Origin of the sequence: Corynebacterium sp. HMSC034E11, assembly GCF_001835905.1 — a bacterium.
Lineage (GTDB): Bacteria > Actinomycetota > Actinomycetes > Mycobacteriales > Mycobacteriaceae > Corynebacterium > Corynebacterium coyleae.
The window spans coordinates 1-54979 of sequence record NZ_KV826417.1 but is presented as its reverse complement, the minus strand read 5'-3'; the positions used below and the strand labels follow the sequence as shown (position 1 = coordinate 54979).

53 protein-coding genes and 1 tRNA gene (1 of these 54 cut by a window edge) are annotated in these 54979 nt (G+C 63.2%); 29 read left to right on the top strand and 25 right to left on the bottom strand.

Translation table 11 applies throughout. From position 1 onward, the window contains the following. A protein-coding gene (locus tag HMPREF2690_RS09985; RefSeq protein ID WP_070820797.1) for an Rv3654c family TadE-like protein crosses the window boundary here: on the top strand, window positions 1-101 show its 3' portion. The gene continues 220 nt to the left of window position 1, outside the view; only the last 101 of its 321 coding nucleotides appear in the window; its start codon lies off the left edge, out of view; its stop codon occupies window positions 99-101. 11 nt (window positions 102-112) lie between these two features. Here the strand turns inward: HMPREF2690_RS09985 and HMPREF2690_RS09980 are convergent, their stop codons facing one another. Further along, window positions 113-2446, bottom strand: coding sequence for a DEAD/DEAH box helicase (locus HMPREF2690_RS09980; RefSeq protein WP_070820796.1), 2334 nt, complete (start codon window positions 2444-2446; stop codon window positions 113-115). 184 nt (window positions 2447-2630) lie between these two features. On the opposite strand from HMPREF2690_RS09980, the gene HMPREF2690_RS09975 reads away from it, so the two are divergent. Beyond that, the gene (locus HMPREF2690_RS09975) at window positions 2631-2834 is read left to right on the top strand and encodes a cold-shock protein (RefSeq protein WP_070421537.1); all 204 of its coding nucleotides are present in this window, start codon (window positions 2631-2633) and stop codon (window positions 2832-2834) included. 51 nt (window positions 2835-2885) lie between these two features. On the opposite strand, the gene HMPREF2690_RS09970 is transcribed toward HMPREF2690_RS09975, so the two are convergent. Continuing rightward, window positions 2886-3512, bottom strand: coding sequence for a DedA family protein (locus HMPREF2690_RS09970; protein ID WP_070771245.1), 627 nt, complete (start codon window positions 3510-3512; stop codon window positions 2886-2888). A gap of 165 nt (window positions 3513-3677) precedes the next feature. Here HMPREF2690_RS09970 and topA point away from each other — a divergent pair, with 165 nt between their 5' ends. Then, complete coding sequence (topA, locus tag HMPREF2690_RS09965; protein WP_070820795.1) at window positions 3678-6545, top strand: type I DNA topoisomerase; 2868 nt, start codon at window positions 3678-3680, stop codon at window positions 6543-6545. A 64-nt stretch (window positions 6546-6609) separates the two neighbouring features. Continuing rightward, window positions 6610-7719 (top strand): HNH endonuclease signature motif containing protein, encoded by a 1110-nt coding sequence (locus HMPREF2690_RS09960; protein ID WP_070820794.1) that lies wholly within the window; start codon window positions 6610-6612, stop codon window positions 7717-7719. Window positions 7720-7828: 109 nt separating this feature from the next. On the opposite strand, the gene HMPREF2690_RS09955 is transcribed toward HMPREF2690_RS09960, so the two are convergent. Then, the gene (locus HMPREF2690_RS09955; RefSeq protein ID WP_070820793.1) at window positions 7829-9352 is read right to left on the bottom strand and encodes an adenylate/guanylate cyclase domain-containing protein; all 1524 of its coding nucleotides are present in this window, start codon (window positions 9350-9352) and stop codon (window positions 7829-7831) included. Window positions 9353-9389: 37 nt separating this feature from the next. Between HMPREF2690_RS09955 and HMPREF2690_RS09950 the strand changes: the two genes are divergently transcribed. Beyond that, entirely contained in the window at window positions 9390-10604 is a 1215-nt protein-coding gene (locus HMPREF2690_RS09950) for a DNA polymerase III subunit delta' (RefSeq protein ID WP_246819543.1), read from the top strand. A gap of 65 nt (window positions 10605-10669) precedes the next feature. Continuing rightward, a tRNA-Thr gene (locus HMPREF2690_RS09945) sits at window positions 10670-10742 on the top strand. 241 nt (window positions 10743-10983) lie between these two features. Here HMPREF2690_RS09945 and HMPREF2690_RS09940 read toward each other — a convergent pair. Beyond that, on the bottom strand, window positions 10984-12585 hold the full coding sequence (locus HMPREF2690_RS09940) for an AMP-binding protein (protein WP_070421531.1): 1602 nt from the start codon (window positions 12583-12585) through the stop codon (window positions 10984-10986). A gap of 51 nt (window positions 12586-12636) precedes the next feature. Between HMPREF2690_RS09940 and HMPREF2690_RS09935 the strand changes: the two genes are divergently transcribed. From HMPREF2690_RS09935 to HMPREF2690_RS09925, 3 genes are read left to right on the top strand one after another with little or no spacing between them, the layout of a single operon-like run. Then, on the top strand, window positions 12637-13461 hold the full coding sequence (locus HMPREF2690_RS09935) for a GDSL-type esterase/lipase family protein (RefSeq protein ID WP_070614769.1): 825 nt from the start codon (window positions 12637-12639) through the stop codon (window positions 13459-13461). 11 nt (window positions 13462-13472) lie between these two features. Then, window positions 13473-14570 (top strand): S-(hydroxymethyl)mycothiol dehydrogenase, encoded by a 1098-nt coding sequence (locus tag HMPREF2690_RS09930; protein WP_070820792.1) that lies wholly within the window; start codon window positions 13473-13475, stop codon window positions 14568-14570. Further along, entirely contained in the window at window positions 14571-15191 is a 621-nt protein-coding gene (locus HMPREF2690_RS09925) for an MBL fold metallo-hydrolase (RefSeq protein WP_070820791.1), read from the top strand. Here HMPREF2690_RS09925 and HMPREF2690_RS09920 read toward each other — a convergent pair. The 12 genes from HMPREF2690_RS09920 to HMPREF2690_RS09865 all read right to left on the bottom strand — a co-directional run bounded on the left by HMPREF2690_RS09920 (window position 15188) and on the right by HMPREF2690_RS09865 (window position 28046). Next, the gene (locus HMPREF2690_RS09920) at window positions 15188-15583 is read right to left on the bottom strand and encodes a DUF2304 domain-containing protein (protein ID WP_070570822.1); all 396 of its coding nucleotides are present in this window, start codon (window positions 15581-15583) and stop codon (window positions 15188-15190) included. The genes HMPREF2690_RS09925 and HMPREF2690_RS09920 overlap by 4 nt on opposite strands. Next, window positions 15580-16269, bottom strand: coding sequence for a glycosyltransferase family 2 protein (locus tag HMPREF2690_RS09915; protein ID WP_070570824.1), 690 nt, complete (start codon window positions 16267-16269; stop codon window positions 15580-15582). Before HMPREF2690_RS09915 ends, HMPREF2690_RS09920 begins: the two co-directional genes overlap by 4 nt. 14 nt (window positions 16270-16283) lie before the next feature. Then, window positions 16284-17081 (bottom strand): glycosyltransferase, encoded by a 798-nt coding sequence (locus HMPREF2690_RS09910; RefSeq protein WP_070820790.1) that lies wholly within the window; start codon window positions 17079-17081, stop codon window positions 16284-16286. Then, window positions 17081-17947 (bottom strand): glucose-1-phosphate thymidylyltransferase RfbA, encoded by an 867-nt coding sequence (gene rfbA, locus HMPREF2690_RS09905; RefSeq protein ID WP_070820789.1) that lies wholly within the window; start codon window positions 17945-17947, stop codon window positions 17081-17083. Before rfbA ends, HMPREF2690_RS09910 begins: the two co-directional genes overlap by 1 nt. A 79-nt stretch (window positions 17948-18026) precedes the next feature. Next, window positions 18027-19460, bottom strand: coding sequence for an ATP-binding protein (locus tag HMPREF2690_RS11770; protein ID WP_070829323.1), 1434 nt, complete (start codon window positions 19458-19460; stop codon window positions 18027-18029). Between the two features lie 76 nt (window positions 19461-19536). Then, window positions 19537-20397 (bottom strand): hypothetical protein, encoded by an 861-nt coding sequence (locus tag HMPREF2690_RS09895; protein ID WP_070820788.1) that lies wholly within the window; start codon window positions 20395-20397, stop codon window positions 19537-19539. Between the two features lie 66 nt (window positions 20398-20463). Then, a complete protein-coding gene (locus HMPREF2690_RS09890; protein ID WP_070820787.1) occupies window positions 20464-21759 on the bottom strand; it encodes a sugar nucleotide-binding protein in 1296 nt (431 codons plus the stop codon). Beyond that, window positions 21759-22730 carry a dTDP-glucose 4,6-dehydratase gene (gene rfbB / locus HMPREF2690_RS09885; protein ID WP_070820786.1) on the bottom strand — a complete coding sequence of 324 codons (972 nt, stop codon included), beginning with the start codon at window positions 22728-22730 and terminating at the stop codon, window positions 21759-21761. Before rfbB ends, HMPREF2690_RS09890 begins: the two co-directional genes overlap by 1 nt. Before the next feature lie 6 nt (window positions 22731-22736). After that, the gene (locus HMPREF2690_RS09880; protein ID WP_070820785.1) at window positions 22737-23918 is read right to left on the bottom strand and encodes a hypothetical protein; all 1182 of its coding nucleotides are present in this window, start codon (window positions 23916-23918) and stop codon (window positions 22737-22739) included. Next, window positions 23915-25138, bottom strand: a complete 1224-nt coding sequence (locus tag HMPREF2690_RS09875) for a M1 family metallopeptidase (protein WP_070820784.1) — start codon at window positions 25136-25138, stop codon at window positions 23915-23917. The genes HMPREF2690_RS09880 and HMPREF2690_RS09875 overlap by 4 nt, the downstream gene beginning before the upstream one ends. Window positions 25139-25166: 28 nt before the next feature. Beyond that, window positions 25167-26276 (bottom strand): alpha/beta hydrolase, encoded by a 1110-nt coding sequence (locus HMPREF2690_RS09870; RefSeq protein WP_070820783.1) that lies wholly within the window; start codon window positions 26274-26276, stop codon window positions 25167-25169. A gap of 303 nt (window positions 26277-26579) precedes the next feature. Continuing rightward, a complete protein-coding gene (locus HMPREF2690_RS09865) occupies window positions 26580-28046 on the bottom strand; it encodes an alpha/beta hydrolase (protein ID WP_141761240.1) in 1467 nt (488 codons plus the stop codon). A gap of 78 nt (window positions 28047-28124) precedes the next feature. Between HMPREF2690_RS09865 and lpdA the strand changes: the two genes are divergently transcribed. Further along, on the top strand, window positions 28125-29537 hold the full coding sequence (gene lpdA, locus HMPREF2690_RS09860; RefSeq protein ID WP_070820782.1) for a dihydrolipoyl dehydrogenase: 1413 nt from the start codon (window positions 28125-28127) through the stop codon (window positions 29535-29537). Window positions 29538-29787: 250 nt separating this feature from the next. Here the strand turns inward: lpdA and HMPREF2690_RS09855 are convergent, their stop codons facing one another. After that, window positions 29788-30252 carry an SRPBCC family protein gene (locus HMPREF2690_RS09855; RefSeq protein WP_070421515.1) on the bottom strand — a complete coding sequence of 155 codons (465 nt, stop codon included), beginning with the start codon at window positions 30250-30252 and terminating at the stop codon, window positions 29788-29790. 257 nt (window positions 30253-30509) lie between these two features. Between HMPREF2690_RS09855 and HMPREF2690_RS09850 the strand changes: the two genes are divergently transcribed. The 7 genes from HMPREF2690_RS09850 to HMPREF2690_RS09820 all read left to right on the top strand — a co-directional run bounded on the left by HMPREF2690_RS09850 (window position 30510) and on the right by HMPREF2690_RS09820 (window position 36768). After that, window positions 30510-31283 carry a succinate dehydrogenase cytochrome b subunit gene (locus HMPREF2690_RS09850; RefSeq protein WP_070421514.1) on the top strand — a complete coding sequence of 258 codons (774 nt, stop codon included), beginning with the start codon at window positions 30510-30512 and terminating at the stop codon, window positions 31281-31283. A gap of 21 nt (window positions 31284-31304) precedes the next feature. Next, complete coding sequence (locus tag HMPREF2690_RS09845; RefSeq protein WP_070820781.1) at window positions 31305-33377, top strand: fumarate reductase/succinate dehydrogenase flavoprotein subunit; 2073 nt, start codon at window positions 31305-31307, stop codon at window positions 33375-33377. Next, window positions 33377-34126: a succinate dehydrogenase/fumarate reductase iron-sulfur subunit gene (locus HMPREF2690_RS09840; protein ID WP_070421512.1), complete on the top strand. Its 750-nt coding sequence runs from the start codon at window positions 33377-33379 to the stop codon at window positions 34124-34126. The genes HMPREF2690_RS09845 and HMPREF2690_RS09840 overlap by 1 nt, the downstream gene beginning before the upstream one ends. A 66-nt stretch (window positions 34127-34192) precedes the next feature. After that, window positions 34193-34561: a hypothetical protein gene (locus HMPREF2690_RS09835; RefSeq protein WP_070820780.1), complete on the top strand. Its 369-nt coding sequence runs from the start codon at window positions 34193-34195 to the stop codon at window positions 34559-34561. 84 nt (window positions 34562-34645) lie between these two features. Then, a complete protein-coding gene (locus tag HMPREF2690_RS09830) occupies window positions 34646-35923 on the top strand; it encodes a DUF445 domain-containing protein (protein WP_246819542.1) in 1278 nt (425 codons plus the stop codon). 15 nt (window positions 35924-35938) lie between these two features. Beyond that, a complete protein-coding gene (locus tag HMPREF2690_RS09825) occupies window positions 35939-36442 on the top strand; it encodes a CGLAU_01105 family protein (RefSeq protein WP_070820778.1) in 504 nt (167 codons plus the stop codon). An 11-nt stretch (window positions 36443-36453) separates the two neighbouring features. Further along, entirely contained in the window at window positions 36454-36768 is a 315-nt protein-coding gene (locus tag HMPREF2690_RS09820; protein WP_083284891.1) for a DUF2516 family protein, read from the top strand. A 52-nt stretch (window positions 36769-36820) separates the two neighbouring features. Here the strand turns inward: HMPREF2690_RS09820 and HMPREF2690_RS09815 are convergent, their stop codons facing one another. From HMPREF2690_RS09815 to HMPREF2690_RS09805, 3 genes are read right to left on the bottom strand one after another with little or no spacing between them, the layout of a single operon-like run. Next, on the bottom strand, window positions 36821-37579 hold the full coding sequence (locus HMPREF2690_RS09815; RefSeq protein ID WP_070453162.1) for an LmeA family phospholipid-binding protein: 759 nt from the start codon (window positions 37577-37579) through the stop codon (window positions 36821-36823). A gap of 10 nt (window positions 37580-37589) precedes the next feature. Continuing rightward, entirely contained in the window at window positions 37590-38342 is a 753-nt protein-coding gene (locus HMPREF2690_RS09810) for a class I SAM-dependent methyltransferase (protein ID WP_371326028.1), read from the bottom strand. Between the two features lie 59 nt (window positions 38343-38401). Further along, a complete protein-coding gene (locus tag HMPREF2690_RS09805) occupies window positions 38402-38893 on the bottom strand; it encodes a DUF2505 domain-containing protein (protein ID WP_070453169.1) in 492 nt (163 codons plus the stop codon). Between the two features lie 24 nt (window positions 38894-38917). Between HMPREF2690_RS09805 and HMPREF2690_RS09800 the strand changes: the two genes are divergently transcribed. Beyond that, the gene (locus HMPREF2690_RS09800) at window positions 38918-39919 is read left to right on the top strand and encodes a UDP-N-acetylmuramate dehydrogenase (protein WP_141761239.1); all 1002 of its coding nucleotides are present in this window, start codon (window positions 38918-38920) and stop codon (window positions 39917-39919) included. 156 nt (window positions 39920-40075) lie between these two features. On the opposite strand, the gene HMPREF2690_RS09795 is transcribed toward HMPREF2690_RS09800, so the two are convergent. Next, a complete protein-coding gene (locus HMPREF2690_RS09795; RefSeq protein ID WP_070820832.1) occupies window positions 40076-41797 on the bottom strand; it encodes a long-chain-fatty-acid--CoA ligase in 1722 nt (573 codons plus the stop codon). Window positions 41798-41821: 24 nt separating this feature from the next. Next, window positions 41822-43615, bottom strand: coding sequence for a long-chain-fatty-acid--CoA ligase (locus tag HMPREF2690_RS09790; protein ID WP_371326027.1), 1794 nt, complete (start codon window positions 43613-43615; stop codon window positions 41822-41824). Between the two features lie 48 nt (window positions 43616-43663). Between HMPREF2690_RS09790 and HMPREF2690_RS09785 the strand changes: the two genes are divergently transcribed. Then, the gene (locus HMPREF2690_RS09785) at window positions 43664-44659 is read left to right on the top strand and encodes a MinD/ParA family ATP-binding protein (RefSeq protein WP_245168073.1); all 996 of its coding nucleotides are present in this window, start codon (window positions 43664-43666) and stop codon (window positions 44657-44659) included. Here HMPREF2690_RS09785 and HMPREF2690_RS09780 read toward each other — a convergent pair. After that, complete coding sequence (locus HMPREF2690_RS09780; protein ID WP_070421505.1) at window positions 44656-44925, bottom strand: type II toxin-antitoxin system RelE family toxin; 270 nt, start codon at window positions 44923-44925, stop codon at window positions 44656-44658. The genes HMPREF2690_RS09785 and HMPREF2690_RS09780 overlap by 4 nt on opposite strands. Window positions 44926-44994: 69 nt before the next feature. Here HMPREF2690_RS09780 and HMPREF2690_RS09775 point away from each other — a divergent pair, with 69 nt between their 5' ends. Next, complete coding sequence (locus tag HMPREF2690_RS09775) at window positions 44995-45288, top strand: type II toxin-antitoxin system prevent-host-death family antitoxin (protein ID WP_246815475.1); 294 nt, start codon at window positions 44995-44997, stop codon at window positions 45286-45288. A 33-nt stretch (window positions 45289-45321) separates the two neighbouring features. Next, window positions 45322-46584, top strand: a complete 1263-nt coding sequence (gene mshA, locus HMPREF2690_RS09770; protein WP_070820776.1) for a D-inositol-3-phosphate glycosyltransferase — start codon at window positions 45322-45324, stop codon at window positions 46582-46584. On the opposite strand, the gene HMPREF2690_RS09765 is transcribed toward mshA, so the two are convergent. Further along, window positions 46581-47681: a chymotrypsin family serine protease gene (locus HMPREF2690_RS09765; protein WP_141761238.1), complete on the bottom strand. Its 1101-nt coding sequence runs from the start codon at window positions 47679-47681 to the stop codon at window positions 46581-46583. The two genes, mshA and HMPREF2690_RS09765, sit on opposite strands and share 4 nt — an antisense overlap. Window positions 47682-47721: 40 nt before the next feature. On the opposite strand from HMPREF2690_RS09765, the gene HMPREF2690_RS09760 reads away from it, so the two are divergent. The 3 genes from HMPREF2690_RS09760 to HMPREF2690_RS09750 are packed head-to-tail and all read left to right on the top strand — an operon-like array spanning window position 47722 to window position 50349. Continuing rightward, on the top strand, window positions 47722-48468 hold the full coding sequence (locus HMPREF2690_RS09760; RefSeq protein WP_070421582.1) for a phosphoglyceromutase: 747 nt from the start codon (window positions 47722-47724) through the stop codon (window positions 48466-48468). A 10-nt stretch (window positions 48469-48478) separates the two neighbouring features. Then, window positions 48479-49663 carry a sensor histidine kinase gene (locus HMPREF2690_RS09755; RefSeq protein ID WP_070816033.1) on the top strand — a complete coding sequence of 395 codons (1185 nt, stop codon included), beginning with the start codon at window positions 48479-48481 and terminating at the stop codon, window positions 49661-49663. Beyond that, the gene (locus HMPREF2690_RS09750; RefSeq protein ID WP_070421500.1) at window positions 49660-50349 is read left to right on the top strand and encodes a response regulator transcription factor; all 690 of its coding nucleotides are present in this window, start codon (window positions 49660-49662) and stop codon (window positions 50347-50349) included. Before HMPREF2690_RS09755 ends, HMPREF2690_RS09750 begins: the two co-directional genes overlap by 4 nt. Here HMPREF2690_RS09750 and HMPREF2690_RS09745 read toward each other — a convergent pair. Continuing rightward, the gene (locus tag HMPREF2690_RS09745; RefSeq protein WP_070482911.1) at window positions 50331-51230 is read right to left on the bottom strand and encodes a DUF3109 family protein; all 900 of its coding nucleotides are present in this window, start codon (window positions 51228-51230) and stop codon (window positions 50331-50333) included. The genes HMPREF2690_RS09750 and HMPREF2690_RS09745 overlap by 19 nt on opposite strands. Before the next feature lie 33 nt (window positions 51231-51263). Here HMPREF2690_RS09745 and HMPREF2690_RS09740 point away from each other — a divergent pair, with 33 nt between their 5' ends. From HMPREF2690_RS09740 to HMPREF2690_RS11760, 5 genes are all read left to right on the top strand, one after another. Then, window positions 51264-52217: a Ppx/GppA family phosphatase gene (locus tag HMPREF2690_RS09740; RefSeq protein WP_070482908.1), complete on the top strand. Its 954-nt coding sequence runs from the start codon at window positions 51264-51266 to the stop codon at window positions 52215-52217. Next, complete coding sequence (locus HMPREF2690_RS09735) at window positions 52218-53075, top strand: hypothetical protein (RefSeq protein WP_070614803.1); 858 nt, start codon at window positions 52218-52220, stop codon at window positions 53073-53075. 11 nt (window positions 53076-53086) lie between these two features. Then, window positions 53087-53899, top strand: a complete 813-nt coding sequence (gene proC, locus HMPREF2690_RS09730) for a pyrroline-5-carboxylate reductase (protein WP_070421580.1) — start codon at window positions 53087-53089, stop codon at window positions 53897-53899. A 181-nt stretch (window positions 53900-54080) separates the two neighbouring features. Further along, window positions 54081-54272, top strand: a complete 192-nt coding sequence (locus HMPREF2690_RS09725; RefSeq protein WP_070421497.1) for a helix-turn-helix domain-containing protein — start codon at window positions 54081-54083, stop codon at window positions 54270-54272. A gap of 211 nt (window positions 54273-54483) precedes the next feature. Beyond that, window positions 54484-54585: a 30S ribosomal protein bS22 gene (locus tag HMPREF2690_RS11760; protein ID WP_003855542.1), complete on the top strand. Its 102-nt coding sequence runs from the start codon at window positions 54484-54486 to the stop codon at window positions 54583-54585. The last annotated feature ends 394 nt before the right edge of the window (window positions 54586-54979 follow it).

Below are 54979 nucleotides of genomic sequence, written 5' to 3'. Positions count from 1 at the left end.
ACAACGGCGCCGAGGTCACCTCGTGCGAATTCGTCGAAGGTGACGTCATCGTGGCCGTGCGGCTGCGCCACGCCGAGGCGACCGCCCGCGCCGGGCCGTAACGCCTTGCCTGTCAGCCAGTCATGGTGACCAACGCGCCGAGCAGCTTCAGCGCGGCGTGCTTGTCCAGGGGCTGGTTGCCGTTGCCGCACTTCGGCGACTGCACGCAGGACGGGCAGCCGTCCTTACAGCCGCAGGACCGCACCGTTTCGTAGGTCGCGGCGATCCACTCGTGGAAGCGGGCAAAGCCCTCGTCGGCAAAGCCTGCGCCGCCGGGGTGGCCGTCGTAGACAAACACCGTGGGAAGCATCGTGTCCTGGTGCAACGCCGTGGACACGCCGCCGATGTCCCACCGATCGCACGTGGCCAAAAGCGGCAGCAGGCCGATCGCGGCGTGCTCCGCGGCGTGCAGCGCGCCGGGGATCTCGCCAGCCGTAATACCCAGTTTGTCCAGCACCATCGGGTCGATCGTGTACGCCACCGCGCGGGTGACTAGGCGCTGCTCGGGCAGGTCGAGGGGGATGTGTTCGGAGACGGTGCCGTCGGCAAGCCGGACGACATAGCCGGTGACACGGTCGATGACCTCCACGTCCACACTGGCCACCCACAGTCCCGGCGACGGGTTTTCCAGATCTGTCGGCTCGCCAAGGATCGTGATGTCGGTCGTGGAGCGCGCCTGCGTGGAGTAATCCGGCCGCTCCGGCGCCACCAACGCCACGTAATCGTCCAGGTCTAGCGACTGCACCACAAAGTATTCGCCCTGGTGGATGTACACCGCGCCGTCGTGCACCTGGCTCATCGCACGCCCCGCATCTACGGTGCCCAACAGCCGCCCGTCGGTCACATCGACGATCATGACTTCCTCACCCACGCCTCCACGAATGCTTACCGACGAATGCGCCGTCTCCGGCGTCACCTCCCCCTCCAACTGCGGCACCGCAAACCACCCCTGCGGACGGCGGCGCAGCAACCCCTCGGCGGTCAGGTCGTTGACCACGTCGGTGGCGTTGAAGGCGGCGACGTCGTCGTCGCTAAGCGGACGCTCCACCGCCGCGCAGTACATGTGCCCGCGCAGGATATAGGGGTTCGCCGGGTTGAACACGCTGTTTTCTACCGGCCGGCCGAGCAGTGCCTCGGGGTGGTGAACCAGGTACGTATCCATCGGCTCGTCGCGCGCCACCATCACCACCACGGAGCCCTGGCCGCGCCGGCCTGCGCGCCCGGCCTGCTGGCGAAAGGATGCCACCGTGCCCGGAAACCCCGCCATGACCACCGCGTCCAGGCCCCCGACGTCGATGCCAAGCTCAAGCGCGTTCGTCGTGGCCACGCCAAGCAGATCGCCGTTATCCAGACGCTGCTCGAGGGCGCGGCGATCCTCCGCGAGGTAGCCGGCGCGGTAGGAGGCGACGCGTTCGGCGAAATCGGCCCGGCCCGCCACCACCAGGTCCTCCTGGGCGCGCATAGCCACCGTCTCCGCGGCGCGGCGCGAACGCACAAACGTCAACGTGCGCGCACCCTGCAACAGCAGCGTGGACATTATCGACGCCGCCTCCGTCGTCGCCGGGTACCGCACCGGCGCGCCGTTTTCGCCCTCGGCGCCCTCGATGAACCCCGGCTCCCACAACGCGATGGTGCGCTCGCCGGTGGGCGCCGCATCTTCCGTCACCGCAACAACCTCGCGCCCGCACAGCCGCGACGCCTGGCCCGCAGGATCCGCCGCGGTCGCCGAGGCGAAAATCAGCGTCGGCTCAGACCCGTACGCCTTCGCAATACGCAGCAACCTGCGCAACACCAACGACACGTTCGCCCCGAACACACCCCGGTAGGTGTGGCACTCGTCCACCACCACAAACTTCAAATGGCGCAGCAGCCGTGCCCAACGCTCGTGCGCGCCCAAAAGCCCTGCGTGCAGCATGTCCGGATTCGTAAACACATAGCGCGTGTGCTCCCGGATACCCGCCCGCGACTCCTGCGGCGTATCCCCGTCATACGGCGCCGGATGTACCGACGCAAGCGCCGCATTACCCCGCGTCATGGCAAGCGTTGCCTGCAACTGGTCCGAACCCAACGCCTTCGTCGGCGTCAGATACATCGCGCACGCCTTCTCATCCGCCGCCAACGCGGAAAGCACCGGCAACTGATAGCCCAACGACTTTCCCGACGACGTCCCCGTCGCCACCACCACATCCCGGCCCGCCCACGCCAACTCCGCGCACTCGGTTTGGTGGGCGTAGGGGAGGGTGACGGTGTCGTCGATAAGCATCTGCTTCAACCCCGGCTCCACCCACTCGGGCCACTGTCCAAACACCGCGAGACGAGCCGGCTCATGCTCCACATGCGTCACCGTCGCAGCAGGGAAACGCTGCGCAAGCACCGAAACGAGCTCATCGCCAAAACCAGAAACCATGATGGTGAGCCACTTTAGCCGGGCCAAAGCAGTGCCCCCGACAACAAATCGTGGCACACTGGGCAACGGTCACAGATTTTGTGTGCGCCTCATCAGGTGCTCGCGAGGATTGTGCACGCGGGCACCAGGACCAAACAGGCCCTGGTGGACGACAAAAACATGCAACATTTTGAAAGGTTTCACCATGGCAACCGGAACTGTTAAATGGTTCAACGCCGAAAAGGGCTTCGGCTTCATCGCACCCGACGACGGCTCCGCCGACGTCTTTGTCCACTACTCCGAAATTCAGGGCTCCGGCTTCCGCACCCTCGAAGAAAACCAGCAGGTCGAGTTCGAGGTCGGCGAAGGCGCCAAGGGCCCACAGGCCCAGCAGGTTCGCGCCCTCTAAAACAGCGCGAATCCCCCGGACGGTACACCCGCCCGGGGGAAATTTTTATGCCTACACCGCACTAATTCCGCGGCGAATATCAGAACGCTCGAAGATCTGGTTCTGCAGCTTCTGAATCACAAACCCCACAAGCGAACCCAGCACCACACCCAGCACCATGCCCAGAAGCGGGTACTGCTGCAGGAGCGTGCCACCCAAATACCCCATGCCGACACTCAGGCAGGCCCACAGGATCACGCCGATGGTGTCGAAAAAGAAGAACTTAAACCAGTTGTAACGCACCGACCCCAGCACAATCGTGGCCACCCAACGCGCCCACGGGAGGAAACGCGCAACAATAATCATCGCGCCCGCACCCCGGTTCATGTTGGCCCGCACCCACGTAATTGCCTGGCCAGCCTTCGAATCCGGATCCAACCGATCCACCCGGTGAATCAACTTCGCGCCGAGGGCGAAACAAATATTGTCGCCAACAATCGCACCGATAATCGCCGCGATGATCACACCCCACACGTTTGGCACACCACGCGACGCGGAAAACGCACCAGCCAGATTCAACACCGTTTCAGACGGCACCACCGGCGCCAACGCATCCGAAACGATCAGCAACACGACGAGTGGGTAAAAGATCGGCAACCCCATCAACGTATGCAAAAACTCAATGAGTGAATCGACCACGCTGCGTCCTCCTTTCCACCCCAACAACTCCGCGCCAGGGCACCAACGCAGTGTAATGCCAGGGGCGAGAAAATCCCCCGTCCGTATAACCATGTGCTAGTTGTCTGATAAGAATGAGGAAGTTTTACCGCTCATACGCTTAGTGGGAATCGAGGAAAGGTCAGCGTGACTGCAAACGGCAAGACTCTCGTGATCGTGGAGTCCGCGACAAAGGCGAAGAAGATACAGAAGTATCTCGGCGACGATTACATCGTGGAAGCATCGGTGGGCCACATCCGTGACCTGCCGGGCCGCGCCGCCGACATCCCCGCGAAGTACAAAAACGAGCCGTGGGCAAAACTCGGCGTCAACCCGGAGAAGGGCTTCGACCCGATCTACGTCGTGTCCGCCGACAAGAAAAAGAAGGTCACCGACCTGCGCGCCAAGCTCAAGCAGGCCGACAAACTCCTGCTGGCAACAGACCCGGACCGCGAAGGTGAAGCGATCGCGTGGCACCTGCTTGAAACACTCAAGCCCAAGGTGCCGGTAGAGCGCATGGTGTTCAACGAGATCACCGAATCTGCCATCCGCGAAGCCGCCGAAAACACCCGCGAACTCGACATGGATCTTGTCGACGCCCAAGAGACCCGCCGCATCCTCGACCGCCTCTACGGCTACGAAGTTTCCCCCGTGCTGTGGAAGAAAGTCATGCCGCGACTGTCCGCCGGCCGCGTCCAATCCGTGGCTACCCGCGTCATCGTCGAGCGTGAACGCGAGCGCATGGCGTTCATCGCCGCCAAATACTGGGACTTGGTTGCTTCGCTCGCCCACTCCTCCGAAGAATTTGACGCCAAACTCGTCTCCCTCGACGGCAAGCGCATCGCCCAGGGCCGCGACTTCAATGATCGGGGAGAGTTGGTGTCGGATGCGGTGGTCGTCGATAAGCAAAAGGCGCATTCGCTTGTCGACGACCTCGGCACCGCACCGATGCACGTCACCGCAGTGGAAGAAAAGCCCTACTCGCGCAAACCCTACGCACCGTTCATGACCTCGACGCTGCAGCAAGAAGCCGGCCGCAAACTCCACTTCACCTCCGCGCGCACCATGCGCATCGCGCAACGCCTGTACGAAAACGGCCACATCACCTACATGCGTACAGACTCCACCTCCCTGTCCAAGCAGGGCCTGGACGCCGCACGCGCCGCAGCACGCGAGCTCTACGGTGCCGACTACGTCTCCGCCAAGCCGCGCGTCTACGACCGCAAGGTGAAAAACTCCCAGGAAGCCCACGAGGCGATCCGCCCCGCCGGCGAACGCTTCGCCACCCCCGGACAGTTGGCAGGCGCGCTGGACGCCGAAGAGTTCAAGCTCTACGAACTGATCTGGCAGCGCACCGTCGCCTCCCAAATGGAAGACGCACGCGGCAACTCCACCAAGATCACCATCGCCGCCGACGCCGCCGGTGAGGCTTGCGAGTTCACTGCAACCGGCCGCACCGTCACCTTCCCCGGCTGGCTGCGCGCCTACTCCGACCGCCAGTCCAACGAAACCCGCCTGCCGCAACTGGCCAAGGGCGACGAACTGACCACCAAGTCCGTCACCGCGGACGGCCACACCACCAACCCGCCTGCGCGCTACAACGAAGCGTCGCTGGTGAAGAAGATGGAAGAACTCGGCATCGGCCGCCCGTCCACCTACGCGTCGATCATTAAGACGATCCAGGACCGCGGCTACGTTGTCGTCCGCGGCAACGCACTCGTGCCGTCCTGGGTGGCGTTCTCCGTCGTCGGGCTGTTGGAAAACAACTTCGACGCGCTCGTGGACTACGACTTCACCTCCTCCATGGAGGACGAACTCGACGAAATCGCCCACGGCAACCAAGACCGCACCAAGTGGCTCACCGGCTTCTACTTCGGCGACGCCGACGCCCGCGAGTCCATGGCGCAAGCCCTCGCACGCCGCGGCGGGCTGAAGCACATGATCGAGAACAACCTCGAATCCATCGACGCGCGCGCCGCGAACTCGCTGACACTTTTCGACGACTCCGAAGGCCGCCCCGTCGTCGTCCGCGTCGGCCGCTACGGCCCCTACATCGAGCGCGTCGTCGGTAAGACCGCCGAAGGCGAGCCCGAATACCAGCGCGCCAACCTGCCCGAATCCGCAACCCCGGACGAAATCACACTCGAGATGGCCGAGAAGCTCTTCGCCACCCCGCAGTCCGGCCGCGAACTGGGGGAGAACCCCGCCAATGGGCGTGTGGTCGTCGCAAAGGAAGGGCGCTTCGGCCCATATGTCACCGAGCTCGTGCGTGACGACGAACGCACCACCGCCGAAGCCCGCGCCGAAGAAATCATCGCCGCTGAGCGCGCCGAAGAGGACAAACAGCGCGCCGAAGAAGGCAAACGCGCCAAGAACTGGGAAACCAAAACCGCCGCCGCTCAAAAAGAAAAGCGCATGGCGCAGCTGGTCGACGAGCAGCTAAAGCCCGCCACCGCCTCCCTGTTCGCGTCGATGGAACCAGCAACGGTCACGCTCGAGGAAGCACTGAAACTGCTGTCGCTGCCGCGCGAAGTCGGCGTCGACCCCGCCGACGGCGAAGTCATCACCGCCCAAAACGGCCGCTACGGCCCATACCTGAAGAAGGGCAGCGACTCGCGCTCGCTCGCGTCCGAAGACCAGATCTTCTCCATCACCTTGGAAGAAGCCCGCCGCATCTACGCCGAACCGAAACGCCGCGGCCGCGCCGCCGCCAAGCCACCGCTGAAGATGCTTGGCGACAACGACGTCTCCGGCAAACCCATGACCGTCAAAGACGGCCGCTTCGGCCCATACGTCACCGACGGCGAAACCAACGCGTCGCTGCAACGCGGCGACACGCCAGAGACGATGACGGACCAGCGCGCCAACGAACTGCTCTCCGCGCGCCGCGCCCGTGAAGCCGAAGACGGCGGCAAGAAAGCCACCAAGAAAAAGGCGACAAAGAAGAAGGCAACCAAGCGCGTGACCAAGCCGAAGCAGACCACAAAACGCGTGGTCAAAGCTCGCAAGCGCTAGGGATTGCACAATATAGTGGACAATTCCTTTACAAGGGTTGTGCTGTGCGCTTAGCGTGCATGGCATGACATTTAGCGAGATTCTCGAGGCCCTGGCGCACGCCGACATCAGCGTGCTCGCCGGTTTCGACGAGTCCGCGCCCGCCTTCGCCGCCCTCGACCCCGCCCTGAAACGTAAGTGGGCGCAGGCGCACGCCACCTACTTCGGCGCGACGAAGTTCACCCGCAAACAAGCCGACGCGCGCCGCTTGGCCGCCGGGATGCCGCTCGACCAGATCTGTCTGCTCGAGCGAAAACTCGCCGCCGTCGCCGACCTTGCCGAGCGCTGGCGCCTCCGCCTCGAACTGTTGCGCTTCCGGGGCTCCTACAAAGCGCTGTCGCGGCGTATCGACGACACCATCACCACCCCGAAACCCACCCCCAAGAAGCAGTGCCGCTTCTCCAAATCGCGCGCTGGGATGCGCAACATGTCGCTGACCTACTCCGAGCGCGACATCGCCGATTTGGAGCACCTGCTGCGTTCGCTTATCGACCCGTCGCTGCCCGCCGCCGAGCAAATGGCCGACGCGTTGGTGAGCCTGCTGCGCGGCGCTGGCGGTGCTGATGGTGTCGGCGGGGTTGGCGCCGGCGCTGGGATTGCTGGTGTCGGTATGCCCTACGCCGCCCCGCGCCCCATCATCCTGGTGCCGCTGCCGGAGTGGACCCGCATCCAGTCCGGCCACGGCGACGAAGTGGAGCTCATCCTTACCGATGGCACCACCATGACCGGCGCCGAATTCCTCGCCCGCGAGTTCGGCGCCGACCTGGAGGTTGCCGCGTTCCACCCTGCAGAGGGGGCGGTGAACCTCTACCGGGCGAAGCGCTTTGCTAACGACAAGCAGCGCACGTTGGCGTCGATGATGTCGCCGACCTGCCCGGTACCCGGCTGCCGTCACGGAGCCGATCACTGCGAAATCCACCACATCACCGCCTGGCGGCACGGCGGGGAAACCAACCTGGCCAACCTCGTACCCCTGTGCAGTTACCACAACGGCACGAACGACGACGACCCGTGGATCGTCAGACGAGGCCGAATATGCATCCGCGACGGCATCCCAGTGTGGGTGTCACCCAACGGATACGAAGTGCCGAACGACACCCCCGGAGCCATGCAGCTCCTGTTCGGAAACAACTGACCGGGCGCGATTGAGCGCGCCCGCAGGCCTGAGTTCTGCCGCGCTGCGCTGGGCCGGGGCTGCTGCCGCGCCGCGCTGCGCTGGGCCGGGGCTGCTGCCGTGCTGGGTCCTATGAGCGGTCCGCCATTGTGGAGCGCACCGGGCGCGCCAACTGCGTCATCTTGTTGCGCCCGCGCAACTCCACCGACTTCATCAGCGTCCAGCGCTGCTGCTCAACCTCGTTCGCCGCGCGCAGGGTCGCGGCGTTGGTCAGCACCATGCCCGGAGTGTCCTTCGCCAGGTCGGTGAGGCGGGCGGCGCCGTTGACGGCGTCACCGATCACGGTGTACTCGAAACGATCCTTGCCGCCGATGTGGCCAGCGACCACGTGGCCCGAGGCGACACCGATGCCGGCCTTCAGTTCGAAGCCGTCCAGGCCGCGCTGGATTTCGCGGGCGGCTTGGAGGGCGTGCGAGGCGGCGTCGTGAAGCGAAACTGGCGCTCCGAACACTGCAAGCGCCGCATCGCCCTGGAACTTATTAATCACGCCCTTGTTGCGGTGCACCACCTCAACGACAACCTCGAAGAATTCGTTGAGTGCCTCCACGACCTCCTCGGGGGTGTGCTGGACGGTGTAGGTGGTGGAGCCGACGACGTCGATAAACAGCACCGCGACCCTGCGTTCCTCGCCGCCGAGTTGCGGGCGCTCCTCAAGCGCCTTCTGTGCGACCTCAGCACCGACGTACTTGGCAAACACGTCGCGAACACGCTGGCGGTCCTGCAGACCCCGCATCATCTCGTTAAAGCCAGCTTGGAGGACACCGATCTCGGAGCCGTCGTAAATGTCCACCTGCGTGTCGCCCTCACCGCGGCGCACACGGTTGATGGCGACCTGCAGCTCCTTAATCGGATCGACGACGATCACCGTCGCAAACGACGTCCCCACAAACCCCGTGAAAATACCTGCTGCGATCAGCGCCACGATCGCCGCCGTCATCTCACCCGGGGTGTCCCGGAAGTAGCCGACGCGCTGTGCCACAGCCAGCAGCAGTACCCCGACCATCGGCACGGCGGAGGTGGTGAACCACGTCAGCATCAACCGAGACGCGATCGGCGGCTGGAGCGTCGAATCCTCGAACCGCCGCGCCAGCGCCGACGCCGCAATCGGACGCACGAGACGCTCCGCCTGCAGATACGTGAGCACCGACACCACAAAACACGTCAGGATGGTGGTGGCGAGGACGACGATGCCCAGGGGGACGTCGACAAGCAACGTGCGCACCGTGACAATCGCAATGCCCAACCCCCACACCGCAACAACGATGATCGTCTGCAACACCGGCAAACGCATCACCAAATGCCGCACCATGTTCGGATCATGATCATCCGGGCGCCGCTGCCACTCCAGCACCGGCCGGAACAGGAAAAACGTGACGATCATGCCGAGCACAACAGCGATCGCCGCATACAACACCCCGATAAACCCAAGCTGGCCGTTGAGACCTAACTCGTTGACGGCATCCATCGGGATGAGGAAGCGCACAAACAACATGCAGCCCACGGCGCCGAGCAGGTTGGTGCCCAGCACCGTCGCGGCATAGAGAGGCCACGACGTGCCCCAAAGCCACTGCAGCTCGCGCCAGATACGTTCCATGGTCTATCACCTTAGCGCGCGGGTACTCTGGTCACCTGTGACTACCCGCAGCGTTAGTGAGCGTTTGGCTGGCACCCCGGCGGTGCGCGACATCATATTGTCGGCGGCTGCCACGGCGAGGGGGCAGGGGGATGCGTATGCGATGACGCATGCGTGGTTGTTTACGGGCCCTCCGGGCTCGGGGCGGTCGAATGCGGCGTTGGCGTTTGCGGCGGCGTTGATGTGTGAGAACCCGGACGAGATTGGGTGTGGGCGGTGTAAGGGCTGCCGTGATGCGTTGGCGGGGTCGCATACGGATTTGGTGCATGTGGTGCCGCATACGTCGACGATCAAGGTGGATTTTGTGCGTGATGAGATCGTCGCAAAGGCAGCTCGCTTACCGACGGTCGCCCCCTGGCGCGTTGTCATCATCGAAAACGCGGACCGCCTGGCCACGTCGATCACCACCGCGCCGGCTGACGCGCTGTTGAAGACGGTGGAGGAGCCGCCGGAGCGCACTGTGATCATTATGTGTGCCCCGTCGACGGATCCGCAGGACTTTTCGCAGACGCTGCGTTCGCGCTGCCGGCATGTGTATGTGCCGTCGCCGTCGGAGGATGAGTTGGTGCGCATTCTCGTCGAGGAGGAGGGGGCGTCGGAGCATGATGCGCGCCTGGCGGCGGTGTCGTCGCTACGCCATATTGGCCGGGCGCGGTTGTTGGTGCGTTCGGAGGCGATTCAGCAGCGTCGCGCGATGGCGATCAACTTGGCCGAGTTGGTGTTTCACGGCCCGCAGGCGTTTCAGGCGGTGGGGTCGTTGCTGAAGGCGGCGGAGAAGGAGGCCATCGAGGCGCATAAAGCTGACGACGAAGCCGAGCGCGCCAAGCTCGAAAACGCCCTCGGTATGGGTGCGAAGGGGAAGGGGGCGGCGAAGGCGCTGCGGTCGGTGGCGTCGTCGGTGCGTCAGTTGGAAGAGGAGCAGAAGCGTCGTGGCACGCGCCGCAAGCGCGACATGTTGGATTTGGTTCTGGTGGACTTGGCGGGGGTGTACCGGGATGCGATGGTGGTGCAGTCGGGCGCCGATGTTGGTCTGACGCACCCGGATTTTGAGGGGCTCGCGCGTGAGATTGCCGGCCAGGTGTCGGCGGAGGGGCTCGTGGAGTGCCTCGAGGCGATCGGCCAGTGTCGTGAGCGCCTGGACCAGAACGTGACTCCGGCGGTGGCGTTCAACGGCATGATTGGCCGCATAAGGCTCGCGTGCAACGTGTCTTAACCTGCGGGTTTCGCAGGTCGCGTCCGCTAGGTTAAGCTGTCTTCCCGGTGCAGCATTGCTGCCCGGCCACCTTAGCTCAGTCGGCAGAGCGTCTCACTCGTAATGAGAAGGTCGCGAGTTCGATTCTCGCAGGTGGCTCGCACAAAAGCCCAGGTAAAACGGTGTTTTACCTGGGCTTTCTTTTCGTTTCGCGCGCGCCGGGTTGTCGCTTAACCCACACTGCACAGCTCGGGATACAAAGGGTCTGGCCCTAGGTGCACAAAGACCCCGCACTAGGCGGGGTCTCCGGCAATGTGGAGTTGCACACGACGTGCAATCTCTACGCTTCGAACAGTAATGGAAGCCATTGGTTGGCACAAGAGGTGCGAGCCTGGGTGGCTCAATTTTTTTGCCCTAGCCCGGGCAGGAAGCGCGGTACGACTTTGCCGACGGCGTTGCGCGGCAGCTTGTCGACGAAGTGCACGTCCCGGGGGATCGAGTGATCGGCCAAGCGCGAGCGCACCCAGTCGCGGACGGCTTCCTCGGTGATTTCGGCGGTTTTGACGACCCAGACGGCGATGCGTTTGAAGGTGTCGTCGTCGTCGACGCCGTGGGCGTAGACCTCGCCGATGCCGGGCATGTCTTCGAGGACTTCCACCACGGATTGGGGGTGGACGTTTTCGCCGCCGACGATGATCATGTCGTCGCTGCGTGATTGCACGTGGAGGTAGCCGTCGGCGTCGATGTAGCCGAGGTCGCCCATTTCGATGAGCCCGTCGATTTCGACGGTGGGGGTGTTCGGGTTGGTGTAGCCGCGCAGGGCGGTTTCGTTGTGGAGGAAGATGCGGCCGGTTTGGCCGGTGGGGGCTTCGCGGCCGTTGTCATCGTAAATTTTGAGCACGGTGCCGGGCGCAATTTTGCCGACGGTGGTGGGGTCTGCCTGCATTTGTTCGGGGGAGGCGGCGGCGGCGAGGGCGAGTTCGGTGGAGCCGTAGATGTTGGCCAGGATGGGGCCGAAGCGTTCGGTGGTGTGGCGCAGTAGTGACGGGGTGACGGCGTTGCCGGCGGTGGCGAGGTAGCGCAGCGACGAGGTGTCGTAGTTTTCGTCGAGGTCCAGCATGTGTTTGAAGAAGATCGGCGAGGAGATGAGGCCGTCGCAGCGGAATGCTTCGATTTGGCGGAAGCAGTTTTCCGGGTCGAATTCGCGTTGCGTCACGATGGTGGAGCGGGTCGCCAGCGCGACTTGCAGGGCAGACCAGCCCCAGGTGTGGAAGATGGAGGCGGTGAGTTGGATGGTGTCGCCGGCGCGCCAGGGGATGGCTTCGAGGTATCCGGCGACCACGAATGGCAGGCGTGGTTCGGGGCGCACGATGCCTTTGGGGATGCCGGTGGTGCCGGAGCTCATCAGGACGAGGTTGCCGTGTTTGGGCCAGAGGGGCAGTCGCTTATCGACGACCCCTTTCACCACCACGTCCTCATACGCGCGCACCACGGGTATGTGGGGGATGTCGTTGGGGATGCGGTCGGCGAACTCGTCGTCGATAAAGAGGATGTTGATGTCGTTTTCGGCGATGATGCCGCGCAGTTGCTCGGTGGAGGAGCCGATGTTGAGTAGGAAGATGTGGCCTCCGGTGTAGCCCTTGGCGCCAAGCGGCAGGACGATGCCGCGGCCGTTGCGGGCCATGACGCCGATGCGTAGTTCGTCGAGGCCGCGCTCTTCTTTCTGGGCCAGCAGCCACTTGGCTACGGTGCGGGAGTCTTCGCGCAGTTGGCGGTAGGTCAGCGCCCCGGTGTCGTCGATAAGAGCGAGGCGATCGGGCACTGCTGCGGCGCCTTGTTCGATTTCGCGGGCGGTGGTGAACCAGTAGCGCGCGAGATTCGGGATGAGTGCGAGCGCTGCGCGGGGGCCGCCTTCGGCGCTGATGATGCCGGCGCGTGTAACGGCGGGCACGAATCGCGCGAAAGACTTCAGTAAGAACAGCGGACGATGGGTGGGACGCATGAGGATAATGTAGCCTACCGATACGTAAGTGTCTCGCGTGAAAGGATTTTCGTGTCTGTTTTCCGACGTCTCGCAGCCGCCTTTGTGGCCGCTGCCGCCCTCGTCGCCCCACTGACCCCGGCCGCCCACGCGCAGGAGCGCAACATGGTCATCTTCGGCGACTCCGTTATTTCCGACCCCAACATGGGCCAGTGGGCCGCCGGCAAACTCGGCCTCGACCCGCGCGGGCGCTCCGACAACGGCACCTGGTGCCCGACCTCCGCCACGAACTGGGGCAAGCGCTCCGCCGCGAAACTCGGCCTGCCTGCGCGTGACTACTCCTGCACCGGCGTGGTCACCATTTCGAAGGGGCCGGGCTTCTTCCAGCAGGTTGACCGCGCCATCGCGGACCGCGGCCTGTCGCCAGCAACCGCACGCGTGATCATCTCCGTCGGGTTCAACGACACGTACAACAACAATTCGCGCCCCGACGCCGACATCCGCCGCGACTTCACCCGCTACATGGTTCCGCAGATCAACCGCATCCGCGCCGCCGCCCCGAACGCGCGCATCCAGATCGTCGGCTACCCGAAGGTCACTGCCGGCGACCGCGTGTGCCTGTTCCACATCGCCCCGAATGCCTCCGATTGGACGCGCTTCCAGGAAGTTCAGCGTTGGGAGAACCTCGCCCAGTGGATGCAGGTCGACGCCGCCCGCGCCGCCCGCGTCGAATTCCTGGACCTGAAACCGTCCACGATGAACAACAACATGTGCGCCCCGGATAACCAGCGCATGTGGGCTGGCCTGGTCGATTTCTACGGCGGGCCGGGTAACCTGCCGATCCACGTGAACCAGCGTGGCCACGAGCACGTGGCAAATATCATCGCCCGCTCCTAGTCTGGGAGGGCATGACACAGACTGTTCAAGGAGTAATCGCCCGCGAAAAGGGCGCGCCCGTCGAGGTTGTGGACATTGTGATCCCCGACCCCGGCCCAAACGATGTCGTGGTCAAGGTTCAGGCCACCGGTGTGTGCCACACGGACCTTGCCTACCGCGACGGTGATATTGCAGACGAGTTCCCGTTCCTGCTCGGCCACGAAACGGCTGGCGTCGTGGAGACGGTCGGCGAAGATGTCACCCACGTCGAGCCCGGCGATTTCGTCGTGCTGAACTGGCGTGCAGTCTGCGGCGAGTGCCGCGCCTGCCGCAAGGGGGACACGAAGAATTGTTTCAACACCCACAACGCGTCCCAGCGCATGACGCTTGTCGACGACACCCCGCTCACCCCAGCCTTAGGCATCGGCTCCTTCGCCGAGAAGACCCTCGTGCACGAGAAGCAGTGCACCAAGGTGGATCCGGAAGCCGACCCGGCCGCGGCGGGCCTGCTCGGCTGCGGCATCATGGCCGGCCTGGGCGCCGCCGTGAACACCGGTGAGGTGCAGCGCGGCGAGTCCGTCGTCGTGTTCGGCCTCGGCGGTGTTGGTCTTGCGGCCGTGGCGGGTGCTGCGCTGGCGGGGGCGTCGACGGTGGTTGCGGTGGACGTCGATAAGCGAAAGTGCGATGCCGCGACCGAGAAGTTCGGCGCAACCCACGCCATCTGCTCCAAGGATATGAGCGAAGACGACGTCATCGAGGCCGTGCGCGACCTCACCGGCGGCTTCGGCGCGGATGTGGCCATCGACGCCGTGGGCATCCAGCCCACCTGGCGCCAGGCGTTCTACTCGCGCGACCTCGCCGGCCGCATGGTCATGGTCGGCGTGCCCAACCAGACCGACCACGTGGACATCCCCGCGATCGACCTGTACGCCCGAGGCGGCTCCATCAAGCCGGCCTGGTACGGCGACTGCCTGCCGGAGCGCGACTTCCCCACATACGTTGAGTTGTACAAGCAGGGACGGTTCCCGCTCGGCGAGTTCGTCTCCGAACGCATTGGTGTGGGCGACATCGAAGAATCGTTTGAAAAGATGAAGCGCGGCGACGTGCTGCGAAGCGTAGTGGAGTTCTAAATGCGTATCGACAACGTCATCACATCCGGCCTGTTCAAACTCGACGGCGGCGAATGGGAGGTGGACAACAACGTCTGGATCGTCGGCGACGACTCCGAGGTCTACATCATCGACGCCGCCCACAACGCCCAGGCCATCGCCGACGCCGTGGGCAACCGTCGCGTCAAGGGCATCCTGGCCACCCACGGCCACTCCGACCACATCGACGCCGCCCCCGAACTGTCCCGTCTCGTGAACGCCCCGGTGTACCTGCATCCCACCGACGGGTTCCTCTGGCAGCGCGAGAACCCAGGCGCGCACTACCGCCCGCTTCTCGACGGCGCCACCTTCGACATCGCCGGCACCGAACTACGCGTCATGTCCACCCCCGGCCACTCGCCGGGCTCCGTGGTCATCTACGCCGAGGAAGCCGGCGAACTCTTCTCCGGCGACACCTTGTTCCAGGGCGGGCCGGGCGCGACGGGACGATCCTTCTCGTCGTTTGACACCATCATCCACTCCCTGCAGAAGTCCGTCCTGGACCTGCCGCCGGAGACGGTCGTGCGCACCGGCCACGGCGACCACACCACGATTGGCGACGAAGCCCCGCACCTGGAGGAGTGGATCCGCCGCGGGTTCTAATCCCGCTCCGGCGCTGCGCCCGGCGCTGTGCCTGTCGCAGCGCCCGCTGCGCTACCCGGCGCTGTGTCGGGCGCCTCGGCGTTTTGTAGCGCCACCGCCCGGGCGAGGCGCGCGTAGCGCAGTTCCTGTTCGCGGAAGCGGGTCCAGGTGGAGATCGTCGTAAAGAAAAATGCGATGACCAGCAGGTAAAGCATCAGGTCCGTGCCGCGGTCCACGCCGAGCCAGTTGGCCAGCACGGTCACATCGTCGGGGCGAACGATCGCCCACACGGCGGCGAGGATCATCAGCACGAAACCCAACTTCACCCACGCCTTCGCGTTCGCCTTGCGGCGGTTAGCGAAGAAGAACCACGCCAGCGCCACAATGGCCAGCAGTAACAACGCCTGAATCATGGCAGCCTCCTTGCCACGAGCCCATCCGCGAGGATGTTCACCCCGTTGATCAACGATTGCCCCTTGGACATGGAGTATTCGGTGTAGAGAATATCCACCGGCTCTTCGTCGACGCGCCAGCCGAACTTCTCGATCATCGCGACGATCTCCGAGGCGTGCGACATCCCGTTCATGCGGATGTTCATCTCGTCGGCGACCTTCTTGTTAAACGCGCGCAGCCCGTTGTGCGCATCCGACAGGCCGAGTTTGCGGGTGCGCGGCGACAGCATCACCACCGTTTTCAGCACGACGCGCTTAATCCACGGCACCTGCGAGTTGTCTTGGCCCGCAAACCGCGTACCGACGACAATATCCAGCGGCTCCGTCCGCAACCGCTCAACCATGCGCGCCACGTCCTTGACCTGGTGCTGGCCGTCGGCGTCGAAGGTGACAAAGTACTTCGCGCCGGGCTGCGCACGCGCGTACTCCACGCCGGTCTGGATCGCTGCACCTTGGCCGAGGTTCACCGGGTGGTTGACCAGGTGGGCGCCGGCGGCGCGGATTTGTTCGGCGGAGTTGTCGTGGGATCCGTCGTTGACGGCGACGATGTTGGGGAAGGTTTCGCGGGCGTGGCTGAGCACGTCGAAAATGACCGTGCCCTCGTTGTAACAAGGCACGATCAGCCAAGTGTCTGAAAATCCGGTCATGTCGCTTAAAGAGGTTACTCGCCGCGGTGGAAGAGCACGGAGTAGACGCGCTTAGTTAGCCCGATGGGCAGGGCGCGGTACAGGTTGCGCACGGCGAGGTTCACCAGCGCGCGCGGCCGCGAGATCAGCCCGTATTCGACGAGGTTGGCCTGCATAATGCGCTCGGCGCGTCGGGTGTCGGCGCTGGCGCGGCGTCGCAGCTGGTCGTCGGTGACGCGGAAGTAGGTCAGTGGCTCGTCGAGGTTGGCCAGGGTGTGGCCGGCGGCGATGAGCCGGGCCCACAGGTCGTAGTCCTCCATGAACGGCACGTGCTGGTAGCCGCCGACGGCGTTGACGGCGTCGGTGCGGAAGGTGACCGCGGGGTGGTTGAGCGGGGAGTTGATTTTCACGTACGCGTTCGGATCCCGCGGCAGTGCGCGGATGGTGCCGCGGTCGCCGGGGGTGTGTTCGAACTCTTCCATAGCGCTGCCGAGTGCGGCCACGTCCGGGTGCGCCTCCAGGTACGCGAGCTGTTTGGCGAAGCGCTCCGGTTTGGCGGCGTCGTCGGAGTCGATGCGTGCGGTGTAGGTGGCGTTGATCGTCGCTAAGCCTGCGTTGAGCGCCCGGCCTAGGCCGACGTTTTCGGGTAGTTCGACCACGCGAGCGCCATGCTTTTCGACGACCCCACGCACCGCCCCCGACACCTCCCCGTCAAAGACCACCACAACCTCGTCGGCGGGGCGCGTCTGGGCGTCGAGGGAGTTCAGCGTGAGTTCGAGTTCGGCGGCGTCGGTGGCGTGGTAGACGCTCATGAGGGCGGAAAGGGTGGGCATTAGGCCTCCTCGGCGGCGTCGATAAGGTAGCGGCCGTAGCCGGATTTGAGCACGGCCTCACCGAGCGCGCGCAGCTGGGCGGCGTCGATGAAGCCTTCACGGTAGGCGGCGACCTCCGGCGAACCGATGACGGTGCCGGTGCGTTTTTGCAGCACTTCGACGTAGGAGCTGGCCTCGCTCATCGAATCGATCGTGCCGGTATCCAGCCACACATCCCCGCGGTGCAGGCGGTGCACCTTCAGGTCGCCGCGCTTGAGGTAGGCCTCGTTAACCGAGGTGATTTCCAACTCGCCGCGCGCCGAGGGGGTGATGTTCTTGGCGATCTCCACCACGTCGTTGTCGTAGAAGTACAACCCCACGACCGCGAAGTTCGACTTCGGTTGGGTCGGTTTCTCCTCGATGGACAGGGCGGTGCCGTCCGCGTCGAAATCCACCACGCCGTAGCGCTGCGGGTCCGACACCTCGTAGGCGAAGATCGCCCCGCCCTCAATCTCACGTACCTGGCCGAGCGCTTCCAGGATGCCGGCGCCGTCGAAGATGTTGTCGCCAAGCACCAGGGCGACGGCGTCGTCGCCAATAAAATCCTCGCCGATCAGAAACGCTTGGGCGAGGCCTTCCGGCTTCGGCTGTTCGGCGTAGTGGAGCATGATGCCGAGGTGGGAGCCGTCGCCAAGCAAACGCTCGAAATTCGCGCGATCCTCCGGCGTCGTAATGATCAGAATCTCCCGAATACCCGCGCTGATCAGCGTGGAGAGCGGGTAGTAGATCATCGGCTTGTCGTAAATCGGCATCAACTGCTTCGAGATGCCCTGTGTAATCGGGTACAGCCGCGTACCCGATCCGCCCGCCAGAATGATGCCTTTCATAGCCCCGAAGTCTAGTGGGCAGCCAACTTCCCACTAACTTCCCATGTTGGTAAGTAGTTGGGAAGTTGATTGGGAAGCTCTACTTCGTAAGCCGGTACCGCTGTTTCGGGCTTCGAGAAGGCTCAGTGCGTTCAACTCGCCCTTCTTCCATCAGCTGATTCAAAGCCAACTGGATTGCGCTGCGACTTCTCCCCGTTGCATTTCTTAGTTCAGTGCTTGACCAGGAATGTTGTTCATCGAAAAGTCGGAGAACCTGTTGGTAAGCCGTTTCATGAGTTTCTTCAGCAGCGACTTTCCTCTTATGAAAAGTCACAGAGAAATGCGTGAGAGAATTACTGAAAACAGGAGGCGGCATAAGCGCATCAGCGGTCGCTCGCGTCATCGTCGCGATACCCGTACCTCTATTTTCAGCGACGAGACCCCCGTCATCGAAATGAAGGTCTTCCAAAAAAGTTGCTAGCTGTTGGTTTCTCGTAGAAGACGCACCAGGGGTTCCCAAATTCTCCTTAGTAACACCGCCGTAAAGTCCGCCAGGATTAGATATGACTAGCCTGTCCACGAACATGTCGATCTGTACTGGTGTGCCGAGTGCAGTCGGGGAATAATCGCGATGCATAAGTGCGTTGACGAGTGCCTCGCGAACTGCGATTTGAGGATAGTCCGGTAAATCTCGGCGGAAAACTCCTTCTATAAGACCAGCAGTTCGCATATTTTTCTCAACTAGGCGGACACCTTCGTCTACCAGCTCGGGGATAGGGCCTCTAAGTCGCGCACTATCCAGCAGTCGAATTCCTTCTCCTACCTCGCCTTTTTCGGCACCTGGATAGAGGGCGAAAGTGACTGTCAGTCGTGGATAGAATTCTTGAGGAAAGTCGCCCATTGCTAACAGTGCTGCGAAGGTAGGGGAGTCGCCTTGGAGCACTTGAAGCCGTCGGAGCGCGATGTCTTCCCCGTCCTTAAAGGTCTTCGGACGTGAATTGCGTTGTTGCTGAAGGTAGGACCGAAGAATATTTTCATCTAAGTCGGTTAAGCGTGCTTCTTCGACGGGAGTGCGATCCCAGCGTGGTTGGTGGCTTTCCTCGCGCAATCGATCCACTTCATACGCGGTAAGGCGATGTTCGCTTTCGCCTAAACGGATATAGCTGCCACCGTAGGGCCCACGTGCGGTGATATAACACGGTTTATCAAACGGAGCCATTTCTTTGAAATGTGCAACGACGACACTGGAACCTTCGAATGGCATGACTTCGACCGTTGGACGGACTGGCGGAGTGAGCTTCTCACAAAATGAATTTAGAGAGTCTTGAGTTTTCCGGGAATCGAAGTTGGGAACCGGGGTGAAACCCGATTCTTCGTCGATTCCAAAAATGATGATTCCGCCGTCTTTGTTAGAAAAAGCACTGAGTGTTTCCAACATGTTTTTGCCGGCGCCGGATTTAACTTCTACGTGCTGCTGTTCAGTACCGATTATGCGGAGTTTGTCTAGCAGCTGAGCAAGATCGACCGGCAACATGCCACCAACTTACCAATCAACTTCCCATGTTGGTAAGTAGTTGGGAAGTTGATTGGTAAGTTGCCTGCGACCTCAGTTAGCGCAGGCCCGGGATCTGGAGACCCAACTGTGGTGCGAAAGCCGCCGCGATACCGACGACTGCGAGGACAGCGGCGATCACGCCGACCACGATGCCAGCGGTGGAGGAGCCGTCTTCCTTGCTCGGCTGGCTCGCGGGCTTCGTCGGGAACGCAACCGTGGTGTTGCCTTCACCGAGGCAAGCTTCCTCAGCGTCCGCGTTGGCGTTGAGGAAGGCGTTCAGGCCCTCGAAGTACTTGCCAGCGGAGGTTTTCTCGAAGGTGGAGTAGAACTTCTCCATCTGCGCCTCGTTGCCAAGGACATCGGTGAGACCAAAGAAGAGAGCTATCAGGGCGCCAGCGAAGTTGCCTTCGATATCGCCCTCTTTCTTCCTCGCTTCGACGTAGTAATTATCCCAGTCTGTTTCCTCGGATTCGGTGCCGCCGGCGAGGTTCTGCCCATAGGCAGCTCGCGCGCGCAGCTGCAGATAAAACTCCGCGGTCGAGTCATTCATGCCTGCCAGGCGGAGCCGGTTCAGGTACGAGTCCTTGTTCAGGGCGTCGAATGCTGCGTCGAAGGCATCGACAGTCTTGTGGCCGGTGAGTGGTTGCTTGTTGGCGTCGACGAAGTCATTGCCAACGGGACGAGCGGACGGGTATGCGGCTTCGAGCGACAGGTTGATGTCGCGTGCAAACGTCGAGTCGAGTCGGCTTTCCACGCCCTGTTCCATCGATGTCAGGAAGGACTTCTCCGCCGCGGTGAAGGTCACCTTGCATTTGTTTTGGCCGAGGGGGCCGATCTGCGCTGCCTGCGCAGGCGTGACAGCGGAAAAGGCAACGGTGGTGGCAACTACAGCGGTGAGGAGGCGCGAGGTTTTCATGGAAATCTCCTGGGAACGGGGTGGGGACTTCCGTAAGTATAAGCGGGATTCACCCCCTCAGCTGGGCTATCGCATGGCGACGTAGAGCGCGAGTGCCGCCCGCCAGTTCGTCGGCGCGAACCCGGTGGCCTTGATCTTGTCCAGCGACAGAGTGGATTCGCGGGGGCGCACGGCGGCGTCGAGGCCGTACTCCTCGGTGGTGACGGGGTGGACGTCGGCGGGGTTGCCGCCCATGGCGATGTAGACGGCCATGGCGATTTCGTCGCGGCCGACGGTGTTGCCGTCGGAGGTGATGTTGTACACGCCGTATTCGGCACCGGTGCGAAGCAGGTGCGCGATGCCTTTGGCCAGGTCTTCGGCGGAGGTGGGGCGCCCGCGCTGGTCGGATACCACCTTCGGCGTGGCGCCCTTTTCGGCGAGTTGGGCCATGGTTTCCATGAAGTTGGCGCCGTCGCCGAAGACCCAGGAGGTGCGGATGACGTAGTGCTTGCGGGCGGTTTGCGCGGCGGTGTCGCCGGCGGCTTTGGAGGCTCCGTAGGCGGACAGCGGCGAGGGCACCTCGGTTTCGTCGTGGACTTCGACCGTGCCGTCGAAGATGTAGTCGGAGGAGACGTGGACGAAGGTGAGGTCGTGCTCGTCGGCAAGCCTGGCGAGTGCGGCGGGGGCGGTGGCGTTGGTGGCCCAGGCGGCGGCGCGGTCGGTTTCGGCGCCGTTGACGTCGTTGTATGCGGCGCAGTTGACTACGGCCCAGTACTCGGACCAGTCCATCGCGGGTGGCTCGGTGATGTCGAACTTGTCGCGGCCGACAAACACCGCCTCCTCGTCCGTCCAGATTGCACGCAGTGCGCGGCCGAGTTGTCCGTTGGCGCCGGTGACCAGGATGCGACGGGGTGGCAGTGGGGTGGCGTCGGCAAGCATGGGGTGTGCTTGGTCGGCGGCGGAGAGTTCGGTGGGTTCGAGCGGCCAGTCGATCTCGCGGTAGGAGCAGTAGGCGCCGCCGGGGGTGTAGCGCTGGTTGACCAGGTAGATGTATGTGGTGTCGTCTTCGAGCGCCTGGAAGCCGTTGGCTACACCGCGGGGGACGAACACGGCGGTGTCGGGTCCGATTTCGCAGGTGTAGGTCTCGCCGTAGGTGTCGGAGCCGGCGCGCATGTCTACCCATGCGCCGAAGACGCGCCCGGTGGCGACGGAGACCCATTTGTCCCAGGGTTCGGCGTGCATGCCGCGGGTGGCGCCGCGTCGGGCGTTGTAGCTCACGTTTTGTTGTCGCGGTACGAGTGCTTGGCCGGCCCAGTTTTCTTTGAACCAGCCGCGGTTGTCTTTGTGCAGTGTGAGGTCGTGGATTTCAAGTCCTGCGATCATTACTGTCCCCTTTGCGCATATTGCTTCTCGACGACACCCTTACCGTCCTCCCACCACCGACGATTCTCTCGGTACCAGTCGATGGTGTCGCGCAGGCCGGTGTCGAAGTCGTGCTTGGGTGTCCAGCCGAGTTCGGTGCGGAGTTTGGTGGCATCCATGGTGTAACGCTGGTCGTGGCCGGGCCGGTCGGCGACGTGTTCGTAGGTGCCGCCCATGATTTCGCAGATTGTTTCGATGACCTGCTTGTTTGTGGTGTGTGGCTGGTTTGCGCCGATATTATAGGTTTCGCCGAGCCGGCCGTGCTCGAGGATGGTGAGGACGGCGTCGTTGTGGTCGTCGACATGGATCCAGTCGCGCACCTGGGCGCCGGTGCCGTAGAGCTTCGCGGGTTGGCCGCACAGGATGTTGGTGATCTGGCGGGGGATGAACTTTTCTACGTGCTGGTAGGGGCCGTAGTTGTTGGAGCAGTTCGAGATCGTCGCTTTGATGCCGAAGGAGCGTACCCATGCGCGTACGAGGTGGTCGGAGCCGGCTTTGGTGGCGGAGTAGGGCGACGACGGGTTGTAGGGGGTGGTTTCGGTGAACGCGTCGTTGCCGCCGAGTTTAAGGTCGCCGAAGACTTCGTCGGTGGAGATGTGGTGGAGGCGCTTATCAAACTTGCGCACGGCTTCGAGCAGGGTGAAGGTGCCCACCACGTTGGATTGCACGAACGCACTTGGGTCCCGCAGGGAGTTGTCGTTGTGGGATTCGGCCGCGAAGTGGATGACGGCGTCGGTGCGGTTGACCAGGTCGTCGATAAGCGATTGCTCGCAAATATCGCCCTCGACGAACTCGACGCCCTCGGGGACGTTGGCGCGGTTGCCGGCGTAGGTGAGTTTGTCTACCACGATGACGCGGTAGCGCTGCGACGCCATGCGTGCGAAGTTCGACCCGATGAAACCGGCGCCGCCGGTGACCAGCAAAGATTCCATATCGCGTTACCTTACAAGGCCCGTGAGGTGCACGAGCGCACCGACAACCGGCCCGACGAACAGGGCGACGGTAACGGAGGTGGCCACGCCCCACGGCGCGATGAAGAGGACCGCGAAGGCGCTCAGGGTTGCCGCGACCCAGCCTGCCACGTAAAACGCATGCCGTTCCAGCGCGAGTACTGCCACGCCGGTGATCATGAGCATGCCCATAAACGCCGAGGCGAACGTGAGCAGCCCGAGTGTGAGGCCGGCGACGAACAGTTCCGGTTTGAACGCGATTCGCAGGATCCACGGGCCGATGAGCCACGCGGCGGCGAAGCCAACCACGCCGAGGGCGAGCACCGCGCCGATGGGGGCGGCGAGTGCCTTGTAAATACGGTCGCGGTGTTCCACGAACCGCACCACCAGCGCGGATTGGAAGCGCTGCAGCGGCACGAGCACGGGTGCGCGGGTGAGCATGACGGCATTCGAGATCGCGGCGACGGTCAGGGAGGTCTGCGGGTCGTCGGGAAACGCGGCGCTGACGGCGGTGGGGAAGCCGGTGATCAGCGCTGCGGAGGCGCCCGAGGCGGTCATGGCGGAGAGGACGCGGCGTACGAATGTGGCGCGGTCCACGTCCAGCGTGACGCGTACCGGGTCGACGGCGAGGATGACCACCCAGCTCAGGGCGCCGATGACGGTGATGATGAGGAACTCGCGAAGCCCACCGCCAAGCAGCAGCGTGAGCACGGCGAGGACCAGGCGCGCGCCGGAGTCCAACGCCACGAGTGCGGCGTAGCGCTCCCACAGCCCCGCGCCGGACAGCACGCCGGAGAGCACCGATTGGAACGCATAGGACAGCAGGCCGAACGCCAGCAGTGCGGTGGCCAGCGTCGGGTCGGAGGGGACGATCGTGCCCATGCCGAACAGGCCGAACACTGCCACGAGCGCGAGCGCCACCCCGCCGATGACCGCACCCATGCGCCACGGGTTGGCGTTGCCGCGGGTGCCGTCCTCGCGGGCGGCGGCGACGGCGCGGGTGGTTTCGTGGGTGATGCCGTCCACGATTCCGGCGCAGGCGAAGAACAACCCCCAGTAGGCCAGGAAGTACCGGTAGCCGGTTTCTACGTCCAGCGCCCAGCCGGCGACCCAGACGACGACCAGCCCGCTGATGGCGGCGAACACTGTCGCCAGCGAGAGGTGTTTCACGGGCACTCCGGCAGTTCGGCGCGCTGGACCCAGGCGTCCAGAATCCCTGTGACCTGCGCGGCGTCGGCACCGTTGCGGGCAAACGCGTCAATGAGCGTTTGCGTATCCACGATCCCGTCCGCGTTCGCAGCCACATAATCGCGCACGGTGTTGGAGAAGACGGTGTCGCCGACGCTTCGTCGTAAAGCATGCAGCGTGATCGCGCCGCGTTTGTACACGCGGTCGTCGAACATGTCGCGCGGGCCCGGATCCGCCAGGGTAAACCGCATGGGGGTGAGTTTGTCGTAGTGGGTGCGCACGGAGTCGTCGATAGGCATCTGTCCTGCGTGATCCGCCCACAGCCACTCGGCGTAGCAGGCGAAACCCTCGTTGAGCCAGATATCGCGCCAATGGCCGATGCCGAGCGAATTGCCGAACCATTGGTGCGCCAACTCGTGCGCGATCAGCCGCTCGTTGCGGCGCAGGTGGTTGATGCCGAAGATGGACAAACCGTGCGCCTCGAGCGGGATTTCCAGCGCCTCCTCGTGCACGACTACCTGGTAGTTCTCAAACGGGTATGGCCCGAAGACGGTTTCAAAGTAGTCCAGCATCGCCTGCTGCTTGTTCAGGTCGCCGGGTTGCGCGCCGGGCAGCCACGCGACGACGTTGCGGCCGAGCTCCACGCGCTGGAACTGGCCGACCTGCACCGTGGCCAGGTACGTCGGCATCGGGTGCGCGGTGGTGTTGGTTACTGCGACGTAGTCGCGGTCGGTGCGCACGTTAAACGTGTAGGTCGCCTTCTCGTCGGGGGTGTCGTTGCAGGGGAACCAGGTGGGCGCGCCGTTGGGCTGGTTGGCGGTCAGCGCGCCGTTGTCCAGTTCCTCCCAGCCGAGTTCACCCCACGCGGTGCGTCGCGGGCGGGGGTTGCCGCCGTAGCGGATGGTGAGGGTGAATTCGGTGTGGGCCGGGAGGTCGTCGTGAAGCGAGATGCGCAATTTTCCACCCGACTGGCGGAAGCGCTTGATGCCACTGCTTATCGACGACTCCACGCGCCGAACCGCAAGCCCCTCCGCCACATCCAACGTCAGGTGGTGCAGGGCTTCGGTGGTGGTCAGCGTCAACGTTGCGGTGGCGTTGAGCCGGTTGGGTCCGACGATGTAGTCGAAATCCAGGTCGTAATGCGTGACGTGGAACCCACGGTTGGGTTCCACGCCCGTGTAGTTGTCGCTGCGGCGTTTCATCGCCTGCGAAGTCTAGTCCAGCGCGGGCTTACACCCCGAGTGCCGGTGCGATAGTGGTGCGCCAGGCCTTGTCCAGGTCGTCGCGCCAGTACGGCCAGGAGTGGGTGCCCACGTTGCGCAGCTCGAAGTGCGCCGGGATGTTCAACCCGTCGAGCTTTGCCTTGAGGTCGTGGGTGCAGGTGTTGATCGCAGCCTCGATCACGCCGCCTTCTACCTGCAGCGTTGCTGCGCCGATGTGTGCGATCGGGTCCGGTGCGCCGAGGCCGATGAGGTAGCTGACCTGGTCGCTGCGCCCCGCCAGGCCGGTGCCCGCGGAGACGTAGAGCTTCAGGCCGCGCAGTTTCTCGGCGTTGAGCAGGGCGTCGTTCCAGCGGTTGTAGGGTCCGCCCATCGGTCCCCACATCATCTCCGGGGTGACGGTTTTGAAGTCCTGGGTGCCCGACGCGCGGTTCACGGTGATGCGGGCGAAGTTGTAGCCGGCTGGCGAGGACGTCGCCGCGCAGCCAGAGAACGATGCCGCCGCCTTGTACATGCCCGGGTTGTGCTGCGGCAGGACCAGCGCTGAAGTGCCCGACATGGAGAAGCCGGCGATCGCGCGGTTGCTGTTCGCGCCGAGGAGGCGTTCGATCGGGCCGGGCAGTTCCTTGGTCAGGAACGTCTCCCACTTCTGTGGGCCGTTGAGGTAGCGGGAGCGCACGTTCGGGGCGACCCAGTCGGTGTAGTACGAAAATGCGCCAGCCTGCGGGATGACCACGTTGACACCCTTGCCGGCGAAGTAATCCTTGGTGGTGTGCAGGTGGATCCAGTCCTGGTCCTGCTCCGCACCGCCTGCGCCGTTGAGCAGGTAGAGCGTCGGCGCGCCCTGGACGCGCTGGCCGGCCGGGTTGGTGGCGGGGATGACGGCAACCGGGATGTCACGGTTCATCGACGGGGAGAACACGTTGTAGGACAGGACCGTTTTGTGGTCGACCTGCTTCACCCAGGACTGCGACTTGCCGGTGTGGATGACGGTCGGCGGGTTTGCCGTGGCGTCCCACGCCTTGACCACGCCAACCGGCTGCGCCACCGCGGGAGTCGTACCGCATGCGACGGCGACGGCGGTGAGTGCTGCGAGCGCAGCTTTCTTCAAGGTCTTCATGAGGCGGGTCCCCGTTTCTGTAACGAAAGTGTGTTGCCTGACGACATTCGAAGCGTCATTGTACGGTACATACGTTAAACCTGTGGCTATTGTTACAGATGTTCCACGTTTTGAAAGGAAAGCGACATGAACCCGATCGAATCCGTCCAGCTGCAGATCAACGAGGTCCTCGGCCAGCTCATCCACTTCGGCTCCTCGACGTCCTCCACGATCGCCTACGGCCTGGGCATGTTCTAAAAGCTAGAAAAAGAGGCACCCTGTGGCAGGGTGCCTCTTTTTTGTTGCCTGCTTTTACAGGCGCGGTTACAGGCCGAGTGCCGACTTGAACACGGTCTCGTAGGAGCGCTTCAGGTCGTCGCGCCACACCGGCCAGGAATGGGTGCCCACCGGGCGCAGCTCAGCGTGAGCGACCTCCGCACCGTTGGCACGCGCCTTGACCAGGAAGTCGTGGGTGCAGGCGTTCATCGCGGCCTCGATCGCGCCGCCTTCGACCAGCAGGGTCGCGGCGTTCGCGGAACCCTTCACAAACGCGTCGGAGGAGTCCAGGCCCGCATCTTCGAGGCGCTTCCGCAACGTGCCCGGCATGTCGGTCTCCGCTGCGAGGCCGGTGCCGGTGGAGATGTACACCTTCGTGTCAGTGCCCGCCAGAGCTGGTGCGTTGACCAGGGCGTCGTAGCGGCGGTTGTAGTCCGAACCCATCGGGCCGAAGATGTACTCAGGCGTCATGACACCCGGTGCAGCACGGTCCACCGTGAGGTTGATGAAGAAGCTCGGCAGCGGACGCGACGTTGCCGGGCAGCCGGAGAACGAGCCGACGGCCTTAAACATGTTCGGGTTGTGCTCAGCGAGCAGCAGCGACGAGGTGGCGGACATAGACATGCCGATCACGCCACGGCGGTTCGGGTCAGCCTTGATGTACGGCTCGATGGCCTGCGGCAGTTCCTTGGCCAGGAACGTCGACCACATCTGCTTGCCCTTGTAAAACACGTTTTTCTCCGTCGGCGGCTCTGCAGCCCAGTCGACGTAGTACGAGAACGCGCCCTCCATCGGGATGACCACGTTCGCGCCCGAGCGACCGTAGACCTCGTGGACTTCTTCGAGTGCCTGGGAAACCCAGTCGGTGTCCTGCTCGGAGCCACCAGCGCCGTTAAGTAGGTAAACCGTCGGGGCGTTCTCGACCGTTTCGCCCTTGTCGTTGGTGGCGTAGAACACCGCGACCGGGATGTCGCGTTCCATCGACTCCGAGTGCACGCGCAGCGCTTCGTTCTTCCACACGTGCTGGTTGTCGGCCAGACGCTTGACCCAGCGCTGGTCCGCGCCGCTCATCGTCTTCGGCACCTCGCCGAGTTCCTTGATTGCCGGGTGCTGCTGCATATCCTCACCCATCGGGTTCAGCTTCGCCGCATCCTCCGAAAGCACCGTGGCGTCCGCATCCGCGTCAGCGGCTGAGTCGTCCTTCCCGTCCTTCGAGGTGAGGTCCTCGTTGGTCGTGTCCTTGCTGGAGCCCTCCGGCACCAGCTCGGACGTGGTTGGGGTGGGCTCGTTCGAGGTCGACGTTGTCGACGTTTCCGACGTGGTCGACTTCTCAGTCGGCTCGGTCGTCTCCGAGGTCGTGGTCTCGGGCAGTGTTGTATTCACTGTCGACTGGGCAGCGCTGAGGACGGCGGGGGTGTCGTCGTCAAGCGAAGATGCGTAATGGATAACGGGAACGGCACCTGCTGTAACAAGGGCGACAGCGGCTGCGGCGATGGCCGGACGCGTGAGTTTCACGGAACTGTGCTCGCTTTCCTAAAGACTTGGGGAGATCCTCCGCCACATTTTGCCAGACGGGGACGTACCATATGCATCGTGAGTAAAGAACATTTTGACGTTGTTGTCCTCGGCGCGGGCCCCGGTGGCTACGTCGCCGCCATCCGTGCAGCTCAGCTGGGTAAGAAAGTTGCTGTCATTGAGAAGCAGTACTGGGGCGGAGTCTGCCTCAACGTAGGCTGCATCCCATCCAAGGCGCTGATCAAGAACGCTGAAGTCGCTTCGATCTTCAACCACGAAGCAAAAACTTTCGGCATCAAGGGTGACGTGGAGTTTGACTACACCGACGCCCACAAGCGCTCCCGCCAGGTCTCCCAGAAGATCGTCGGCGGCGTGCACTACCTGATGAAGAAGAACAAGATCCAGGAAATCAACGGCCTGGGCTCCTTCAAGGATGCAAACACCATCGAAATCACCGAAGGCGACGACAAGGGCATGACCGTCACCTTCGACGACTGCATCATCGCCACCGGCGCCGTCGTGCGCACCCTGCCGGGCATCGAACTGTCCGAGAACGTCGTCTCCTACGAAGAGCAGATCCTCAACCCTGAGGCTCCGGAGAAGATGGTCATCGTCGGCGCAGGCGCGATCGGCATGGAGTTCGCCTACGTGCTGTCCAACTACGGCGTTGACGTCACCGTCATCGAGTACCAGGACCGCGTCCTGCCGAACGAAGACAAGGACGTCTCCAAGGAAATCGCCAAGGCGTACAAGAAGCTCGGCGTGAAGCTGCTCACCGGCCACGCCACCACCGAGGTCCGCGACAACGGCGACTCCGTCGAGGTCGACGTGAAGAAGAACGGCTCCGACAAGACCGAGACCCTCAAGGCCGATCGCGTCATGATCTCCGTCGGCTTCGCACCGCGCACCGAGGGCTACGGCCTGGAGAACACCGGCGTCGAGCTCACCGACCGTGGCGCCATTGCTATCGACGAGCGCATGCGCACCAACGTCGATCACATCTACGCCATCGGCGACGTCACCGCGAAGCTCCAGCTCGCCCACGTCGCAGAGGCACAGGGCATCATCGCCGCCGAGACCATCGCGGGTGCAGAGACCCTCGAGATCGAGGACTACATGATGACCCCGCGCGCCACCTTCTGTAACCCGCAGGTTGCCTCCATGGGTTACACCGAGGAGCAGGCCAAGGAGAAGTGGCCGGACCGCGACATCAAGGTCGCGACCTTCCCGTTCACCGCAAACGGCAAGGCAGTCGGCCTGGCTGAGACCGCTGGCTTTGGCAAGCTCGTTGCCGACGCTGAGTTCGGTGAGATCCTCGGCGCCCACCTCGTTGGCGCGAACGTTTCCGAGCTTCTGCCGGAGGTTGTGCTTGCACAGCGCTTCGATCTGACCGCTGGTGAGATCGCTCGCTCCATTCACATCCACCCGACCCTGTCTGAGGTGCTCAAGGAAGTTGCCCACGGCGTCGAAGGCCACATGATCAACCTCTAATTGATCGCCGCATAAAAAGGGGCGCGACCGCACAGGTCGCGCCCCTTTTTTATGTTGTGGTGCGGATCGTCTAGCTGCCACTAGACGATCCGCACCATATTGAACATGGGTTGCGTTATCACCTGGGAAAACGCGGGCGAGGTGCGTTGATCGTCTGGTTGTGCTGCCGAGGAAGCTAGACGATCAGCAAAAGCGGAACGCGGCGCCCCGGCTGGCGGGGTGCCGCGTGGGGTCGTCGATTAGCGAGTGCTTATGCGCCTGCGACTGCTGCTGCGAGCTTGTCCAGGGACTTGGCTAGGAAGTCGTCGTTGAACTTCTCGGTCATGCCCAGCAGGTTCTCCTCCAGCTCATCGCGCTGGTAGGTGAGCTTCACGGTGGTGTTGTCGGCGTCGATCGGCTCGAGCTCGTAGAGCCACTTCGCGCCAACCTTCACCTGGGCGGTGGTGTTTTCCACGTTCTTCCAGCCAATGATGCGATCCGGCTGGATGGCGAAGACCTCGTTGACGGTCTGGTAGTCGCCGTCCTCCTTGGTCATGTTCATAGTGAATGTGTCGCCGACTGCCTTGAGGCGCTCGGCCTGGTCGGCGGAGACAACCATGCCGGAGTCGTCGGTCTCGGCGTGGCGCTCGGGGTTGGACAGGATGTCGAAGATCGCGGCCGCAGGGGCATCAATCTGACGGGTTGCAGAGTTCTCGGTGTTCTTGTCAATAGCCATGGGGGCCAGCGTACCGATTTCGCCCCGAGCTGGCAGTTAGGTGAAACTAACCAACCAAAGATTGACACTTAACGGGGTGAGGATTGTTGGCTATCCACCATCAATGCCTCGCGGTGAGGAAGGTCACAAAGTGCGGTGCGTACTGGGGAGAGGGGTCAAGTGTCGGTTGAAACTTGGGAAAAACATGGATCGGCCTGCAATTCAGGTGTGTGTAACCGGCGCGATTCTCATAGAGTATTAGCGACACTGGAGGTGCCATGACTGTACAAAACGCAGACCGTGAAGCCATTCGTCACGGAAAAATTACTGAAAAGCCGCTGCGCGAGCGGCCGTCCTACCCAACATGGGCCATCAAGCTGACCATGGCCATCACTGGCCTCATCTTCGGTCTCTTCGTGCTTGGCCACATGGTGGGCAACCTGAAGATCTTTATGCCGCTGCACGCCGATGGCTCCGCGCCGATCGACGACTACGGCGAGTTCCTCCGCACGATCGGCGAGCCGCTGTTCCCGCGTGAGGGCTTCCTGTGGATTATTCGCATCGTGCTGCTCGCCTGCCTGGTGCTGCACGTTTGGGGAGCATTCGCCCTGCACGGCCGTTCGAAGAAGTCCCGCGGTCGCTTCAAGCGCACGGGCCTGATGGGTGGCTGGCAGTCCACCGCGACCCGCGCAATGCTGGTCACGGGTGTCATCCTGCTGCTGTTCATCGTGTTCCACATCCTGGACCTCACCATGGGTGTTGCTGTGGCTTCCGACGAGTTCGTCCACGGCGCAGTCCGCAACAACCTGCTGGCTACCTTCGGCCCGGGTCGTTGGTGGGTCACCCTGGTTTACGTTGTCGCGAACCTGGCACTGCTGCTGCACCTGACCCACGGCATCTACCTCGCTGTGTCTGACCTTGGCTGGTTGGGCAAGCGCGGTGAGGGCCTCATGGTCGTGCTCGCGTACATCCTCCCGTTCATCGTCGTCGCCGGAAACGTCATCATGCCGATCGCTCTTGCGGCCGGCTGGGTCCCGGACTTCGTTCGGTAATGGCCAAATAGGAGAAACAATATGACTACCTCTATTTCCTCGAATCAGGGTTCGCACGGCGAGCAGGCCTCCACCGAGACGCCGGCTGCTGGCCAGGCCCAGGCCCAGGCGTTCCGTCAGCCGGAGTCGGCTGCTGCTGGTGTCACCCCGGGTGAGATCCTGCAGTCCAACGAGCCGAACCGCGACGAAGTGCGCATGAAGGACATGTGGGAGTTCCAGAAGGACCACATGAACCTGGTGTCGCCGCTGAACCGTCGTAAGTTCACCGTCCTCGTTGTTGGTACCGGCCTGTCCGGTGGCGCAGCTGCTGCGGCACTTGGCGAGCTCGGCTACAACGTCAAGTCCTTCACCTACCACGATGCTCCGCGTCGTGCGCACTCCATTGCTGCACAGGGTGGCGTCAACTCCGCCCGCGGCAAGAAGGTGGATAACGACGGTGCTTACCGCCACGTCAAGGACACCGTGAAGGGCGGCGACTACCGCTGCCGCGAGTCCGACTGCTGGCGCCTGGCTGTCGAGTCGGTCCGCGTGATCGACCACATGAACGCCATTGGCGCTCCGTTCGCTCGTGAGTACGGCGGCACCCTGGCCACCCGTTCGTTCGGTGGTGTGCAGGTCTCCCGTACCTACTACACCCGTGGCCAAACAGGCCAGCAGCTGCAGCTGTCTACCGCTTCGGCTCTGCAGCGCCAGATCCACCTGGGCAACGTTGAGATCTTCACTCACCACGACCTGATGGATCTGATCATCACCCAGAAGGACGGCAAGAAGCACTGCTCCGGCATTGTGACCCGTAACCTGATCAACGGTGAGATCACGCCGTTCACCGGCCACGCAGTCATCCTGGCTACCGGCGGTTACGGCAACGTGTACCACAAGACCACGCTGGCGAAGAACTCCAACTCTTCCGCCATGATGCGTGCGTACGAGCGTGGTGCCTACCTGGCGTCCCCGTGCTTCGTCCAGTTCCACCCGACCGGTCTTCCGGTCAACGCGAAGTGGCAGGCAAAGACCACGCTGATGTCGGAGTCGCTGCGTAACGACGGCCGCATTTGGACCCCGAAGGAAAAGGGCGACGACCGCGACCCGAACACCATTCCGGAAGACGAGCGTGACTACTTCCTGGAGCGTCGCTACCCGGCCTTCGGCAACCTGGTGCCGCGTGACGTTGCGTCCCGTGCGATCTCCCAGCAGCTCAATGCCGGCTACGGTGTTGGCCCGCTGCATAACTCCGCATACCTGGACTTCTCCGACGCGATTGAGCGCCTCGGCGAGGACACCATCCGTGAGCGTTACTCGAACCTGTTCGAGATGTACGAGGACTCCACTGGCGACGACCCGTACAAGGCTCCGATGCGTATTGCACCGACCGTCCACTTCACCATGGGCGGCCTGTGGACCGACTTCAACGAGATGACCTCCATCGACGGCCTGTTCGCCGCCGGTGAGTGCTCCTGGACCTACCACGGTGCAAACCGTCTGGGTGCTAACTCGCTGCTGTCCGCATCCGTCGACGGCTGGTTCACCCTGCCGTTCACCGTCCCGAACTACCTGGCAAACCACCTCGGTGAGGAGAAGCTCTCCGAGGACTCCCAGGAAGCCAAGGACGTTGTTGCTGAGGTGGAGGAGCGCATCGCGCGCATCATGTCCATCCGTGGTCCGGAGCCGCACGGCCCGGAGCACTTCCACGAGCAGCTCGGCGACATCCTCTACGAGCACTGCGGCGTTGCCCGTACCGTGGAGGGCCTGGAAGAGGGCATCCGTAAGATCCGTGCACTGCGCGAGGACTTCTGGACCAACATTCACATCCCGGGTACCGCGGATGACATGAACCAGACCCTCGAGGCTGCGCTGCGCCTGGTTGACTACATCAACCTCGGCGAGCTCATGTGCGTCGACGCTCTTGACCGCGACGAGTCCTGCGGTGCTCACTACCGTATGGATCACCTCACCGATGACGGCGAGGCAGAGCGTGACGACGACAACTGGTGCTTCGTCTCCGCGTGGGAGCCGGCCGGCGAAGGCCAGTTCATCCGCCACGCTGAACCCCTGTACTTCGATTCGATCCCGCTGATGGCAAGGAACTACAAGTAATGAAACTGACACTTGAAATCTGGCGCCAGGCTGGTCCTGACACTGAGGGCAGCTTCGAGACCGTCCAGGTCGACGACGCTGTGGAGCAGATGTCCATCCTGGAGCTGCTCGACCACGTCAACAACAACTACGTCGAAGAGGGCAAAGAACCGTTCGTGTTCGCCTCTGACTGCCGCGAAGGCATCTGCGGCACCTGTGGCGTGCTTGTCAACGGCCGCCCGCACGGTGCTGGCCAGAACACGACGGCCTGCCTGCAGCGCCTGTTTAACTACAACGACGGCGACACGCTCAAGATTGAGCCGTTCCGCTCCGGTGCATTCCCGGTAATCAAGGACCTGACTGTGGACCGCTCCGCTCTGGACCGCGTCATGCAGCAGGGTGGCTACGTCTCGGTCAACGCCGGTACCGCTCCGGATGCTGACACGCTGGCTGTGAACCACAAGGATGCAGAGACCGCGCTTGACTACGCGGCCTGCATCGGTTGTGGCGCTTGTGTGGCTGCCTGCCCGAACGGTGCTGCGCACCTGTTCACTGGCGCGAAGCTCAAGCACCTGAAGCTGCTGCCGCTGGGCAAGATGGAGCGCGGCCGCCGTGCCCGCAACATGGTTGATGAGCTGGAGACGAACTTCGGCCACTGCTCGCTGTACGGCGAGTGTGCTGATGTTTGCCCGGCCGGTATTCCGCTTGATGCAGTCGGTGCGATCAACGCTGAGCGTGCCCGTGCTGCCTTCAAGGGTGGCGACGACTAGATCTGCCGTATACTCCGAGGCATTGGAGTCCTGGTAGAACCAGCAGTAGTAGAAGGAAACATCATCATGGGTTCTCATGCAGTTGCAGATATCCACAGCGAGTCTTTCCCTGAGTACCAGAGCAGGATTGAGGACACGTACATCGAGGGCTACGACCCGGTATCCCTGGGTGCGCCGCACTCGTCCCTGAACCGCAACTTCACCTGGGTTGCGATGGGTCTGCTCCTGTCCGCACTGTTCGGTGTTGGCCTGGCAGTGTGGGGCTGGGGTGCGATGGTCTACGGCTTTGGCTCGCAGACTCACGGCCTGGCAGAGCGTCTGCTCATCCTGGGCGTCGCTGAGGCAGTGATTACCACGGCGCTCGCCTTCATCTTCATCGGCCTTGGCCGGAAGGATTACAAGGAGTATCGCAAGCGCACTGGCCGTGTGAACTAACGCGCTGGACGCTTTTGCCCTCTTCGTTTCGGCGGAGGGGGCATTTTTCGTGCCCGTGTCGGGCGGGCTGCTTTAATCGGGGGCATGACTGATCAGTTGATGCCAAGCCCAAACAATGAGGCGGAGCGTCGCCGCGCCCTGCGAAACCACAAGATCGCGGTGACAAGTTTGCTTGGGGTTGCGGCGGTGATCTTCCTTGCGTGCTCGTGGGCGCAATCCCAAGGCACAACGGCGGCGTGGATTGGTTACGTGCGTGCTGCGGCGGAGGCCGGCATGGTGGGTGGTTTGGCGGACTGGTTTGCGGTGACCGCGTTGTTTAAGCACCCGATGGGGATTCCGATTCCGCACACGGCGATCATCCCGAACAAGAAGGATCAGGTTGCGGGTGCGCTGAGCGACTTTGTCAGCGAGAACTTCCTGAATGCGCGCACGATTACGCAGAAGGTGATGGATGCGGGCATCCCGGAGCGGGTAGGCACGTGGATGGCGCAGCCAGCGAACGCGGAGCGTGTCAGCGAAGAGGTGGGCACGTTCGTGGTGCGCATGGTTGAGGGCATCGATCCGAAGGAGGCGGAGCGGTTCATCGATTCGCAGGTGATCGACCGCTTTGCGGAGCCGATCTGGGGCCCGCCGCTGGGCCGTGCGCTGGAGGGGTTGATTGCGGATGGCAAGGTGGAGCCGGTGGTGGATGACATGGTGGCGTGGGGTCGTCGCAAAGTAAATGGCATGGAGGACACGGTCGTTTCGCTTATCGACGAACGCATGCCCCGCTGGGCACCCCAATTCGCCAAAGACCTCGTGGGGCAGCGCGTGTACGACGAGTTGGTGTCGTTCATGGCGGACGTGGACGCGGACCCGCAGCACGAGGCGCGCAGGGCGCTGCGCCGCCAGATCAACGACTTCGCGCAGGACCTGCAGTTCGACGGGGAGATGATCTCGCGCGTGGAGGCGCTGAAGGGTGACATCATGGCGTCGAATGCGGTGCGCTCGGCGTCGGCGGGAATGTGGGCGCAGTTGTCCACCGCGTTGGTGGAGGCGGCCTCGGATCCGTCGAGCACGCTGCGCAGGAAGATCGCGGATGCGTCGATGGAATGGGGCACCAAGCTTCGCGACGACCCCACAGTCCGCGCCGATGCCGAAGCACGCCTGGAAAAGATCACCCACTACGCGGCTGAGAACGGCGCGGAACAGATCGTGGGCATCATCGCGGAGACGATCGAGCGCTGGGATGGGGAGGAAGCAGCGGAGAAGATCGAGCTGATGGTGGGCCGTGACCTGCAGTTTATTCGTCTGAACGGCACTGTGGTCGGTGCACTGGCCGGTTTGGTTATTTACACTGTGACACAGCTCTTGTTCTTTTAGATGAAAGGTAAAACTGTGGCTGACAACAATGGCGAGATCCGTAACAACCTGTGCGACGCTGGCGAGGCCCTGCTGCTGGCAGGTTCTTCCCTCGGTGCGGCGCTGGGCAAGGTAGCCGGCGAGCTCTCTGAGCGTTTCCAATCCACGTCCGATGAGGCTCGCACGAACTTGAACGCGGCGACGTCGGAGGGTGACGTGCGCAACGTGGCCAACAACTTCGTCGACGAGGCGGAGAAGCTCTTTAACTCCCTGCGTGAGCGTGATCTGCAGATCTCCGACGACCTCAAGGAGACTGTGACTACGAAGGTAAATGAGGTGCGCGCTGCGCTCAACGAGCGTCTGGATAAGGCTCTTGACGGTGTCGACGACAAGGGTGTTATGAGCGATGTCCGCTCGCGTTTCGACGGCCTGGTGGAGCGCCTCCAAGACCAGTTCACCAACACCACCGGCGACGGCGATATTATCGACGGCGAGATTCTGGAGACGGACGAAACCGACTCCAACAACACCGCTAACTAGAAGGTTGGGATATGGATACCGCGGCTCTTGAGCAGATCCAGTTCATCACGACGCTCCCGTCACGCGCGAGCTTCCTCATGCTCTTCGCGGTCGGCATCGCAGGCCTTGTGGCTGCCGGACTCGTGGCGACGACCCGCCCCGACGCGTTCGAAGCAGCAGGCCGCCAGTCCAAGGGCGCCTGGATTGGCATCCTGGCGCTGTCTGCGGTGGCGTGCATGCTCGGCCTGCCGTTCATCGCATGGTTTGGTGCGGTGGCGATCGGTATCTACTACTTCGACATTCGCCCCCAGATCAAGAACATTCTGGAGGGCAACGGCGGCTGGTAACACCGCCCGCGCCGCCGCAGCGCCACCGCCCGCGCCGCCGCAGCGGCACCGCTTAACCCTGCTGGGTCGTGAACCCGGCGGGGTTTTCTTGCATCATCTGCAGTTCGTTGAAGTTCACGTCGGTGCCCACCATGGAGACTTGGAGGCCGCCGTCGATGACGCGGAAGTCGTCGATACGCATGGTGCTGTTGGCTTCCTGGGCCATGCCGTTGGACAGGGCGCCGCTGATGGCGTCGGCGACACCGTCGGGCAGGTCGAAGCCGAACAGCGAGGTGTTCTCGGCCTCGAGCGCGAGTTGGCCGTCACGCATGGAGGGGCGCAGATCGATGCCTGCGACACCGCCGCTGAACTCGACGGTGAAGGTTCCGGCCTCGGGGTTCGCGGTGACGTCGCTGACGTTGATGAAGTTGGCCAGGAATCCGGCGTCCTCGCCCATCTGCTGCTCCAACTGCTGGTTGAGCATGGCGCGGACGTAGTCGGTGGGCAGATCGGAGGTCAGGTGGAGGGTTTCGGCGACCGGGTCGCCACCTGCGATGTGGACGTTGTCCATCTCCACGACGGCGGCGGGCGCGCCGGTGAAGGTGTTGCCGTCCACAACCAGGGTGGAGTCCTGGTCGATTTTCATGTGGGGGAACTTTCCACCCAGCAGGCCGAGTGTGACTGGCTTCGGGCCGAAGGACACCGAGGTGCCTTCCGGGGCTTCGGACGTGACCTGGTGGGACACGAACGCGCGGATGCCTCCTTCCGCAACGGCGAACAGGAGGAGTACTCCGACGATGATGGAGAGGGTGACTTTCCAGGCTTTGGTCATGCGGGCCAGTTTAGGAACTTGGAGCGATGGCGTTCCACTCGACGGTCACGGAATTGTCGGAAAAGCGGCGCCGCTGGGGCGTGATCGGCCATTTTGCGGCCAGGTCGTCGAGGGCGTGGCGCCAGCGCACGCGGGGGCCGTGGGGTTCCCATCCGGCGGCGTGTTCCCAGGCGGTGTCGGCGTCGGTAAGAAATGCGTGGATGGCCTCGCCGGGCACATTGCGGTGGATCAGCGCTTTGGGGAGGCGCTCCGCCACCTCTGAGGGGGTTGCGGTGTGGAAGGGATCCCAGGAGAGGGTTAAGGAGACGGGGCCGGTGTCGTCGAGAAGCAACCATGCGCAACGGCGTCCGATTTCATCGCAGGTGCCTTCGACGAACAGGCCGCCCGGCGCAAGGCGTGAGCAGACGGTGTCCCACACGTCGGGGACTTGGTCGACGTCGTATTGGCGCAGCACGTTGAAGGCGCGCACGAGGTGGGGGCGGTAGCCAGCAAGTTCGAAGCCGCCGAGCTCGAAACGCACGCCGTCGCGGGGCGGCAGGACGCGCTCCGGGTCGATCTCCAGGCCCACGACCTCGATGTCGGGGCGGATCTGGCGCAGCCACCCGGCCCATTCGACGGTGGTGGCGTGGGAGGCGCCGTAGCCCACATCCACGGCCAGCGGGTCGGGTACGGCTCGCAACAGGGACTGGACCCGCGGGTGAAAGCGGGTCCAGCGATCAGATCTGCGCAGACGATTAAACCCGGTCGTGCCGCGGGTGATCACCCCGTAGGGTTTGCCCGCCGCACCCGGGTTATCGGCGCGGAGATTGTGATAGTGGGGGATTAGAGGTTCTCGCTAATCCACTGGTCGGTGAGCTTCGCTTCGTTTTCCACGATCTCCTCGAGTGCCTCGGCGACCTTCGGCTCGAGGGCAGCGCCCATAAACGGGATGTTGACCTTGGCTTCGAGCTCGTAGTCGAGCTTGGTGTTGTCGCCGTCGCGGGTTGCTGTGTATTCGGCGCCGAGGTCCACCGGGGTGCCCTTGACGTCGCCGGTCATGGTGTGCTTGGCGGTGTCGCCGTCGAGCGCGCCTACGGTGACGACGCGCTTGAGCTTCAGGTCCTGGGACACCATCGCCTGTGCTGCCGGCGGGAGGATAGAGGTCGGCAGAATCTCAAAGAGGGTTGCGGTGTTGTCCGCGAACTCGTTGAGCTCGCCCGGTTCCGGGGAGAGTTTCTCTGCGATGAACTCCCAGTATTCGCGCGTGGCGTAGGCTTGCGCGACCTTTTCGATCGGCTGGTTGATGGTCACAGTGATCTCACTACGTGCAGTCATGGGTCACAGACTACCGTTGTTGGCGTGTCAACCCCATCATTTGCCTCTCTGACCACGTTGCGCGTCGGCGGTTCGCCGGCCGAGATCATCGAGTGCACCAGCGCCGAAGCACTCGCCGAGACCGTTGCGCGCCTTGATCGCGCCGGTTCGCCGCTGCTTGTTGTCGGCGGCGGTTCCAACCTGCTTGTTGCGGAAGGTGCGCTCGATCTGACTGCTGTGTTGGTGCGCAACGAGGGCATCTCGCTTATCGACGACACCACGCTGCGCATCCAAGCCGGCACCGTCTGGGACGACGTGGTTGCCTTTGCTGTCGACCATGGCCTCGGTGGTATCGAAGCCTTGTCGGGCATTCCGGGTTCCGCTGGTGCGACCCCGGTGCAAAACGTCGGCGCGTATGGCTCCGAGATCTCGGACGTGCTGACCCGCGTGCGCCTCTACAACCGCGAGACGGGTGCCGACGAGTGGGTGTCCGCCGAGTCACTGGAGTTGGCGTATCGCTACTCCAACCTGAAGTTCACCTCGCGTGCCGTGGTGCTGGAGATCGAGCTGGCGCTGGAGAAGACCGACCAGTCGATCCCGCTGCGCCACCTGGGCGGGGAGCGTGTGTCGCTGGCGGAGGCCCGTGCATCCGTGCTGGAGACGCGCCGGGCGAAGGGCATGGTGCTCGACGCGGATGACCACGACACGTGGTCCGCGGGCTCGTTTTTCACCAACCCGGTCGTGCCCACCGCACTGGCGGATGAGATCGAGGCCAAGGTCGGCGAAGACCACATGCCACGCTTTGCCGCTGGTGAGGGCCAAGAGAAGTTGTCTGCGGCGTGGCTGATCGAGCGCGCCGGCTGCCCCCGCGGATTCCCCGGGGAGGACGCGCCAGCACGCCTGTCCACCAAGCACACCCTTGCGCTGACGAACAGGGGTAACGCCACGGCGGACGACATCGTGGCGTTGGCGCGGAGGGTGCAGGGGGTCGTCGACAAGCAGTTTGGCGTTGAGCTGCACCCCGAGCCGGTCTGGGTGGGCCTTTAGCGCGAACCCCCGTCGCACGAGCAAATGGTGAGAATCAAACGGGGAGAACGCCAAAATTTTGCCGAGCTCACCATTAGGTTCTCACCATCTGTGGGGCGGCGCGGCGGATGGCCGCCGCGAGACCAACAAAGCAGCGCGGGTGTCCGGACCGAGCCTTTAGCGCTGCTCGAGCTTGGACAGCAGGTCCTCGCGGACCTCGCGGCGGCGTAGCTTGCCCATCTGGTCCTTGGCCAGCTCCTCGAAGTGGTAGAAGGTGCGCGGCACCTTGTAACGGGTGAGGTTCTCGCGGGCGAAGTCCTTCAGGCCGTCGGGGTCGAGGGCGGCGCCGTCGCGAAGCACGACGCAGGCGACAACATCCTCCGAACCGTCGGAGCGTGGACGTCCCACGACGGCGACATCCTCGACGTCCTTGTGGGTGCGGATGACCTCCTCAACCTCCGCAGGGTAGACGTTGAACCCGCCGGTGATGATGAGCTCCTTGATGCGGGAGACGAGCTTGATAAAGCCGTCCTCCTCCATCACACCCATGTCGCCGGTGCGGAACCAACCGTTGTGGAAGACCTTCTCGGTGGCCTCAGGGTTGTTGAAGTAGCCGGAGAACACCTGCGGGCCCTTCGCCAGGATTTCGCCGTCCTCGCCGTAGGGCATGTCCTTGTCCGGGTTGTCCGGGTCGACGATGCGGATCTCGGTGTCGGGGAAGGGGATGCCAATGTAGCCGGGGCGACGGTCCGCGGTCTGCGGGTTGCCCACGATGATCGGCGACGTCTCGGTCAGGCCGTAGCCTTCGACCAGGCGACCGCCGGTGGCGCGCTCCCACTCCTCGATGATCTCCTTCGGCAGCGACGACGCTCCCGAGAAGCCAATCTGGACCGGGGACAGGTCGATGTTTTTCTTCTTCGCCGTCTTCAGGATGCGCTCGAACAGGGTGGGCACACCCGGAATGAATGTTGGCGGGGTTTTCTTGATGGCCTTCATCACAAGAGGCATCTGCGGGGCTGGCAGGAGCACGAGTTCGGAGCCGATCAGCATGGTCAACGTCAACGAGAACGTCAGGCCGTAGGCGTGGAAGAACGGCAGGGCCGCCAGCATGCGCTGGTTGCCCTCTTGGAGTTCCTTTACCCACGCCTGGCCTTGCAGCGGGTTGGCAACCAGGTTCGCGTGTGACAGTGCCGCGCCCTTCGGCGCTCCGGTCGTGCCGGAGGTGTACAGGATCACCGCGGGGCTTTCCGGAGTGATCTCCGCTGGGGGTTCCAGGTCAGTGCCCAGCCCGCCGATGGCGGAGCTGGTCAACGACTCCCACGGCACCGTGTTGCTGCACGGGCCGGTGAGTGCTGCGCGGGCCTCCATCACCTTCGGCAACGGCAGGCGCAGCGCGAGCTGCTGGGCACGCGGCATGGCCTTGATCATGTTCACGCTGACCACGGTTTCCAGCGGGGTGTCGGCGCGCAGCTGCTCGAGCGTGTCGGCGGCCTTGTCCCACACGATTGCCACACGGGCGCCGTGGTTCTTGAATTGTGGGCGCAGCTCGTGGGCGGTGTAGAGCGGGTTGTGCTCGACGACAACACCGCCGATCTTCTGCACAGCAAAGAAGGCGGCGACGTGCTGCGGGCAGTTCGGCAGCATGATCGCCACGCGGTCACCCGGGCGAACGCCAAAGGCTTTCAGACCTGCGGCGGCGCGGCGCACCTCGCGGTCGAGCTCGCTAAAGGTCTGGGTGCGGCCGAAGAACCTGGTGGCGGTGTTGTTGCCGTTGGTGGCCAGGTTGTCGTCGTAAAGATCGTTCAGCGTGCGGTTGCCGTACTCCAGCGAGTGGGCGGTCCACTCGGGGTAGTACTGCAGCCAGGGGGCGTCTCCATTGGTTGGGGAGGGTGAAGTCATGGTGACCACCCTACGCCCATCTACCTACGGTTGGGTAAGAAGACTGACGAGAGTGTCGCGAACCTCACGGCGACGAATCTTGCCTGTCTGGTCCCGGTTCAGCTCCTCGAAGTGGTAGAACTCGCGCGGCACCTTGTAGCGCGTCAGGTGCTTGCGGGCGTAGGCCTTGAGGCCTTCGGGGTCGAGCGCGGCGCCGTCGACAAGTGTGATGCACGCGACAACGTCCTCGGCGCCATCCTCGCGGGGGCGGCCGACGACTGCGATGTCGTCGATATCCGGATGGCGGCGAAGTACGCCCTCCACCTCGTCCGGGTACACGTTGAAGCCACCGGTGATGATCATCTCCTTGATGCGCGCCACCAACTTGATCCAGCCGTCCGGCTCCATGACGGCCATGTCGCCGGTGCGGAACCAGCCATCGTGGAACGCGTTCTCGTTCGCCTCCGGGTTGTTCAAATAGCCTGCGAAGACCTGCGGGCCACGGGCGAGCAGCTCGCCTGGCTCGCCGTCGGGCATGGTGCGAGAGGGGTCGTCCGGGTCAGCGATGCGGATCTCCGTATTGGGGAAGGGGAGACCGATGTAGCCCGGACGACGTGTGCCGTCGAGGGGGTTGCCGGCGAGGATCGGCGAGGTTTCCGTCAGGCCGTAGCCCTCGATGAGGCGCCCGCCCGTGGTGTTTTCCCACAGTTCGATCGTCTCTGCAGGCAGGGTGGATGCGCCGGAGATCGACGTGTGAATCGAGGAAAGGTCGACGTTGTCTTTCTTCGCCCATTCGATGATTTTGGCGTACAGCGTGGGCACGCCCGGCAGCATCGTAGGCCGCGTTTTCAGGATCGCCGACTGGTACAACTGCGGCTGCGGTGCGGGCACGAGCACGATCTGCCCGCCGACCGTCAGTGGCAGGCCGTAGTTCAACGCAAGGCCGTAGATGTGGAACATCGGCAGCACGGCGAGCACCTTTTCGCGCACCGCACCCCAGTCCTCCAGCCACTCGATGCCCGCCTTGAGGACCGAGACGATATTGCGGTGCGTCAGCGGCGCGCCCTTCGGTTTCCCGGATGTGCCCGAGGTGTAGAGGATAAAGGCGGTAGTTTCCGGCTCGATCGGTGGCAAGTGCACCGTGCGAGAACGTGTCCGCAGCAGGTCGGTGAAGTTCATGGTCCCTGGGGCGGGGGCGCTGAGCTCGGCGCGCTTCTTCTTTACTGGCGGAATTGGCAGTGCGAGCAATGCCTTGAGGTGCGTTGGCATTTCGTCGATCATGTTGACGGCCACAACGGTTTCCAGCGGGGTGCGTCCGCGCAGGGAGAGGAAGGTGTCCGCTTCACGGTCGAAGACAATCGCAATCTTCGCTCCGTGGTCGTTGAACTGTGGCTCGAGCTCGTCTGCGGTGTAGAGCGGGTTGTGTTCGACGACGACCGCGCCCAGTCGCAGGATTGCCGTGACTGCGATGACGTGCTGCGGACAGTTGGGTAGCGCAACCGCAACGCGGTCCCCAGGCTGGACGCCGAGTTTGGCCAAGCCGGCTGCCGCGCTGCCGACGTGATCGTTGAGCTCGGCGTAGGTGAGCTCCTTGCCCATGAGCCATGTTGCGGCGCTGCGCGGTTGGGTGGCCACGGCCCGGTTGAACCAGCTCACGAGCGTATCTGTGCCGATTTCGGGACGCGGGTTCGTCCATTCGGCGTATTGCTCAATCCAGGCCTGTGTGTCTGCGGCGCCCATTGCATCCTCTCGGTTATGGTCATGTGTAACTAAACGTGTTGCGGAGTATAACTTACTCTTGCGTAGGTTGTGAATGGGTGCGCGCAAGAAATTGATCATCTACACTTGCCCGCATCACATATTTGGGGAAATACGGGGGGATTTTTCATGACCACGTTCCATGACGCCACGCTTCGCGACGCTGTTGCCATGCCGGAGCTTGAACTCACACCACCTGAGGTGCTCGATCAAACCAACCTGGTGGATCCGGTGAAATCGCCGCCGAAACAGGGCTGGCGCAAAATGATCCACACCGCCACTCGTGGTCGCATCAACCCGGGCGGTTCGCGCAAAGAGCTCGAGGAGCAGCAGCTTATCGACGCCATCCGTGCGCCCCTGCGCGGCGACTACCGCATTGCGGTGATGAGCCTGAAAGGTGGCGTCGGTAAGACCACAACCACCGTTGGCCTTGGAGGCGTGTTCGCACAGACCCGTGGGGATCGCGTCATCGCCATCGACGCCAACCCGGACCTGGGCACACTTGCCCAACGCGCAGCAACCGCGCCACCGGCCACCATCCGTGACCTGCTCCACGCGCCGGAAACGCACCGCTACCCGCAGGTCCGTGCCTTTACTAACCAGGCAGCATCGCGGCTCGAGGTGATCGGCTCCGAGCGTGACCCGGCGGTCTCCGAGGCGTTTTCGGAAGCCGACTATCGTCACGCCATCGACATCCTGCAGCACCACTACAACGTCATTCTCACCGACTGTGGCACCGGCCTGATGCACTCCGCGATGGCGGGCGTGCTCGACCTGGCCAACGCGCTTGTGCTGGTCACCTCACCTGCTCTCGACGGCGCGCAGTCCGCATCCGCGACCCTCGACTGGCTCAACCTCCACGGCTACGACCAGTTGGCCGCCAACGCTGTCGTGGTCGTTTCCTCATCCGCACCGGGCAAGCCGACCATCGATATGGGCAAGGTCACCGAACACTTCGCCTCGCGTACGCGGGCGGTGCACACGATCCCGTACGACAGGCACTTGGCGGAAGGTGCGGTCGTCGATTTGGAGCGCATGGCCGCGGCAACCCTGAAGTCCTATCAGCACCTGGCGGCTACGGTGGCGGCGGACTTCGGTGCGTGGCACCGGCACGCGGCGCACTAAAGGCCTTTGTAGACCTCGCCACGCGGCGCGATGCGCAGTACTTCCACTAGAACGACTTTTTGCTGAACTGAGTAGATGATCCGGAACCCGCCAACCCGGATTCGGAAATCGTCGTAGCCGGTTAATCGGACACAACCGGCGGGGAATGGATTAGCGGAGAGCGCTTGTAAGGCTTCGGTAATTCGCTCGAAGGTGTTTCGGTCGCTTCGTCGAATTTTTCTGAGGTCACGACTGGCTTGGTTGGTGAGCTCGACTTGGTATTTCATTGACACCCCCTAGAAAATGTGTACAGTGTGTACCAACTGTACACAGTATGGATGAAGGGGTGGTGCACTGTGAAAGCGCCGGAAGACGCAATTGCGCTTGTTGAATTGCGGAATCGCTTAGGTGAGACGGTTGACCGAGCGAATTATGCAGGTGAGCGGGTGTTGATTACCCGGAACGGGAAGTCTGCTGCAGCTATCGTGCCGGTTGAAGACTTGGTGCTGTTGGAAGAGCTAGAGCAGGTCGCTGACCGCGAACTGCTACGCCGTGCCCGTGAGGAGGACGACGGAACGAGGACACCGCTCGAGGTGGTTCTCAAACAGCTCGCTGAGGAAGACTTGCAAAGCCATACCAACGCGCAGTGACGCAGGGTTTTGCGCCGCGCTAGTCTGGCCCGCATGCGCGTCGCCATGATTTCAATGCACACGTCTCCGCTTGAGCAGCCGGGGATAGGTGATGCCGGTGGCATGAACGTCTACGTTCACAACATTGCGACCCAACTGGCCCGCCAGGGCACGCAGGTGGATGTGTTCACCCGTGCGACGCGGCCCAGCCAGGGCGAGATCGTCGAGGTCGAGCCAGGCTACCGGGTGATCAATATCGTCGCCGGGCCGTATGAGGGGTTGGAGAAAGAAGACCTGCCGACCCAACTCGCTGCGTTCGCCGGCGGGGTGGTGCAGTTCTGCCGAGCAGACGAGCGCTCTTACGACCTGATCCATTCGCACTACTGGCTCTCCGGCCAGGTGGGGTGGTTGCTCGCCGACCTTGCTGGGGTGCCACTGGTGCACACCGGGCATACGTGGGCGGCGGTGAAAAACGCCTACGGGGTGGGTGGATCGGAGTCGGAGGCGCGCCGTATTTGCGAGCAGCAACTCGTGGACAACGCCGAAACGCTCGTGGTCAACACCGAGGATGAAACCAGCGAGCTTGCCCGCTTCTACGACGTGGACCCGTCGAAGATCGACGTAGTCAGCCCTGGTGCAGATACGGAGTTGTTTACCCCGGGCACGAACCGCAACACGGAACTTGCGCGCCGCCACCTGGGCATTCCGTTGCACGCGAAGGTGGTTGCGTTCGTCGGCAGGCTGCAGGATTTCAAGGGCCCGCAGGTGTTGTTGCGTGCGATGGGGGAGGTCGTGCGCCGCGGCAGCGTCGAAGGTCCGTTGCGCGTGATCATCTGTGGTGGGGCGAGCGGGTCCGGTTCGTCGGTGGAGCACTACCGTGCGATCGCGGACGAGGAGGCGCTGGGTGCCACCGTGCGTTTCCTTGGCCCACGCCCACCGGAGGAACTTGTCAGCATCTACCAGGCGGCGGACGTCGTCGCGGTGCCGAGTTACAACGAAAGCTTCGGCCTGGTCGCTGTGGAAGCGCAGGCCACAGGCACCCCGGTGGTGGCGGCGAAGGTCGGCGGGCTCCCGATCGCGGTGTGTGACGGGGAGACCGGCCTGCTGGTGGGCAGTCACGACACCAACGAGTGGGCGGACGCGCTGGAGCGGTTGCTTATCGACGACTCCACGCGCATCCACATGGGCGAATCCGCCGTCCGCCACGCGGCCCGGTTTAGCTGGGCGGCGTCGGCAGACCAGCTCGCGGGCGTCTATAAGCAAGCGCTCGACGGTTACGACCCCTGTGAGGCTCCCCGGATCCCCGGCGGCAACTAGCGGATGATCGCGTTCACGGCGGCGCTGATCTCACCTGCACGCTGGTTGGCTGCGGCACCCGCACGTCCGGCAAGCTCCTGCGCTGCGGCAACCGGGTCTGCTGCTTGGGGAAGACGCTGCGCCTCCCCGGCGAGGCGAGCAGCATCAGCCTGGGCACCGTTGACTGCGCCGGTGAGTTTGTGGAACTTCGACGGTGCCGGCGCGGGCTTGTTGGCGGCGGCTGGGTTGTGCTGGGCGATTTCGTCGCGAAGCGTCGCAAACTCCGCGCGCGGCGCCGGCTCAGCAGGAGTAAACGCCTGATTTACCTGACCGTCGGGGATACCGTAGGCGGACTCGAGCGCACGATCGATCTGCTGGGAGTTGCCGAAGGGGCCGTATCCAATGATGGTCAACCCGATGGCCTCGCCCGTGCGCGGGTCGTAGTTGATGCCGCCGGAATCACCCGAGGCGTAGTTCAACCCGACGTGCCAGATGAAGTTCTGTGTACGGAACACCTGGGTGCCGCACGAGCGGCCGGTGCGCATGCCGTCTTTGCAGATGGGCTGGCCAAAGTTGTCAAAGCTGATCAGCTCGTTGCCCAGGCTGCGGTAATCCTTCACGCCGGTGATCGCCACGTTCCGGGAGGGGGTGCTGCCCCACTGGTCGCGGGAGGTGGACCAGCCGGAGGCAGAAACGCCTGGGTCGAGGCGGACCATGGCCCAGTCGGGCTCGTCGATAATGCGGTAGAAGTCCATCAATTCGCCGTTGCCCAGCTCGAACTTCTTGCGCTGCGTATCAATGGTGCCCACGTGCGGGTAGCGCACCCCGCCACCACTTCGTACCGGCGCGTACACCTCCGGGCGCACCGTTTTATCGTCCACGTCGAAGCAGTGCGCGGCGGTGATCATGATCCGCTTCGTCTGCCCGTCAGGGGTGCGCACCACACCGGAAGGGCCCTGGCTGCAGCGCGACGTGTTAGCAAACGAATTAGAGCCCTCGAACAGTGTGGCCACAGGCGCGCCGGGGGCGGCAAGCGCAGGCGCTGCGGCAGCAGATGGGGCAGTGGTCAGTGCCGCGGCGACGGCAACCGCGGCGGCGTAGCGAAAAACCTTGAGCATGCCCACGACACTAAACCTCTTTCGTGGCATGCTTAAAGTCATGGGTAACGGAAAGTTGATTCTTGTACGTCACGGTCAAAGTGAGTGGAACAAGTCGAACCAGTTCACCGGCTGGGTGGACGTCGACCTGACAGAGCAGGGCGAGCGCGAAGCCGTCAACGCCGGCAAGCTCATGGTTGAAAAGGGTGTCCTGCCGGACATCGTGTTCACTTCGCTGCTGCGTCGCGCGATCCGCACCGCCAACATTGCGTTGAACGCAGCGGACCGCCACTGGATCCCGGTTGTGCGCAACTGGCGCCTCAACGAGCGCCACTACGGCAAGCTGCAGGGCCTGAACAAGGCGGAGATCCGCGACAAGTACGGCGATGAGCAGTTCATGGAGTGGCGTCGTTCCTACGACACTCCGCCACCGGCGATTGACATCGATAACGAGTACGCGCAGACCAACGACCCGCGCTACGCGTTCCTGCCGGAGGTGCCGCGCACCGAGTGCCTGCAGGACGTTGTGCGTCGCTTCCTGCCGTACTACGAGGAGGCAATCTTGCCGCAGCTGCTGCAGGGCAAGACTGTCATGGTCGCAGCGCACGGTAACTCTCTGCGTGCGCTGGTGAAGTACCTCGACGGCATTTCCGACGAGGACATTGCGGCGCTGAACATCCCGACCGGCATGCCGCTGCTGTACGAAATCGGCGAGCGCGGCAAGGTGCTCAACCCGGGCGGTACCTACCTCGACCCGGAGGCTGCCGCTGCTGGCGCTGCCGCTGTGGCGAACCAGGGCAAGAAGTAGCGCTTAGGCTGTGTCGCCAGTTCTTGCGTTTATTCTCGGCGCGCTCGTCGCCGTCCCCGCTGCCCATCTCGGGCGGCGGGCATTGCGTTGGTATGCCCGAAACAGTGCGGACGACCACGATGAAGACACTGGCGTGAGCACTGTCAGCGATATGTTGCACCTGGTGACACAGGGATCGCCCACCGGCATCGTCGTCGTTGGAAGAAATGGCAAGGTGCAACTGTCCAACGCGCGTGCCCACGATATGTCGCTTGTGCACGACGGCACCGTCAACCCCCGCGTACTCGACGTTGCGGAGCAGGTGATGGACGATGCGGAGCAACGTGTCATCGACATGGAGATGCCACAGCGCACCACCGGTAACCGCATCCGTAACGTGCGCGCGGTAGTTGCTCCGTTGACGCTGACGGATAACTCGTCGGTGATCATTTACGGCTCCGACGAGTCTGAGAATGTGCGGATGGAGCACGCGCGGCGTGATTTCGTCGCAAATGTCTCGCACGAGCTCAAAACCCCCGTCGGTGGCATGTCGCTGCTGGCGGAGGCGCTTCTGCAGGATCCGACTGACCCGGAGATGGTCGAATACTTCGGCGGGAAACTGCACAAGGAAGCGCACCGCATGGGGGAGATGATCACGGACCTGATTGCGCTGTCGAAGTTGCAAGGCGCGGAAGCGCTGCCCGACATGGCGCCAGTGCGTGTCGACGACATCATCGACGAAGCCGTCATCCGCAACCACGTCACCGCCGAAAACCGCAAGATTGAAATCAACCGTGGCGCCCCCACTGGGCTGTACGTGCTCGGCGACAAGTCGATGCTCACAGTGGCGGTGGCCAACCTGATCTCCAACGCGATCAACTACTCGCCGGATGGGCAGCCGGTGAGCATCACGCAGAAAACGGTGCGCGACAAAGCGGTGCTGATTCGTGTCACGGACCGCGGCATCGGCATTGCGCCCGAGGACCAAAAACGCGTGTTTGAGCGGTTCTACCGGGTGGATAAGGCCCGTTCCCGCTCGACAGGTGGCACTGGCCTGGGGCTGGCGATTGTCAAGCACGTGGTTGCCAACCATGGCGGTAACATAACCGTGTGGTCTAGGCCCGGCACCGGCTCAACGTTCACCATTGAGTTGCCGATCTTTGACCCGGAATCTGTTCACGCCTCTGCTGGCAGAAAGGAACTTGAGCAGCAGTGACGACCATCCTTATCGTCGAGGACGAAGAGAACTTATCGGATCCGCTCGCGTTTTTGCTGGGCAAGGAAGGGTTTGAGACCAAGATCGCGCCGGACGGTCCGACGGCGCTGCAGCTCTTCGACTCTGAAGACATCGATCTGGTTCTGCTGGATCTCATGCTGCCGGGGATGAGTGGCACGGAGGTGTGCCGAAAGCTGCGTGCGGAGTCGTCGGTGCCGATCATTATGGTCACGGCGCGTGACAGTGAGATCGATAAGGTTGTCGGCCTGGAGCTGGGGGCGGACGATTACGTGACCAAGCCGTACTCCACCCGCGAACTCGTCGCCCGCATCCGCGCGGTGCTGCGCCGCGGTCCGGAGGCGGAAAGTGTGGAGGAGGCCGACGACCAGCTGCTGAAGGGCGGCCGGGTGGTCATGGACATCGACCGTCACACGGTACTCGTGGACGGCCAGCCGGTGCCCATGCCGCTCAAGGAGTTCGATCTGCTTGAGTACCTCATGCGCAACGCCGGCCGCGTGCTCACCCGCGGCCAGTTGATCGACCGCATCTGGGGCGCCGACTACGTGGGCGACACCAAGACCCTGGACGTGCACGTCAAGCGGTTGCGTTCCAAGATCGAGGCGGAGCCGAAGCGCCCCACTCAGCTGGTTACCGTGCGCGGCCTGGGTTACAAGTTCGAGGCCTGATCCGTCGCGGGGTGGGTGGCTTTCGCCTCCTGCGGCAGGTTCGCGCGAGCCTCGCAATGCTTTGCGACGATCGCATACGGGACCTCACCAATCAGCGCAATCAACTCGTCCTTCATGGACTGCCAAATCGGCTTGAGGCTGCCGTTGTTCGGGGTGTGGCACTGCGGTGAGGCGGTGCACCACCAGTCGAAGTCCTCGCCGCCGTCGCCCCATTGGCGGCGGTCGTACTCACCGATGGTGGTGCGCAGGATCTCGTGGCCGTCGCTACGCTCTTGCCATTCATCCTCGCGGGAAAACGGCACCTGCCAGCACACTTCCGGCTTAGTGCCAACGATGTTGTGGCCTTCCGCCATCGCCCACTGGTGCAGCGCACAGCCCGCACCGGTGGGGTGACCGGGGCGGTTAGCAAAGATGCAGGCGCCGTCGACCACCTTTGTCTTGATGTGCGGACCGTCGTCCTCTTCATCGCTGTCGTCCCACTCCAGCCACGGTTCGAGCCACGTGGGGTCGTCGGCCTTGAAGAACTCATCCGTGTCGGCCGGACGCAACTGCCAGTACTTCGCCGGCATCAACGCAACGGAGTTATATACGGTGTCGCGGTCTTCTTCGTCGGCAATGTATGCGCCGTGGATGCAGCAGCCGACCGCCTGGTTGGATTCGTCGATACCCAGGCACTGTGACGTGCCAAAGCGGCACGACCAGGTGGACTCGAGCCAGGTCAGATCTAGCGAAAACGTGTGGTCAGGGTCCTCCGGGTGGACAAACTCAAACCATTCGCGCGGGAATTCCTGGGCCGTTTCCCTGCCTGCCGCAATGGAGCGACCTGCCGGGGAATCTGCCGGAAAGCCAAGAAAAACAGGATTCGGGGCTGGTTGATTCACACTTGCACACCGTAGACCCGTTACGCTGAGGTGGTGCGATTAGGTGTATTAGACGTCGGAAGCAACACCGTCCATCTTGTGGCGGTCGATGCATACGGTGGCGGACGCCCCACCCCGATGAGTGACTGGAAGCAGCCGCTGCGGCTTGTCGAGTTGCTGGATAAGAAAGGCAACATCGAACAAAAAGGCATCGACAAACTTGTCGACGCCTGCCAGGAAGCAGCCGACCTCTCCAACAATCTCAAGTGCCAAGAGGTCCTTGCCTTCGCCACCTCGGCAGTACGCTCCGCGACGAACTCCGAGGACGTGCTGAAGCAGGTGAAGAAGAAAACCGGCGTGGACCTAGAGATCCTCTCCGGCGAAGAGGAAGCACGCCTGACCTTCCTCGCTGCCCGCCGCTGGCACGGCTGGTCCGCCGGCCGCATCACCAACCTGGACATCGGCGGTGGCTCGCTCGAGATTTCCTCAGGCACCGAAGAAATGCCGGACCTGGCAGTGTCGCTGGACCTCGGCGCTGGCCGTCTGACCCACGAGTGGTTCGACACCGACCCGCCAGAGCGTAAGAAGATCAACATGCTGCGCGACTACATCGACGCGGAACTCGCCGGCCCCGCCGAAGAATTTAAAGCACTCGGCGAGGTAGGCCTGGCGGTGGGTACGTCGAAGACGTTCCGCTCCCTTGCCCGCCTTACCGGTGCAGCACCATCGTCGGCAGGTCCGTTCGTGCAGCGCACCCTCACCGCACCCGGTTTGCGCCAGCTCATCGCGTTCATTTCACGCATGACAGCAGCGGACCGTGCGGAGCTCGAAGGCATCAATGCGGACCGATCCCACCAGATCGTCGCCGGTGCCCTCGTTGCCGAGGCTGCAATGCGCGCACTAAATATTGATAAGTTGGAGATCTGCCCGTGGGCCTTGCGTGAAGGCGTGATTCTGAAACGCATCGACCAGGGCGGTTTGAATGCCGATAAAGGAGACGACGAGTAAATGGCCGACAAGCAGCTCACGGTAGCCGAGCTCCTCGCGCGCGCCGAGAAGGAAAATCCTTCGGCCACACGACGCCCCCGGCGCCGCCGCAGCCTCGAAGACGGTGGCGTTTCGGTCGCCGAGCTCACCGACTCCTTTAAGAAGGTCAACGTCAAACCTGTCGAGGCGAAGCACTCGAGCGTGCCTATCGACGCCCCCGCCGAACCGGCAAAGACCGTCAAGCAGGAGAAGCCAGGGGAGAAGCCGGCGGAGAAGCCGGCCAAGCAGGAGAAGCCTGAAGAGGCAGTGGCCAAGGCGAAGCCGACTCAGGCTCCGCCTGCCGAGGACGACACCCACGTCATTCCGGTCGTGCGCGAAGGCGCTGCCAAGCCGGCAGGAAAGCCGGCAGAGAAGCCTGCAGGGAAACTGGCGGAGAAGCCGGTAGAGAAGCCTGCGGAGAAGCCTGCAGCACAGGCCACGGCGCCTGCGGCAGCTGCGGCTGCTGTGGCGGCTCCTCAGTCGGAGGAGAAGCCGGTAGAGGAGGTAGTCGTCGATAAGCAGGATGCGGAGCTCGACCTGTTCGAGAACGACCTGCCTGATGAGGACGTCCGCGACATCGAAGTCGAGGACGCCTCCATCAACCCGATTCTGATGGTGCTGCTCGTTGGCCTGGGCGTGCTGCTGGGTGTGCTTGGGTTCCTGGCATTCAAGTGGCTGTGGGCGCACGTCATCCCAGTTGTTGCGGTGCTGCTTGGCATCGTCGCAGTGGTCGGCGTGGTTTTCGGTGTGCGTGCGATGCGCACCGGACGTGATGGTCTGAACATGGCGCTTGCAGGTATCGCTGCAGCAGTTATGGCATTTGGGCCCGCGTTGATCTAAACATGGCAACCATGGCAAACATCGCAATTATTGGCGCCGGAAATATCGGCGAAGCGCTCCTGTCGGGTCTGATCCAGTCCGGTTACGACCCGGAGAAGATCACGGCGACGAATAGGTCGTCGCAACGCAGCGAAGTATTGCGTGAGCGCTACGGCGTGCGCACCACCAACGACAACCACGAAGCCGTACAGCACGCCGACGTCGTGTTCCTGTGCGTGAAACCCGCGGGCATCCTCGACGTCATCGCCGAAATTGGCGAAGGCTTTGGCGACGCCGACAACACCCCGGTCCTGGTCTCCATGGCAGCAGGTATCACGCTGGCAGCGATGGAAGAGGCAGTGGCGCTCGCAGGCGCCCCGATCGCGCGCGTTATGCCGAATACGCCCATGCTCGTCGGTAAGGGCGTGCTTGCGGTGACCTACGGGCGTTTCGTTGACGACGAGCAGCGGCAGACCGTCGATGAACTGCTCGCCGCCGCCGGCGAGGTTGTCACCGTCACCGAACCGCAGATCGACGCAGTGACCGCAGTGTCCGGCTCCGGCCCTGCGTACTTCTTCCTTGTCACCGAAGCGATGGTGGACGCGGGCGTGTCCCTCGGCCTGCCGCGCGACCTTGCGGAGCGTCTGGCTAAGGCCACCGCGGCCGGTGCAGGCGCGATGCTGGAAGGCGAGGATGGGCCCGTGCAGTTGCGTGCCAACGTTTCGTCCCCGGCAGGCACAACCGCGCGTGCAATCCGCGAGTTGGAGGAATCCGGTCTGCGTGGTGCGTTCTACCGCGCGATGGAGGCCTGTGCGCGCCGGTCGAAGGAACTTGGCGAGGAATAACCCCGGTAGTCACACCCGTCACAACTGATGCTGTGTGTTCACTACCTGCACTCTGAAAAAATTCTCTCCCTTAAGTCGCACTCAACCCATGTTTCACGTTAGGGTGGTTGGAGCACGTGCGTGTTCGTCCTGCGGGAGGGGAAGCCTGCAGCGCGTTTGCGTGCCGAGAGGTAAGAATTAAGTGGTTAATGAAGATAAAGGAAAGTTCCTGACGGTCGCCGAAGTCGCGGAGATTATGCGCGTCTCCAAGATGACCGTCTACCGCCTCGTTCACTCCGGCGAACTGCCTGCCGTCCGCGTAGGCCGTTCGTTCCGTGTCAACGAAAACGCGGTGAACGAATACCTGGAGTCCTCCGTCTACGACGTGGGGTAAAACCACTCCAGACCCCTACGAAACGCCCGTTCCCACCTGATTTCAGTGGGGGAACGGGCGTTTTCGGTTTTTGGCTGCTGGTCTGCACGCCTGTATGCTTGGCGTGTTCAGGTTGGCCACAACCTGTGGGAGTGTGCACCTCCCACTGTTCCGCGCAAGCGGTCGTGCCGACCACGTACGTACGAAGCAACGTTAGAAAAGAGGAAGCCTTATGGGTTCAGTTATTAAGAAGCGCCGCAAGCGTATGTCGAAGAAGAAGCACCGCAAGATGCTCCGCCGCACTCGTGTGCAGCGTCGTAAGCTCGGCAAGTAAGCCAAGCGCCGCCCGCCTCCGTTTTTGTGGAGGCGGGCTTTTTGTTTGCCTTCCGTGGAGCGGATGGTGGGGTGTGGGTGTGTCCCTATATATGGCGTCGGATTGGGGTTGGGGCGGATGGTGGGGTGGTGTTCTCCTGGTCTGTGGGCTGATCGTCTAGCTGGGCTTGTGATGCTGCTAGACGATCTCGTTTCGGCCTCTGTGTTTGCCCTGGTGGTGTTGGGGTTGTTTGTCGTTATGGGGCTGATCGTCTAGCTGGTGTTTCAGGGTGCTAGACGATGAGCGTTGGGGTGGTGGACTGGTGTGTTCGTGGGGTTGAAACACGGTGTTTTCGTGTCTTGAGCGCTGTTGTTGCGTGCCTGCTCCTAAAACGGGGGTAATTTGCGGGGGTAAG

What these genes read in the sequence shown, in the direction of transcription:
- HMPREF2690_RS09835 (WP_070820780.1), top strand. Translation starts at nt 34,193, where the DNA reads ATGGGTTCTCATGCAGTTGCAGATATCCACAGCGAGTCTTTCCCTGAG.
- HMPREF2690_RS09840 (WP_070421512.1), top strand. Translation starts at nt 33,377, where the DNA reads ATGAAACTGACACTTGAAATCTGGCGCCAGGCTGGTCCTGACACTGAG.
- HMPREF2690_RS09760 (WP_070421582.1), top strand. Translation starts at nt 47,722, where the DNA reads ATGGGTAACGGAAAGTTGATTCTTGTACGTCACGGTCAAAGTGAGTGG.
- mshA (WP_070820776.1), top strand. Translation starts at nt 45,322, where the DNA reads ATGCGCGTCGCCATGATTTCAATGCACACGTCTCCGCTTGAGCAGCCG.
- HMPREF2690_RS09845 (WP_070820781.1), top strand. Translation starts at nt 31,305, where the DNA reads ATGACTACCTCTATTTCCTCGAATCAGGGTTCGCACGGCGAGCAGGCC.
- rfbA (WP_070820789.1), bottom strand. Translation starts at nt 17,947, where the DNA reads ATGAAAGGCATCATTCTGGCGGGCGGATCGGGTACGCGGCTGTACCCG.
- proC (WP_070421580.1), top strand. Translation starts at nt 53,087, where the DNA reads ATGGCAAACATCGCAATTATTGGCGCCGGAAATATCGGCGAAGCGCTC.
- HMPREF2690_RS09875 (WP_070820784.1), bottom strand. Translation starts at nt 25,138, where the DNA reads ATGAAACGCCGCAGCGACAACTACACGGGCGTGGAACCCAACCGTGGG.
- HMPREF2690_RS09895 (WP_070820788.1), bottom strand. Translation starts at nt 20,397, where the DNA reads ATGAAAACCTCGCGCCTCCTCACCGCTGTAGTTGCCACCACCGTTGCC.
- HMPREF2690_RS09925 (WP_070820791.1), top strand. Translation starts at nt 14,571, where the DNA reads ATGCGTATCGACAACGTCATCACATCCGGCCTGTTCAAACTCGACGGC.
- rfbB (WP_070820786.1), bottom strand. Translation starts at nt 22,730, where the DNA reads ATGGAATCTTTGCTGGTCACCGGCGGCGCCGGTTTCATCGGGTCGAAC.
- HMPREF2690_RS09940 (WP_070421531.1), bottom strand. Translation starts at nt 12,585, where the DNA reads ATGCGTCCCACCCATCGTCCGCTGTTCTTACTGAAGTCTTTCGCGCGA.
- HMPREF2690_RS09890 (WP_070820787.1), bottom strand. Translation starts at nt 21,759, where the DNA reads ATGATCGCAGGACTTGAAATCCACGACCTCACACTGCACAAAGACAAC.
- HMPREF2690_RS09855 (WP_070421515.1), bottom strand. Translation starts at nt 30,252, where the DNA reads ATGGCTATTGACAAGAACACCGAGAACTCTGCAACCCGTCAGATTGAT.
- HMPREF2690_RS09830 (WP_246819542.1), top strand. Translation starts at nt 34,646, where the DNA reads ATGACTGATCAGTTGATGCCAAGCCCAAACAATGAGGCGGAGCGTCGC.
- HMPREF2690_RS09735 (WP_070614803.1), top strand. Translation starts at nt 52,218, where the DNA reads ATGGCCGACAAGCAGCTCACGGTAGCCGAGCTCCTCGCGCGCGCCGAG.
- HMPREF2690_RS09850 (WP_070421514.1), top strand. Translation starts at nt 30,510, where the DNA reads ATGACTGTACAAAACGCAGACCGTGAAGCCATTCGTCACGGAAAAATT.
- HMPREF2690_RS09915 (WP_070570824.1), bottom strand. Translation starts at nt 16,269, where the DNA reads ATGACCGGATTTTCAGACACTTGGCTGATCGTGCCTTGTTACAACGAG.
- HMPREF2690_RS09795 (WP_070820832.1), bottom strand. Translation starts at nt 41,797, where the DNA reads ATGACTTCACCCTCCCCAACCAATGGAGACGCCCCCTGGCTGCAGTAC.
- HMPREF2690_RS09820 (WP_083284891.1), top strand. Translation starts at nt 36,454, where the DNA reads ATGGATACCGCGGCTCTTGAGCAGATCCAGTTCATCACGACGCTCCCG.
- HMPREF2690_RS09975 (WP_070421537.1), top strand. Translation starts at nt 2,631, where the DNA reads ATGGCAACCGGAACTGTTAAATGGTTCAACGCCGAAAAGGGCTTCGGC.
- HMPREF2690_RS09765 (WP_141761238.1), bottom strand. Translation starts at nt 47,681, where the DNA reads ATGCTCAAGGTTTTTCGCTACGCCGCCGCGGTTGCCGTCGCCGCGGCA.
- HMPREF2690_RS09955 (WP_070820793.1), bottom strand. Translation starts at nt 9,352, where the DNA reads ATGGAACGTATCTGGCGCGAGCTGCAGTGGCTTTGGGGCACGTCGTGG.
- HMPREF2690_RS11760 (WP_003855542.1), top strand. Translation starts at nt 54,484, where the DNA reads ATGGGTTCAGTTATTAAGAAGCGCCGCAAGCGTATGTCGAAGAAGAAG.
- HMPREF2690_RS09930 (WP_070820792.1), top strand. Translation starts at nt 13,473, where the DNA reads ATGACACAGACTGTTCAAGGAGTAATCGCCCGCGAAAAGGGCGCGCCC.
- HMPREF2690_RS09790 (WP_371326027.1), bottom strand. Translation starts at nt 43,615, where the DNA reads ATGATCAATTTCTTGCGCGCACCCATTCACAACCTACGCAAGAGTAAG.
- HMPREF2690_RS09785 (WP_245168073.1), top strand. Translation starts at nt 43,664, where the DNA reads ATGACCACGTTCCATGACGCCACGCTTCGCGACGCTGTTGCCATGCCG.
- HMPREF2690_RS09815 (WP_070453162.1), bottom strand. Translation starts at nt 37,579, where the DNA reads ATGACCAAAGCCTGGAAAGTCACCCTCTCCATCATCGTCGGAGTACTC.
- HMPREF2690_RS09870 (WP_070820783.1), bottom strand. Translation starts at nt 26,276, where the DNA reads ATGAAGACCTTGAAGAAAGCTGCGCTCGCAGCACTCACCGCCGTCGCC.
- HMPREF2690_RS09780 (WP_070421505.1), bottom strand. Translation starts at nt 44,925, where the DNA reads ATGAAATACCAAGTCGAGCTCACCAACCAAGCCAGTCGTGACCTCAGA.
- HMPREF2690_RS09980 (WP_070820796.1), bottom strand. Translation starts at nt 2,446, where the DNA reads ATGGTTTCTGGTTTTGGCGATGAGCTCGTTTCGGTGCTTGCGCAGCGT.
- HMPREF2690_RS09920 (WP_070570822.1), bottom strand. Translation starts at nt 15,583, where the DNA reads ATGATTCAGGCGTTGTTACTGCTGGCCATTGTGGCGCTGGCGTGGTTC.
- HMPREF2690_RS11770 (WP_070829323.1), bottom strand. Translation starts at nt 19,460, where the DNA reads ATGTTGCCGGTCGATCTTGCTCAGCTGCTAGACAAACTCCGCATAATC.
- HMPREF2690_RS09805 (WP_070453169.1), bottom strand. Translation starts at nt 38,893, where the DNA reads ATGACTGCACGTAGTGAGATCACTGTGACCATCAACCAGCCGATCGAA.
- HMPREF2690_RS09960 (WP_070820794.1), top strand. Translation starts at nt 6,610, where the DNA reads ATGACATTTAGCGAGATTCTCGAGGCCCTGGCGCACGCCGACATCAGC.
- HMPREF2690_RS09910 (WP_070820790.1), bottom strand. Translation starts at nt 17,081, where the DNA reads ATGCCCACCCTTTCCGCCCTCATGAGCGTCTACCACGCCACCGACGCC.